This window comes from Mucilaginibacter sp. (assembly GCF_036568825.1).
Classification (GTDB): Bacteria; Bacteroidota; Bacteroidia; order Sphingobacteriales; family Sphingobacteriaceae; genus Mucilaginibacter.
Map to the genome: position 1 here is coordinate 1 of NZ_DATCRU010000001.1, position 49,991 is coordinate 49,991.

Annotated in this window: 48 protein-coding genes; 26 read left to right on the forward strand and 22 right to left on the reverse strand. The window is 42.7% G+C overall.

The features are described from left to right. Positions 1-198 precede the first annotated feature (198 nt). Together VIM89_RS00005 and VIM89_RS00010 are read right to left on the reverse strand one after the other, a co-directional pair. Positions 199-2,721, reverse strand: a complete 2,523-nt coding sequence (locus tag VIM89_RS00005; protein ID WP_488154055.1) for a TonB-dependent receptor — start codon at positions 2,719-2,721, stop codon at positions 199-201. Positions 2,722-2,777: 56 nt separating this feature from the next. Beyond that, positions 2,778-3,086, reverse strand: coding sequence for a hypothetical protein (locus VIM89_RS00010; RefSeq protein ID WP_488154056.1), 309 nt, complete (start codon positions 3,084-3,086; stop codon positions 2,778-2,780). 149 nt (positions 3,087-3,235) lie between these two features. Between VIM89_RS00010 and VIM89_RS00015 the strand changes: the two genes are divergently transcribed. The 3 genes from VIM89_RS00015 (at position 3,236) to VIM89_RS00025 (ending at position 5,193) form a co-directional block, all read left to right on the forward strand. Beyond that, on the forward strand, positions 3,236-3,574 hold the full coding sequence (locus tag VIM89_RS00015; RefSeq protein WP_488154057.1) for a hypothetical protein: 339 nt from the start codon (positions 3,236-3,238) through the stop codon (positions 3,572-3,574). A 102-nt stretch (positions 3,575-3,676) separates the two neighbouring features. Continuing rightward, positions 3,677-4,387 carry a peptidylprolyl isomerase gene (locus VIM89_RS00020; RefSeq protein WP_488154058.1) on the forward strand — a complete coding sequence of 237 codons (711 nt, stop codon included), beginning with the start codon at positions 3,677-3,679 and terminating at the stop codon, positions 4,385-4,387. A gap of 38 nt (positions 4,388-4,425) precedes the next feature. Beyond that, on the forward strand, positions 4,426-5,193 hold the full coding sequence (locus tag VIM89_RS00025) for an exodeoxyribonuclease III (RefSeq protein ID WP_488154059.1): 768 nt from the start codon (positions 4,426-4,428) through the stop codon (positions 5,191-5,193). Positions 5,194-5,196: 3 nt separating this feature from the next. Here the strand turns inward: VIM89_RS00025 and VIM89_RS00030 are convergent, their stop codons facing one another. The 3 genes from VIM89_RS00030 to efp form a co-directional block, all read right to left on the reverse strand. Next, a complete protein-coding gene (locus VIM89_RS00030; RefSeq protein WP_488154060.1) occupies positions 5,197-5,526 on the reverse strand; it encodes a HepT-like ribonuclease domain-containing protein in 330 nt (109 codons plus the stop codon). After that, positions 5,523-5,807 carry a nucleotidyltransferase family protein gene (locus tag VIM89_RS00035; RefSeq protein ID WP_488154061.1) on the reverse strand — a complete coding sequence of 95 codons (285 nt, stop codon included), beginning with the start codon at positions 5,805-5,807 and terminating at the stop codon, positions 5,523-5,525. The genes VIM89_RS00030 and VIM89_RS00035 overlap by 4 nt, the downstream gene beginning before the upstream one ends. Positions 5,808-5,885: 78 nt before the next feature. Beyond that, the gene (gene efp, locus VIM89_RS00040) at positions 5,886-6,449 is read right to left on the reverse strand and encodes an elongation factor P (protein ID WP_488154062.1); all 564 of its coding nucleotides are present in this window, start codon (positions 6,447-6,449) and stop codon (positions 5,886-5,888) included. A 142-nt stretch (positions 6,450-6,591) separates the two neighbouring features. On the opposite strand from efp, the gene VIM89_RS00045 reads away from it, so the two are divergent. Beyond that, complete coding sequence (locus tag VIM89_RS00045) at positions 6,592-7,779, forward strand: class I SAM-dependent rRNA methyltransferase (RefSeq protein WP_488154063.1); 1,188 nt, start codon at positions 6,592-6,594, stop codon at positions 7,777-7,779. 80 nt (positions 7,780-7,859) lie between these two features. On the opposite strand, the gene VIM89_RS00050 is transcribed toward VIM89_RS00045, so the two are convergent. The 3 genes from VIM89_RS00050 to VIM89_RS00060 are packed head-to-tail and all read right to left on the reverse strand — an operon-like array spanning position 7,860 to position 10,256. Next, a complete protein-coding gene (locus VIM89_RS00050) occupies positions 7,860-9,140 on the reverse strand; it encodes a hypothetical protein (protein WP_488154064.1) in 1,281 nt (426 codons plus the stop codon). Beyond that, positions 9,121-9,684, reverse strand: coding sequence for a hypothetical protein (locus VIM89_RS00055; RefSeq protein ID WP_488154065.1), 564 nt, complete (start codon positions 9,682-9,684; stop codon positions 9,121-9,123). The genes VIM89_RS00050 and VIM89_RS00055 overlap by 20 nt, the downstream gene beginning before the upstream one ends. Further along, positions 9,681-10,256: an RNA polymerase sigma factor gene (locus VIM89_RS00060; protein WP_488154066.1), complete on the reverse strand. Its 576-nt coding sequence runs from the start codon at positions 10,254-10,256 to the stop codon at positions 9,681-9,683. Before VIM89_RS00060 ends, VIM89_RS00055 begins: the two co-directional genes overlap by 4 nt. A 194-nt stretch (positions 10,257-10,450) precedes the next feature. Between VIM89_RS00060 and VIM89_RS00065 the strand changes: the two genes are divergently transcribed. Then, a complete protein-coding gene (locus VIM89_RS00065; RefSeq protein ID WP_488154067.1) occupies positions 10,451-12,922 on the forward strand; it encodes an ABC transporter permease in 2,472 nt (823 codons plus the stop codon). 10 nt (positions 12,923-12,932) lie between these two features. Here VIM89_RS00065 and VIM89_RS00070 read toward each other — a convergent pair whose 3' ends face one another. The 3 genes from VIM89_RS00070 to VIM89_RS00080 all read right to left on the reverse strand — a co-directional run bounded on the left by VIM89_RS00070 (position 12,933) and on the right by VIM89_RS00080 (position 16,408). Next, positions 12,933-13,490: an AAA family ATPase gene (locus tag VIM89_RS00070; RefSeq protein ID WP_488154068.1), complete on the reverse strand. Its 558-nt coding sequence runs from the start codon at positions 13,488-13,490 to the stop codon at positions 12,933-12,935. Continuing rightward, complete coding sequence (gene pnuC, locus VIM89_RS00075) at positions 13,490-14,098, reverse strand: nicotinamide riboside transporter PnuC (RefSeq protein ID WP_488154069.1); 609 nt, start codon at positions 14,096-14,098, stop codon at positions 13,490-13,492. Before pnuC ends, VIM89_RS00070 begins: the two co-directional genes overlap by 1 nt. Before the next feature lie 255 nt (positions 14,099-14,353). Beyond that, complete coding sequence (locus tag VIM89_RS00080) at positions 14,354-16,408, reverse strand: M13 family metallopeptidase (RefSeq protein ID WP_488154070.1); 2,055 nt, start codon at positions 16,406-16,408, stop codon at positions 14,354-14,356. Positions 16,409-17,288: 880 nt separating this feature from the next. Here VIM89_RS00080 and VIM89_RS00085 point away from each other — a divergent pair. Together VIM89_RS00085 and VIM89_RS00090 are read left to right on the forward strand one after the other, a co-directional pair. Next, positions 17,289-18,428 carry an acyl-CoA dehydrogenase gene (locus tag VIM89_RS00085; protein ID WP_488154071.1) on the forward strand — a complete coding sequence of 380 codons (1,140 nt, stop codon included), beginning with the start codon at positions 17,289-17,291 and terminating at the stop codon, positions 18,426-18,428. A 57-nt stretch (positions 18,429-18,485) separates the two neighbouring features. After that, positions 18,486-19,718, forward strand: coding sequence for a peroxiredoxin family protein (locus VIM89_RS00090; protein ID WP_488154072.1), 1,233 nt, complete (start codon positions 18,486-18,488; stop codon positions 19,716-19,718). 89 nt (positions 19,719-19,807) lie between these two features. Here VIM89_RS00090 and pepT read toward each other — a convergent pair whose 3' ends face one another. Further along, positions 19,808-21,049: a peptidase T gene (pepT, locus tag VIM89_RS00095; protein WP_488154073.1), complete on the reverse strand. Its 1,242-nt coding sequence runs from the start codon at positions 21,047-21,049 to the stop codon at positions 19,808-19,810. Between the two features lie 93 nt (positions 21,050-21,142). Between pepT and VIM89_RS00100 the strand changes: the two genes are divergently transcribed. The 4 genes from VIM89_RS00100 to VIM89_RS00115 all read left to right on the forward strand — a co-directional run bounded on the left by VIM89_RS00100 (position 21,143) and on the right by VIM89_RS00115 (position 24,771). Further along, positions 21,143-21,892 carry a hypothetical protein gene (locus tag VIM89_RS00100; protein ID WP_488154074.1) on the forward strand — a complete coding sequence of 250 codons (750 nt, stop codon included), beginning with the start codon at positions 21,143-21,145 and terminating at the stop codon, positions 21,890-21,892. A 5-nt stretch (positions 21,893-21,897) separates the two neighbouring features. Then, complete coding sequence (locus tag VIM89_RS00105) at positions 21,898-22,245, forward strand: MmcQ/YjbR family DNA-binding protein (protein ID WP_488154075.1); 348 nt, start codon at positions 21,898-21,900, stop codon at positions 22,243-22,245. Positions 22,246-22,380: 135 nt separating this feature from the next. After that, positions 22,381-24,126 (forward strand): M14 family zinc carboxypeptidase, encoded by a 1,746-nt coding sequence (locus VIM89_RS00110; RefSeq protein ID WP_488154076.1) that lies wholly within the window; start codon positions 22,381-22,383, stop codon positions 24,124-24,126. 3 nt (positions 24,127-24,129) lie between these two features. Beyond that, a complete protein-coding gene (locus VIM89_RS00115) occupies positions 24,130-24,771 on the forward strand; it encodes a rhomboid family intramembrane serine protease (RefSeq protein WP_488154077.1) in 642 nt (213 codons plus the stop codon). On the opposite strand, the gene VIM89_RS00120 is transcribed toward VIM89_RS00115, so the two are convergent. Both VIM89_RS00120 and VIM89_RS00125 read right to left on the reverse strand, forming a co-directional pair. Further along, the gene (locus VIM89_RS00120) at positions 24,740-25,729 is read right to left on the reverse strand and encodes a hypothetical protein (protein ID WP_488154078.1); all 990 of its coding nucleotides are present in this window, start codon (positions 25,727-25,729) and stop codon (positions 24,740-24,742) included. The genes VIM89_RS00115 and VIM89_RS00120 overlap by 32 nt on opposite strands. Before the next feature lie 141 nt (positions 25,730-25,870). Then, complete coding sequence (locus VIM89_RS00125) at positions 25,871-25,993, reverse strand: hypothetical protein (RefSeq protein WP_488154079.1); 123 nt, start codon at positions 25,991-25,993, stop codon at positions 25,871-25,873. Positions 25,994-26,097: 104 nt separating this feature from the next. Here VIM89_RS00125 and VIM89_RS00130 point away from each other — a divergent pair, with 104 nt between their 5' ends. Both VIM89_RS00130 and VIM89_RS00135 read left to right on the forward strand, forming a co-directional pair. After that, positions 26,098-27,108, forward strand: a complete 1,011-nt coding sequence (locus VIM89_RS00130) for a dipeptide epimerase (protein ID WP_488154080.1) — start codon at positions 26,098-26,100, stop codon at positions 27,106-27,108. A gap of 75 nt (positions 27,109-27,183) precedes the next feature. Continuing rightward, positions 27,184-27,378: a GIY-YIG nuclease family protein gene (locus VIM89_RS00135; protein WP_488154081.1), complete on the forward strand. Its 195-nt coding sequence runs from the start codon at positions 27,184-27,186 to the stop codon at positions 27,376-27,378. 176 nt (positions 27,379-27,554) lie between these two features. On the opposite strand, the gene VIM89_RS00140 is transcribed toward VIM89_RS00135, so the two are convergent. The 5 genes from VIM89_RS00140 to VIM89_RS00160 all read right to left on the reverse strand — a co-directional run bounded on the left by VIM89_RS00140 (position 27,555) and on the right by VIM89_RS00160 (position 29,889). Further along, positions 27,555-27,977: a DUF3805 domain-containing protein gene (locus VIM89_RS00140; protein WP_488154082.1), complete on the reverse strand. Its 423-nt coding sequence runs from the start codon at positions 27,975-27,977 to the stop codon at positions 27,555-27,557. Between the two features lie 5 nt (positions 27,978-27,982). Next, positions 27,983-28,384 carry a hypothetical protein gene (locus VIM89_RS00145; RefSeq protein WP_488154083.1) on the reverse strand — a complete coding sequence of 134 codons (402 nt, stop codon included), beginning with the start codon at positions 28,382-28,384 and terminating at the stop codon, positions 27,983-27,985. Positions 28,385-28,462: 78 nt separating this feature from the next. Further along, complete coding sequence (locus tag VIM89_RS00150) at positions 28,463-29,368, reverse strand: prohibitin family protein (RefSeq protein ID WP_488154084.1); 906 nt, start codon at positions 29,366-29,368, stop codon at positions 28,463-28,465. Between the two features lie 13 nt (positions 29,369-29,381). Beyond that, complete coding sequence (locus VIM89_RS00155; protein WP_488154085.1) at positions 29,382-29,570, reverse strand: DUF6358 family protein; 189 nt, start codon at positions 29,568-29,570, stop codon at positions 29,382-29,384. 1 nt (position 29,571) lies between these two features. Then, the gene (locus VIM89_RS00160; protein ID WP_488154086.1) at positions 29,572-29,889 is read right to left on the reverse strand and encodes a rhodanese-like domain-containing protein; all 318 of its coding nucleotides are present in this window, start codon (positions 29,887-29,889) and stop codon (positions 29,572-29,574) included. Between the two features lie 122 nt (positions 29,890-30,011). Here VIM89_RS00160 and VIM89_RS00165 point away from each other — a divergent pair, with 122 nt between their 5' ends. The 4 genes from VIM89_RS00165 to VIM89_RS00180 all read left to right on the forward strand — a co-directional run bounded on the left by VIM89_RS00165 (position 30,012) and on the right by VIM89_RS00180 (position 35,108). After that, positions 30,012-31,130: a DUF4407 domain-containing protein gene (locus VIM89_RS00165; protein WP_488154087.1), complete on the forward strand. Its 1,119-nt coding sequence runs from the start codon at positions 30,012-30,014 to the stop codon at positions 31,128-31,130. Between the two features lie 131 nt (positions 31,131-31,261). Next, the gene (locus tag VIM89_RS00170) at positions 31,262-33,133 is read left to right on the forward strand and encodes a M61 family metallopeptidase (RefSeq protein ID WP_488154088.1); all 1,872 of its coding nucleotides are present in this window, start codon (positions 31,262-31,264) and stop codon (positions 33,131-33,133) included. 2 nt (positions 33,134-33,135) lie between these two features. Beyond that, positions 33,136-34,437 carry a M20/M25/M40 family metallo-hydrolase gene (locus VIM89_RS00175; RefSeq protein WP_488154089.1) on the forward strand — a complete coding sequence of 434 codons (1,302 nt, stop codon included), beginning with the start codon at positions 33,136-33,138 and terminating at the stop codon, positions 34,435-34,437. A gap of 83 nt (positions 34,438-34,520) precedes the next feature. After that, positions 34,521-35,108, forward strand: a complete 588-nt coding sequence (locus VIM89_RS00180) for a hypothetical protein (RefSeq protein ID WP_488154090.1) — start codon at positions 34,521-34,523, stop codon at positions 35,106-35,108. Here the strand turns inward: VIM89_RS00180 and VIM89_RS00185 are convergent. The 3 genes from VIM89_RS00185 to VIM89_RS00195 form a co-directional block, all read right to left on the reverse strand. Then, positions 35,105-35,488: a hypothetical protein gene (locus VIM89_RS00185; protein WP_488154091.1), complete on the reverse strand. Its 384-nt coding sequence runs from the start codon at positions 35,486-35,488 to the stop codon at positions 35,105-35,107. The genes VIM89_RS00180 and VIM89_RS00185 overlap by 4 nt on opposite strands. Before the next feature lie 10 nt (positions 35,489-35,498). Next, complete coding sequence (locus VIM89_RS00190; RefSeq protein ID WP_488154092.1) at positions 35,499-35,993, reverse strand: N-acetyltransferase family protein; 495 nt, start codon at positions 35,991-35,993, stop codon at positions 35,499-35,501. A gap of 71 nt (positions 35,994-36,064) precedes the next feature. Next, entirely contained in the window at positions 36,065-37,345 is a 1,281-nt protein-coding gene (locus VIM89_RS00195; RefSeq protein ID WP_488154093.1) for a replication-associated recombination protein A, read from the reverse strand. 277 nt (positions 37,346-37,622) lie between these two features. Between VIM89_RS00195 and VIM89_RS00200 the strand changes: the two genes are divergently transcribed. The 9 genes from VIM89_RS00200 to VIM89_RS00240 all read left to right on the forward strand — a co-directional run bounded on the left by VIM89_RS00200 (position 37,623) and on the right by VIM89_RS00240 (position 49,820). After that, the gene (locus VIM89_RS00200; RefSeq protein ID WP_488154094.1) at positions 37,623-38,558 is read left to right on the forward strand and encodes a hypothetical protein; all 936 of its coding nucleotides are present in this window, start codon (positions 37,623-37,625) and stop codon (positions 38,556-38,558) included. A gap of 89 nt (positions 38,559-38,647) precedes the next feature. Beyond that, the gene (locus VIM89_RS00205; protein ID WP_488154095.1) at positions 38,648-39,298 is read left to right on the forward strand and encodes a DNA-3-methyladenine glycosylase family protein; all 651 of its coding nucleotides are present in this window, start codon (positions 38,648-38,650) and stop codon (positions 39,296-39,298) included. Positions 39,299-39,481: 183 nt separating this feature from the next. Then, positions 39,482-40,324: an isoaspartyl peptidase/L-asparaginase gene (locus VIM89_RS00210; protein WP_488154096.1), complete on the forward strand. Its 843-nt coding sequence runs from the start codon at positions 39,482-39,484 to the stop codon at positions 40,322-40,324. A 73-nt stretch (positions 40,325-40,397) separates the two neighbouring features. After that, positions 40,398-41,027 (forward strand): hypothetical protein, encoded by a 630-nt coding sequence (locus VIM89_RS00215; RefSeq protein ID WP_488154097.1) that lies wholly within the window; start codon positions 40,398-40,400, stop codon positions 41,025-41,027. Positions 41,028-41,200: 173 nt separating this feature from the next. Next, positions 41,201-43,357, forward strand: a complete 2,157-nt coding sequence (locus VIM89_RS00220; RefSeq protein WP_488154098.1) for a carboxy terminal-processing peptidase — start codon at positions 41,201-41,203, stop codon at positions 43,355-43,357. Positions 43,358-43,742: 385 nt separating this feature from the next. Further along, complete coding sequence (locus tag VIM89_RS00225; RefSeq protein WP_488154099.1) at positions 43,743-44,822, forward strand: ligase-associated DNA damage response exonuclease; 1,080 nt, start codon at positions 43,743-43,745, stop codon at positions 44,820-44,822. Next, complete coding sequence (locus VIM89_RS00230) at positions 44,819-46,435, forward strand: ATP-dependent DNA ligase (RefSeq protein ID WP_488154100.1); 1,617 nt, start codon at positions 44,819-44,821, stop codon at positions 46,433-46,435. Before VIM89_RS00225 ends, VIM89_RS00230 begins: the two co-directional genes overlap by 4 nt. A gap of 331 nt (positions 46,436-46,766) precedes the next feature. Then, the gene (locus VIM89_RS00235) at positions 46,767-48,887 is read left to right on the forward strand and encodes a prolyl oligopeptidase family serine peptidase (protein ID WP_488154101.1); all 2,121 of its coding nucleotides are present in this window, start codon (positions 46,767-46,769) and stop codon (positions 48,885-48,887) included. Positions 48,888-49,055: 168 nt separating this feature from the next. Further along, positions 49,056-49,820 carry a GDSL-type esterase/lipase family protein gene (locus VIM89_RS00240; protein ID WP_488154102.1) on the forward strand — a complete coding sequence of 255 codons (765 nt, stop codon included), beginning with the start codon at positions 49,056-49,058 and terminating at the stop codon, positions 49,818-49,820. The last annotated feature ends 171 nt before the right edge of the window (positions 49,821-49,991 follow it).

Here is a 49,991-nt window from a genome sequence, read left to right on the forward strand (position 1 = left end):
AGGGGTAAAGTGATTAGCATTCCGAACGGCTTCCTACAGCCAATGACAAATCGTAATCTTTTTCTTTACCCTTTTCTTCTGCACTAAATCTACTCTTAACTCACATTGTTTTTATCCTATCCACAAACATAGGATGACAAAATATGTAAAATAGAAACGCCCCGATATTCGGGGCGTTTCTATTGGAATAAAATTATTTTATCCGTTCGTCTTCTGGTGCGGCGACAGATCAAATGGCACCACCACCTTTATACTGATATTCCTCCCCATATTAAATATGCCAGGCTGAACACCTGCCGGTACGGTTGGATTATCAAAATATTTCAGGCGACTCATATTCGATTGATAATTCTTATTACCCAGATTGGTTCCCTCCACAAATATTTTTAAGACAGGGTCACCTGCGGAATTGACGATATTTCCACCAAAACCGGCGCTTATCAGGTTATATCCTGCGGTATAGGTTTCTGTGCCATAAGCAGCAAAGAATTTATCCTGCGCATCGTAATGGTCGAAGCCTACAAATCCATATACATTTTTGAATGATCCGAATCCCTTGGCAAAAGTTCCGCGCAATTCAGAATGCGTATGCAGTGGCGGAATAAACGGAAGGTACTTCAAACTGTCGGCTATTTTGCCACCAGTGCCTAAGTTAGTGCCATAGGTCAGGCTCAATGAGTTTTCAAAATGCAGCCATTTCCACGGGTGTAGATCAAGATTTACCTCTCCGCCGTTGATGCGTGCATGACTTTGTACATAGGTAAACTCATTATACAACGGGAACGTCGGGTTATGTGCCGGTGTGCCATCCGGGTTCAATACTTGCTGCTGGAAGATGTAATTCTGAATATTATTATTAAATACTTCCACACTGGCCGATAAATTCGGCAAGGTCAGAAATGCGCCCAAATCCTCCTGCACATTAAATTCCGGTTTAAAGTTGGGATTACCTACGTGATAGATCTGCGAACCGGGATCGGGGCCATTGGCCGACAGCTCAGCAATACTTGGCGCACGGAAACCGCGCGCAATATTCGCCTTGATCAGGAATTGATTGGAGAAATTGTAGGTCGCACCAAAACTTCCGGTAGCGCCGGTGAATGTTTTATTCAACGCTGTAAATTGCTGTGCTATGTTAGGCGTTGTGGTTGGGTTTGGTCCATTGTACAACGATGGATAGTAGGCTACCGTAGTATCGATATAAGCCGCCTGGCTATGGAATGAGCGGCTGTCATAGCGTGCACCGCCTTCCAGGTCTAATTTGCCAAACGATTTCTTGATAATAAAGAACGGCCCGATATCAAATTGATGATAAGCCGGAATCGGGAAATCGGTTGCATCGCCAATAGTATTGTTTTGATATTGACCATTGACACCTACTGTGGTTTCAAAATCATTACCTATCACATAATTATACTTCACGTCATAAGTGTAAGTGCTCAGGTGAAGGTTCAATCCGGCAATATCGGGTTCGGTAGGGTGGGTATATTCACGGCGGTGACTGTATTGATAGCCGAGATTTACGATCAGGTTACCATTACCCAGGGTAAAGTTGCTGTTGTTGTAAATGCGGTACAACTGCACATGCTGATGCAGTGGCGTAATAGCATAAGAATTCAAAACCGACTCAGGAACGATAGGACGGTAAGTATCAGCATCGGTGATCTGTTGTGTAAATTTGCGTGTAAGCGAATCACGGCTGCCATCGGGGATTTCCTGTTCATCATCAAATACGGAGGCATTAAAGTAAGAATATCCCCAAGATTTATTCAACCCAACCATCACACGGGCATCTTTCTCTCGGAAGCCGGTTCCATAAACTCTCCCGTCATGCTCATTTTGGTAGTCTTTTGCTTCTTTAGCAGAAACGATTGTTCCCCAAACTAAACCGTTATTATTACCCTGCAACCGGAATGAGCCGCTCAACAAATTGTTATTCGTACCATAATCGCCGGTAAACGAACCTAATATTTTGCCCTGCGGAACAGGTGGAGGCGATAGCAGATTCACTACACCGCCAATAGCGTCAGAACCGTAGCTCAAGCTGGCGGGTCCCTTAATTACCTCTACGCGGTCGATGGAGTTCTGGTCGACCTCAATGCCGTGTTCATCACCCCATTGCTGACCTTCCTGGCGGATACCGTCCTGCAAAGTAACTACGCGATTATAACCCAAACCATGTATAAACGGCTTGGAAACATTAGGACCGGTAGTAACGGCGCTAATGCCCGGCAGATTGGCAATCTCGTCGATCACATTGGTTGAAGCGGAGTGCTGATCGATATAAGTTTTGCTTACAGCCGCCATCGGTACAGGGTCGCGTTTAATTTCGGTGGCTTTACTTACGCCTGTGATCACTACTTCTGCCGCTTCAATGGAGGATGCCTGTAATATGATATCCAATTTGGTAGTTTTTGTCAGATCGACACGTTGATTGAATGTAGCGTAGCCAACAAAGCTTACCTGGACGAGGTAAACACCTTTTGGTAATTGCCCGAGTGTATATTTACCGTTCGCATCGGATACAGTTCCGATGCGTAAATCGGGGATAGAAACGGTGGCTCCGGGAATGGGCTTGCCATCGGCTTTATCGGTGATCGTACCGGAGAGCGTACCCAAAACGTCCCCGTTAGGGATACTGTCTTTAACCGGTTTGACACTCGCAAATGCCATAGAATATATAAATAGTGTTAAAATGCTATATAGCAGTTTGAGTTTCATAATAGTGTTGTTAAATCAATAATATTGCCAGTAAGGCAGATTGTTAAACTGGAATATTATGACATGGGAGGCGAACGGCCTGCCGAAAGGATAAGTGATATGCTTACAAAATCGTATTTACCTTGCTTGTAAACATGATCTGAGGAAACATTCGGGATAAAATAATAGTTTTCGGTCAGCGTCATACTGGTATGATGCATTGCATCGCAGATCTGACACTTTTCAGATACGGTGGTTTGATTTTGAGCGGTTTGGTGCGTTTTGTATTTCACCAAATGCTGGTGGGCATATACCATTACCTGCCCCGCCGCAAAGCAGAATAGCACGATCCAGGTGTAAATGATATGTAATTTAGCTCGTCTCAAAACCCAATTGCGTTTGATTTTATGTATAAGACGCATTTCGCACAAAAATAGTTAAATACGAATGCAAAATATCATGTAATCGTAACAATGTCGTGGTAAAGTTGTTCTGCGAAATTCTTTAAATACAGGCGTCCATGTATATTTGGCACATGAAGCCCGCTGAAGTTAATTTGAAATGGACGGAGCTGCAGCAAAGGATAGCGGCAGATTTTGATACCGATACGCCTGATATTAAGGTGATGTTGTTTTTGATAGGTGTGCAGGAATTGGGTCAGGGACCAAAAAAGTTCAGCAAGCGCCAAAAAGAAGAGCTGATGCATATTGCCACCTGCAAGCTGTTCAGCCAGATGGGTTTTTACGAGCTCGAAGGCCTCGACCAGGACGGCTGGCCACACTGGAAGCTGGTGAAAACGATACCTAATTATACCCTGCTGGAACAGGAAATGCTGATGAAATCATTGATAATTGAGTATTTTGAGTCGATGTAGTTTGGTTGTAGAAGTTGTAAGGGTTGTAGATGTTGAAGTGGTTCGACTGTTATAACTTTTACAACCTCTACAACAACTCCAACATTTACAACCTATAACAATATGAAGAAGCTATTAACATTTTTATTCCTCCTGATCACAGTAAACGCTTTTGCCGGCGGTCCGAAGAACCAGTACGTGCGCATTAAAACCAGTTATGGCGAATGCATTATCCGCTTGTATAACGAAACACCACAGCATCGTGACAATTTCATTAAGCTGACCAAACAGGGGTTTTATAATGGTACGCTGTTTCACCGGGTGATACAAAATTTTATGATACAGGGTGGTGACCCGGATTCGAAAGATCCCAAAAAGGCTACCCCCGGCGCTGAGCTGGGTAATGGTGATACAGGTTATACTGTTCCGGCTGAATTTAAGGATAGCATTTTTCATAAACGAGGTGTGTTAGCTGCTGCACGTGATGATAATCCTAAAAAAGCATCCAGCGGCTGCCAGTTTTATATTGTTGAGGGGAAGCGCTATACTTCAGGTAAATTAGATACCCTTGAGAAAGCGCCAAGAATGAACGGTCATAAATTCCCGCAATGGCAGCGCGAATGGTACGAAAGCGTCGGCGGCACACCTCAGCTCGATCAGAACTATACCGTTTATGGTGAAGTAGTAATGGGGATGGATATGGTAGACCGCATAGCTGCCGTAAAAACCGGCGAACGAGACCGCCCGGTGGTAGATGTACCAATGACTGTAGAGTTGCTGAGTAAAAAAGAGTGTAAACAGCTGGATGAATTGTTAGGTTTAGGAGAAAAATAAATCCAAAATCGAACTTCCGAATTCCGAAATCAAAACACATGAAGATTATTACCTATAACGTTAACGGCATCCGCTCGGCAATCAACAAAAACTGGCTGGCCTGGTTGCAGGCTACTAATGCCGATGTGGTTTGCCTGCAGGAAATAAAAGCTACTCCCGATGTGCTGACTGATCTGGGTTTGGTAGATGCAATGGGCTATCAGCACTATTGGTTCCCGGCGGAGAAGAAAGGGTATAGCGGGACGGCTATTTTTACCAAGATACTCCCCAAACATGTAGAATATGGTTGCGGCATCCCCGATTTCGATCGCGAAGGCCGTAATATCCGTGTTGATTTTGATGATGTTTCTGTGATGAGCGTCTACTTCCCTTCCGGATCAAGCGGAGATGACCGGCAGATATTTAAATACCGTTTCCTGGATGAGTTTGGTAAATACCTGACCCTGTTAAAGGTTGAATATCCCAAACTGGTGATCTGCGGTGATTATAATATTTGTCACCGGCCCATCGATATCCATAACCCAAAATCAAACGCCAATTCATCCGGCTTTTTGCCTGAGGAACGTGAATGGATGGAAAATTTTATTGAGTCGGGTTACATCGATGCTTTCAGGCACCTGAACAAGGAACCCCACAATTATACCTGGTGGAGTTTCCGTGCTAACTCACGTGCGAAGAATCTGGGCTGGCGTATCGATTATGCTATGGCAACAAAAGAACTGGAAGAAAATATTAAACGCTGCGCCATATTGCCGGAAGCGAAGCATTCGGATCATTGCCCCGTCCTACTAGAGTTAGAGTTTTAGTTATTAAACGAGTTTATCGAGCTGTTGCTTTAAAATAGGAAGGTCAAATTTTACCGTTGAATAAATTGTTACAGCTGATACACCAAAATATTCATGAATAAGCTTATTGCGCATGGCTTTCATAAGCTTCCATTGTACACCCGGATTTTGAGCTTTGGTTTGTTCGGATATTTTCGAGGCAGCTTCGCCGATAATTTCAAATCTTCTGATAACGGCATCCTGAAGCATTAAATTTCTTGAGAACTCAAAGTCGGTTTTATTGTCGACATAGGTAAAGATCATCTCTATAGATTCAATGATGTCTTGTATATAAACCCGATCAGACCTACTCATAAAATGGTAATAGCAGAGCGTAGGACTTCATTTTTGATGGAGGGTTTCAATGCGCTGTATTCCACGAGATCAACTTTTCGATTTATAAGCTGAGATATTTCTTGTTCCAGCTGCAACATTTTGAAAAGTGTAAAATTATTCTCTGGTTCGATGAGCAGATCGATGTCACTGTTTGCTGTGGTATTACCTTTTGCAAAGGAGCCAAATATTGCGGCCCGTTTTATAAGGTATCTTTTTAAAACAGGTAGTATAAGTTGCTGATATTGCTCCAGTTGCTGCATAAACAAAGATAATGCATTAATATATAAAACAAAAGGCTTCCATTTGGAAGCCTTTTGCAATTCATTTGATCTTATCAATTAACCTTTTACACGCTCAGAATAAGCGCCACTTGCAGTATCAATTTTTACTTTATCGCCTATGTTGATGAATAACGGAACTTTGATTTCAGCACCGGTTTCAACCGTCGCATTTTTCATCGCGTTAGTTGAAGTGTTGCCTGCTACAGCTGGCTCAGTATAAGTGATTTCCAGCTCAACAGATGATGGTGTTTTTGCCATGATCGGCTCATCGCTTTCAAACGCTACGATCACGTTAACACCTTCCTTTAAAAATTTAACTGCATCGCCAAACAAGAATTTTGGTACGTTATGTTGTTCGTAAGTGGTATTGTCCATGATCACAAGGTCGTTACCATCTTCATACAGGTATTGGTAATCGTTGGTTTCCACGCGTGCAATATCCACCTCCTCGTCCGTACGGAAACGGTATTCAACCAGCTTGCCGGTTTTTACGTTACGCATACGCGCCTGGTAAAAGGCACGCAGGTTGCCCGGGGTACGATGTATAAACTCTTCCACCTGCACTAACTCGCCATTAAAGCGAAGGATATTGCCATTTTTTATATCTGATGCTTTAGCCATATAAATTTTTTATTGAGGCGCAAACTTAGCCACTTATGCGCAAAGAAACAAGAACACGATTAAATGATTGGTTGATTTTCAGGATATTGAAACCCGAAATTCATTAATCAATTAAATCCCATAATCGTGTTACCTTTGTCGGATGTTTGATGTGATATTAAAAAAGGGTAAGGAAAAGGCAGTGCTTCAGCGGCACCCCTGGTTATTTTCAGGGGCTATAGAGCGTGTTAAAGGCAAACCTGCCAATGGCGATATTGTACGTTTGCTAAGCGATAAAGGTGAATTTATGGCTTATGGGTTCTATAATAGCCAATCGCGGGTTGCTATGCGTTTGCTGGAATGGGATGAGACTGTTGAGATTAATGAAGATTGGTTCAGGAAAAAAGTGGCAGTTGCAGTGGCAAGTCGCAGTGGGGTTTTAGAAGATGGTAGAACCAATACATGCCGCTTGATTTTTAGTGAGGCCGATTATCTACCCGGATTGATTGTCGATAAATATGCGGATTACCTGGCTGTGCAGGTGCTTACCTCCGGTATTGAACGGAATATGCCGGTTATTATTGATGAACTGCAAAAGCTGCTGAAGCCTAAAGGTATTTTTGATAAGAGTGATGCTTCCTCAAGGGCACATGAAGGCTTGGAAACTACGAATCAGGTTTTATCGGGCGAACATCCGCCCGAAATTGTAGAGGTGCTGGAGAATAATGTGGTTTACGGGATCAATATAGCTGAGGGGCAGAAATCAGGTTTTTATTGCGATCAGCGCGATAACCGAATGATTACCGCTTTACATGCCAAAGGCAAAAAAGTACTGGATTGCTTCAGCTACACGGGAGGGTTTACTTTGAATGCGTTAAAAAATGGAGCTTCTGCGGTAACCAGTGTAGATAGTTCGGCTTTGGCCATTGAGACGCTAAAGAAAAATATTGAACTAAATAAACTTAATGCTTCAAAGCACAGTGCTGTTCAATCTGACGTCAATAAACAGCTTCGTGCATTACGTGAGCAGGGCGAAAAGTTTGATATCGTCGTGCTTGATCCACCAAAATATGCGCCATCACGTTCTGCTTTAGATAAGGCGACCCGCGCTTATAAGGATTTGAATCGTTTAGGTATGTTATTGCTTGAAAAAGGCGGTTTATTGGCCACCTTCTCCTGTTCGGGAGCGATGGATATAGATACATTTAAACAAGTTTTGGCCTGGGCCGCTTTGGATGCCGGTAAAGAAGTGCAGTTTATCTATCAATATTGCCAGCCGGAAGATCACCCGGTAAGAGCTTCGTTTCCTGAAGGAGAATACCTGAAGGGCTTGCTTTGCAGGGTTTATTGAAGAAAGATCCAAGAGTCAAGAGCCAAGATTCAAGATAATCATTCTCCTGATTCTCGATTCTTGACTCTTTGTTCTTAAAACTACTCCAGCTTCACGCTCTGATAAGTAGTATTAATGCTGATCTTGTTGTTTGAATTGCTGTTACCGGCGTAGCCTTTATAGTTTTTTGTAGGGTGGTAGCCACGTGAATCGTCAGATGGTGATTTTCCGGTTATCTTAAGGCGATTATCATCAAAATTAAAGCTGCCATATTTTACGGTTACATCAAAGTCAAAGCTTTCGTCACCTTTTAAGCCGATATTCACGCTGGAATATTTGGTGTCGATATCCAGGTTCTTCAAAGCCTTGCTGATCTCACCTATTTTCACGCCGCCGCCATATTTTGCGCTTATTGTGCCCGAATTATTCAATTTCTCTATATCAATCGGGGCATAGTTAACATTAGCATCTAAACGGCCTACTGTACCCAATTTTAATGAGCCATAGGACAGATTTAAATCACAGCCTTTTACTTCTTCAATATTTATCTCAGAATAACGGAAACTAAATTCGTTGGAAGGATTGGTCAGTGCCTTTGATACCAGCGAGCCGTAAGCGATCTCCATGGTAACCTTCCCGCTCAGGCTTGGTAATGAAACTGAACCGTACCTGTTCCGCAGATCGAGCGACATGGTTGACGGCATATAGACGGTGTAATTCACTTCGGCGCGGTGGCGGTCGTTCATATTATTGAACAGGTTCCATATCGAACTGTTGTTCGAACCAAAATTGGTCCGGAATGAAACCGTATTGCCGTCCTTGCTGTCAGAAATAGTGATCGCGTCAACCAATTTCTGGGCAGTTTCATCGTCGCTGGCCATACCTTTTATCTGCACATCAACTTTTACCTCGTTTTTACTCCAGGTATTAATACTTACCCTGCCATATTTGTTATCGAGGGCCAGTTTATCGTTGCCGTCAACCGAATACGATTTGCTGTAATTTTTAACCCTTTCCTGCGGACTGTTAGTTGAGGTATTGTTTGCACCGTCATTGTCATAATCCGAAACGCTCATCGTTACGCTGTGAACGGCATCATTTACAGTTGAAGTAATGTTTGATACCAGTTCATTGACGTGCAGGTTTTTATGAAAATCTCTGAAATTCGCGTCGAGCTTTCTGCCCATTTTATCCATGGCCAGCTCCAAACGTTTGGTATTAACGTTCACCTTCATATCGAGCACTTTCACGCTCTTGTTGAACGACTCATTGTTAAAGCCGGAGTTGCCTGTGCTGTCGGCCGCATCCTGTGCCAGAACTGGCTGGACGGCTGCCAGCAATGCTGCGATGAATAAGGCCGGTTTATATATTTTTGGTATCATTACTTTGCTCCTTTTTGGTTTGGTTGATCTGCTCTATAACTTCCAGTTGCTGGTTAAGTATCTCGCTTTGTATTTGCAGGTTGCGTATCATGGCGCGCAGTACACGCTCCTGGTTAGGGCTGGTCGCCAGATCCTTTTTTAACCTGTTATAGGTAGAATCCATTTTTGTTATTTCTCCGCTGAACTCTTTATACAGATCAGGGTCTGATTTAGCGATGGATTTTAATTCTTTACGCTGATTTTGCACCAGCGATGCATAATGCATTTGCTGTTTGGCGTAGGTTGGGTTGATAGCCGCAAAATTCACCGCCTCGCTTCTTTCATGATGCAGATAAAAACCAAAGCCTACCCCCATTACAATGATGACAGACGCCGCCACCTTCAGCACGAAGCTGAGCGAGAAGGTTTTTGCCTCACGCGGTTTTATCGCTGTGCCTTCGGGCGGTAAGTGCTGCTCGATCTTAGCCCACAGATCACCTGATGGTTCAAGATCATCAAACTCGTCCCTGTTCATTTTAATGAAATCCTCTAATCGCTTGCTCATGATGTTATTCCTCTTTTTATTAAAATCTCATTTAACTTTCTTTTCGCCCTCAAAAACTGTGTTCTCGAGGTATTTTCAGAAATATCGAGTATTTCGCCTATTTCCTCATGGTCGTAGCCCTCAAGCAGGTACAATGATAGTACTATCCTGTAACCATCGGGCAGCTCTTTCATAGCATCCTTCACCTGGGCCACTTTATATTGAACTTCCTCATCGTCCTCAACTTCCTCTTCGGCAATGCTTTCGGTATGTCCCTCATCCAGTTCAACCAGTTCCAATCTGCGCTTGCGCAACAGGTTGATAGACCGGTGAACCACGATTTGTTTTAACCACAAGCCAAAAGTTGTTTCCTGGCGAAAGTCCTTTATCCTGTTAAAAGCATCCAAAAAGGCTTCCTGTAATACGTCTTCAGCCTCATCAACGCTGCCTACTATTCTAAAAGCAATGTTTAACATCGCTTTAGAATACAGACGGTAGAGCTCGAAGCAGGCTTTTTTACTGCCACGCTTACACTCAACCACCAGGTCGTAATGCTTATCAATGTATACGGATTCCAAATTTTCAGCTTTCACGATATATGACGCATTGATTTTTTGAACGTTGCATGGATTCTTAAATTAAGATAAAGAAATTGTTTTGTAAGCGAACAGCCGACGTTCGATTTTGATACAAATCAATCCAACAAATAATATTAACTAGTTAATTATCAATGGCATGCTTATTTGGCATGATATTTACGAAAAGATTCGTAATAAGCGCACCTGCCATGATAAAAAATTACTTTAAAACAGCCTGGAGAAACATCGCGAAACACCGCTCGAACACGCTAATCAATGTGTTGGGCCTGGCTCTGGGAATTTGCTCAGCGCTGATTATCTTCCTGATCGTGAGCTTTGAACTAGGTTTTGATAATTTTCATCCTGACAAGGACCGTATTTATCGCTTAGTTTCTGAGCAGCAGGATAATGCTACCGGAAATAGGGACTACGTAGCAGGGATGATCAATGCTTTGCCAATGACAGCCCGCAACGAGTTGACAGGCTTTGAAAGAGTGGCGACATTTTTTAATTATTATGCGGGTGTATCGATAAAAAATGATGCCGGGCAAACCATCAAAAAATTTGATCCGGTAAGATTGGGCGAGGAGGCATCGCCCATCATTATTGCCGATCCTCAATATTTTGATCTGTTTAAATACCAATGGCTTCAGGGCAATCCTCAAACAGCATTAGCTGAGCCTTTTAAAGTGGTGTTGTCAGAAAGCGAAGCCGATAAATATTTTGGGCCAGGAGGAGCTACGAATGCTGTAGGCAAGACTATTTTGTATCGTGATGTGATATTAAGCGATTCGCTAACTTTAACTGTATCCGGCGTAGTCAAAGATTGGAATAAGCAAACCGACTTTGGCTTTAAAGATTTTATTTCTTCAGAAACCATTAATCACAGCTTTTTGAAAGATCTGATCCGTTACAATCATTGGGGTAATTGGAACGGTACTGCACAGGGATTTGTAAAATTGCCTAAAGGTATCAGCAAGGAGCAGATCGAAAAGCAATTTCCGGCATTTGTACAAAGGCATATTCCACCCTACCCAGGGCATACTGTTAGGTTAAAGTTGCAGCCGTTAAATGATATCCATTTCGATAGCAACTATCACGACTTTTATTCAGGCAAAGCACATTTGCCTACTTTGTATGGATTGATCGGTATTGCCGCATTCGTATTGGTCATCGCGATCATCAATTTTGTTAACCTGTCTACCGCAAGGTCATTGTATCGGGCAAGGGAGATTGGCGTTCGTAAAGTGTTGGGCAGCAGTCGAAATGGATTGATACTGCAGTTTTTATCGGAGACCTTTCTATTGACTTTACTCGCGGTAATCGTCTCAATAATTATCGCTTTCCCGGTTTTGAATGGATTACATAATTTAATACCTGTAGGTGTATCATTCAATTTGTTGAGCCCTTTCACTTTGTTGTTTTTGGTTGGGATTACCCTGATAACAACCCTTCTGGCAGGTTTTTATCCGGCAAAGGTTTTATCATCCTACAAAACAGTATTAACACTAAAAGGCCACGGAACACAAAAAATCGGAGGTGGTTATTTGCGTAAGACACTCATCGTTTTCCAGTTTACGGTATCGCTCATTTTTGTCATCAGCACGTTCATCGTTGGCAATCAGCTGCATTATATATTGAATAAAGACCTCGGCTTTAATAAGGATGCTATTATTACTTTCTACACCGGCTTTAATAATCCAAATCAACGCGCGGCGGTTTTCGCTCAGAAACTTAAAAATTTGCCAGATGTGGCCGGGGCAAGTGTAATGCTTGATGCTCCTGCCGCCAAAGTACACTCACAAACTCATTTTGAGCTAACCACCGCTCCCGATGTAAAACTCAGCGCCGCCTATGAAGCCGGAGATCAAAATTATGTGCCATTATTTGGACTTAAAATAATTGCCGGAAGAAACTTAACCGGATCAGATAGTACCGCGGAGTTTCTGGTTAACGAAACTGCTGTTAAACAATTAGGGTTCAAAGATCCGCATGAGATTATTGGCAAAACAGCCAATTCGGGTATTGATGATCGCAAAGGAGTGATCGTCGGTGTAGTGAAGGATTTTAACGCTTATTCATTGCACGATGCTATACCACCTTTTTTCATTACATCCAATTCTGGTATTGAAAGAGCGATCAGCATCAAGTTGACTGCAAAAAGCGGCGAGACCGGCAGCTTTAAAAAAGATATTGAACAAGCTCAAAATATCTGGAAAGGACTGTATCCAAACGAAAAATTTGAGTATCACTTTTTTGATGACAACATTGCCAAACTTTACGATAGCGAGCAAAAGACTTCCGCTTTACTAAACATCGCCATGGTGATTGCCATTTTTATTTCCTGCATGGGTCTGTTCGGACTAGCAACTTTCACCGCACAGCAGCGCATGAAAGAAATTGCCGTACGGAAAGTACTGGGTGCAAGTGTATCAGGCATCGTTACCCTGTTAAACAGGGATTTTGTAACCCTTGTAGGTATTGCCATACTCATAGCATCGCCTTTGGCTTATTACTTTATGCACGCATGGCTGCAGGATTTTGCATATCGGATAGCAATTAGTTGGTGGGTGTTCCTATTATCTGGTTTAGCTGCGGTGCTGATCGCGCTTATCACGATTAGCTTTCAATCGGTTAAAGCGGCTATAAGTAACCCTATTAAGAGTTTGAGGAATGAGTAGATATATGATATCAGACTTCTGACTTCAAAAGAAACTTGTCAACTGCCTTCACAGCACTTTCATACCGATTCTGGCCTGTGCCTGATATGGTGACATAATTGGCATTTAAGTCTTGCAACTCTTTATGCCATACTCCCATAAAATGTTCGCGCATGTTTGGAAAATCACGAAGCGGGTCATCTTCCCAGGGAAGATCGATATTGAGCAACAGGTATAGGTCATAGGGGTGTTTTGGTAATTCATCCAGCACTTCCTGCGGAGAGCGGCCAAACATCTCATTGCTCCAAATTTTTACGGTGATGAAGGTGGTATCACAGATGAGTATTTTATTTGTTTTAGGCAGATATTCTTGCTCAAGCGCTAATTGCCCGTAAAACATATTGACCTCGTCTTGCCAGGTAGGTGGTTCAGTCAATTTCTCGCAATACTCACGCGCATATTCGGGAACCCAAACTGTATGGTAATGTTCCGCCAAAAAAGCCGACATTGTAGATTTTCCGGTGGATTCAGGGCCCACGACCGCGATCTTGATGATTTGAGTTGGCAGTTGATAGTTGGCAGTTGGCATTATTTGAATTCCAGTTGTTTTTGATATTCTTTTCTCCAATCGATATATCCCATAGCGGCTATCGCCACGTAAATTGCATACATAACGGCGGTCAGATCAAGGTGTTTGAAAATATATACCCCTACATATATAATGTCTACAAACACCCATATCAGCCAGTTCTCTAAAACCTTGCGGGCTAAAAATACTTGCGCAACCAGGCTACAGGCTGTACAAAAACTATCCAGGTATGGAAAGGACGCAGGTGTATATTTTAGCACTGATCCAAGGAAAACAGTAAAAACTATGATGGCGATGATAGATAAAATGGTTTCTTTCCTTGTGACCTTTACAACTGGAGTTTTGTTTTCGTCAGCAGGTTTATGGCTCCAGTAATACCATCCATAGATGTTCATCGCCATAAAGTAAAACTGCAGGCCCATATCGGCATACAGGTGACTTTTAAAAAAGATAAAAATATAAATACCCACGCTGATGATGGCCAGGGGCCAATTCCAGATATTATTCCGCGCGGCAAGGTAAACGCAAAGCAGACCGGTGATTACACCAATAATTTCGAGCCATGTTTGATGTTGCCACCACTCCTGCAAAGAATGGATAATATGCATAAGGCCAAATATACAATTTTAACGGCCTCTGTTAAGGGATGATGAACCCATAGGGTCTACCGCTTTGTAGGAGAAAGATCAACAATAAAAAATGCCTCGTAGAGGTTACCCTTCGCCGACCAGGCAGGCATTTGACGGCGGAATAAGGGTAGCCTCTGCGAGGCAAAAAATTCGTCTATTGAATTTCTACAAAGCGGTAGACCCTACGGGTCAGACTTATAAAAGGCATTATAATTCTATCTTGTGAATAAGCTCTTACCAAATTCTTACGCGTTTATCCGGGTCGAGCCACATCTTATCACCTTTCCTGATGTCAAAGGCCTTATAAAATTCCGGCACATCGCTGAATGGCCCGTTAACACGAAGGAAGCCCGGCGCGTGTACGTCGGTTAGGATCTGGTTACTTAATACCTCGTCACGTTCCTGGCCGAGCCAGCCTAGAGAGTAGCCGAGGAAGAAGCGTTGTAACGGAGTAAGTCCGTTGATCTTTTTACCCTCTTTGTATTGTTGGGTTTTTTTGAAAGCATCCAGACCCAATACAATACCGCCCAGGTCGGCAATATTTTCGCCCAATGTAGCTTTACCATTTACATGCAGGCTGTCCAAAACCACATAGCTGTTAAACTGATCTACCAGCATTTGTGCACGCTGCGAAAATTTTACCGAATCTTGCGGAGTCCACCAGGTTTTCAGGTTGCCATGCATATCGTATTGACGACCCTCATCGTCAAAACCGTGCGTGATCTCGTGCCCTATAGTTGATGCAGCGGCATAACCGTATGCTACAGCATCATCCACATCTTCATCCTTAATGCCCGGGATTAGGAATTGCGCAGCAGGCAGGGTGATCTCATTGTTTGATGGACTATAATTAGCATTATAAGTCTGCGGCGACATGTTCCACTCCTTATGGTTTACCGGCTTGCCCAGTTTATTCACGTTCACCATATAAGCCCAATGACGCGCGCTCATTACATTAGCTGCGTAGGATTCGCGGTTGATGGTTAAAGTCGAAAAATCTTTCCATTGATCAGGGTAGCCTACTTTTGGATGGATAGCATTTAGTTTCTCTAAAGCTTTTTGTTTGGTTTCAGGGCTCATCCAATCCAGCTTCTGAATATGCTCACGATAAGCTTCGCGAATAGCCTCCACCATAGCCACATAACGCTCTTTGCTCTTTTCAGAGAAATATTCCTTCACAAACAGCTGACCCAATAGCTCACCCATTAAACCGTTCTCATTATCCAGCACACGTTTCCAGCGGGGTAGCTGCTCTTTTTGTCCGCGCATTACTTTTCCTGCAAAACGAAAGTTCTCTTCAACAACCGCGTTATTCAGGTAAGGTGCATAAGAACCGATCAGCTTAAAACGCAGGTAAGCCTTCCAGTCATCCACCGAAAAATCGTTTAGCGCCTTGCTTACGGCCTTGTAATATTCCGGCTGACCGACGATTACCGTATCGACTGATTTATATTCCAGTTTTTTAAACAAATCATTCCAGTCAATTTCTGGCGTCAGTTTGTTTAACTCAGCCACCGGCATTTTATGGTAGTTGGCGTATGGGTCGCGCAGGTCTTCCAGCTTGCGGCTGTTTTCGGCCAGGAATTTTTCTATATTATATACACTCTTTGCGCCTTCGCCGGCTTTCTGCTCATCCCATCCGGATAAAGCGAGCATAGCAGGCAGGTATTTAGTACTGTAATCTGTACGGATACGTGTAGTACGGGCATCAGTTTTAAAGTAATAGTCACGATTGGGCAGGCTGAGGCCGGTTTGACCTAGCTGAACCATCATTTTCGAGCTATTTTTATCATCCTGCTCTACCCGCGCGCCAATAATATTACGTGTGCCTGTTGTAGAAAGCACTGCGGCAACATTCAGGATGTCGTTTTTGTCTTTTGCCTGTTCAATAAGACTAATCTGAGCTGATAAAGGCGAAAGGCCCGATTTTTCAATCCCCGCACTATCCAGTCCGCTGTAATAGAAATCGCCAATCTTTTGAGTAGCCGACCCTTTTGGTGCATTGGCTTTTAATGCATCTTCATTGATCTTTTTTAACCGTTCACGTATCTCCTCCGAAACCACATTACCAATGCCCCAACTGGAGTAGGCCGGCGGTATAGGATTCTTTTTCAGCCAGCCGCCGTTGGCGTATTTAAAAAAGTCATCACCGGGCTTAACGCTTTGGTCGAGGTTGTTATAAACCGGGTCGTTGGGTTTATCAGTAAATTGTTTGGTTTGGTAGGCGCACAATGCAAAGGCAGCAATGGCCGCTATATAAATAACTGGTTTTTTGTCGATTTGCTCCATAAAAACTCGATTTAGGACAAACCTAAAGAAAAATAGAACCCGCTTTTTATGTATTGGTTAAAATAAAATATGCAGAAGTCACCAAAGAGAATCAAAAATAAAAGCGATGGATAAGGAGCGACTTGGAAGGATTGGATAACTAAATAATGTCTTTTTTATTGTTTATTGTTTGAAAAAAAATACAAAAGTGTAGCAAATACTGGAATAAAAGTGATTTTTGATATTCCTGAAAAGCATACACTTTTAATAAATTCCATGAAAAAAACCAGACAATGACACGTCAAAGTAATAACAAACCTTGCGTAAAGTGTCTAATCTGATATCAACTTTGCCGGATTCGAGCCTTGCAATATTGATATTTGTCTCACTGTAAAATTTCTCCTGAGTCACCTGATTTTGCCTGCGCAAAGTCTTTATTTGCAGCGCAATCTTCTTTTTAAAGGCTTCTTCAGAATTGTTAAGATACTCAAAATCAGTTAATAGCATAATAGTTTAGGAGATTTATAATTTAGTATTAAGTGCAATCTAACTAAATTAATTACCAAACTAAACTATTAAGATTTTAATAATCTTGTTACAATCAGATTGCAAATCCTGACGTATTAGTCATTGAATTTGGCAAATTGTGGCTCTACTTTTGTTTGTAATTAAACGACTCTGCAAAACATCTGTGAAAAAAATAGAATTTCATCTACCTATGAAAAACTTTATTTAGAATTCTCAGACGCCCAAGCTGGGATATTTTGTTCTTTGTTTTGGGTTTAATCAATAGTTTAAATTAATTAGGGGAAAGAGAACTTTGAAAAAAGTTCTCTTTTTTTGTGCGCTGCTTTTTACTATGCGTGCATAATATTATTTTTGAGCTGTAACCTGTTATTCTATGCATTTTGAATTATCCGAAGAACAATTAATGATACGCCAGGCGGCGAGAGACTTTGCGCAGACCGAATTGAAGCCCGGTGTAATAGAACGCGATGAGCACCAGAAATTCCCAGCTGAACAAGTAAAACAAATGGGCGAGCTGGGTTTTATGGGCATGATGGTTTCGCCTGAATATGGTGGCAGTGGTATGGATGCCATATCCTATGTGCTGGTAATGGAGGAACTGTCTAAGATCGACGCTTCGGCTTCGGTAGTTGTTTCGGTGAATAACTCGCTGGTATGCTATGGTCTGGAGAAATATGGAACCGAGGAGCAAAAGCAAAAGTACCTGGTGCCATTGGCCAAAGGTGAAAAGATAGGTGCTTTCTGTTTATCCGAACCGGAAGCTGGCTCCGATGCCACTTCTCAACGGACAACCGCTATTGATATGGGTGACCATTATTTGCTAAATGGTACCAAAAACTGGATAACCAATGGCGGAACTGCATCTACTTATCTGGTGATCGCGCAAACCGACGCATCAAAAAAACATCATGGCATTAATGCTTTGATAGTAGAAAAAGAAATGCCGGGGTTTACCGTTGGTCCTAAAGAAAATAAGTTGGGCATACGTGGATCGGATACGCATTCATTAATGTTTACCGATGTGAAAGTTCCGAAGGAAAACCGGATAGGCGAAGATGGTTTTGGATTCAAGTTCGCCATGAAAACTTTGGAAGGTGGTCGCATCGGTATTGCTTCACAGGCTTTGGGTATAGCATCGGGTGCTTATGAGTTGGCCCTTCAATATTCAAAAGAACGCAAAGCATTCGGCAAAACTATCTCTGATCTGCAGGCCATACAATTTAAGCTGGCGGATATGGCGACTGAAATTGAAGCCGCACGCCTGCTTTGTTTAAAGGCTGCCTGGTTAAAAGATCACGGTTTACCTTATGCGCAGGCAAGCTCAATGGCTAAATTATATGCATCAGAAGTTGCCATGCGGACTACGGTAGAAGCAGTTCAGATTCATGGCGGCTATGGCTTTGTGAAGGAATACCATGTAGAGCGCCTGATGCGGGATGCCAAAATTACGCAGATATACGAGGGAACTTCTGAAATTCAGAAGATTGTCATTTCGCGGGAAGTATTGAAATAATTGGATTGTTTTCACGTACTTTGAAAAAGTATATCAATTTAATAGACTATCTGAGTAATGCGTTTTAAAAATCTGTTGTTTGCCTCCCTTATCTTACTTATCGTTAATACAAGTTTTGCCCAAAGCAAGTTAAAAACCGGTATCTGGCGCGGTGTGCTTTCAAGCCCGTCAGGTAATAATCTGCCTTTTAATTTTGATGTGACCGATGTTAACGGAAAGCAGCAAATAGCCATACATAACGGCGCGGAAAGATTTAAAGTGACCGACATCGGGCAAAAAGGCGACTCGGTTTTTATTCGTATGCCTTTGTTCAACTCAGAATTTAAACTGAAATACACTGGAGGCTCATTAAATGGGAAATGGATAAAACATTATGGCGACAAAGACGCTGCCATGGATTTTACAGCCACTGCCGGCCAGGATTTTCGCTTTTTCAAATCATCTGAAAAACCTGCTTATAACATTACGGGCAGATGGTCGGCAATATTTGTTAGTGATGGTAATAAAGACACCACTGTTGGCGAATTTAAACAAGTTGGGTCAAGAGTGACAGGTACATTTTTAACCACTACCGGCGATGACCGCTTTCTTGAAGGAACGCTTGCCGGTAATAAACTATACCTGTCAACTTTTGATGGCGGGCATGCCTTTTTATTTACCGCAGATATTAAAAATGGCAAAAACATAGTAAATGGTAAGTATTATGCAGGTTATTCAAGTTTAGACACCTGGACAGCAGTAAAAGATGCCAACGCCAAATTACCTGATGCTTACTCCCTCACTTATTTAAAACCCGGGTACAAAAAGATCGATTTTACTTTTCCTGATTTAACAGGTAAGAAGGTATCATTGGATGAGCCAAGGTTCAAAGGCAAAGTGGTTATCGTGCAGATGTTAGGTTCATGGTGTCCAAACTGTATGGATGAGACCTCATATTTGGTGAACTATTATAAAAAATATCACCCAAAAGGAGTTGAAATAATCGGTTTGGCTTATGAACGCACCACTGATTTCAAGAAATCGGTACCAACATTAACCCAGCTGAAAAACAGGTTCAATATTACTTATCCGCTGCTTATTACCGGTTACACTCCTGGCAAAGGCGACCCGCAGAAAAGCCTGCCAATGCTGGCTGATTATAAAGGTTTCCCGACTACTATCATCATCGATAAAAAAGGTGATGTACGTAAAATACATACCGGCTTTAGTGGTCCGGGTACCGGAAAATACTACGAAGAGTTTACTAAGGAATTTGAAAAGCTGACGGATGATTTGCTGGCAGAGAAATAATTTTAGTCCGAAAGTCCGCATAAGTCCGAAAGGAAAAAAACTGTTATGGTTAATCTTGCGGACTTACCGACTTATGCGGACTTTCGGACTTAACTCTTCTCCTCCCAAATCATACACAAATGCAAAATCGTTTCAACTGCCTTTTGCATATCCTGAACTGATACCCACTCGTGTTTGCTATGGAATGCGTGCTCTCCTGCAAAAATGTTGGGGCAGGGCAATCCCATAAATGAAAGCCTTGAACCATCTGTACCTCCTCTGATACTGCACAAGCGGGCATCGAGTCCGGCTCGACGTATAGCTTCCATGCCATATTCAACAATTTCAGGATGCTTGTCCAACACCTTTTTCATGTTACGATATTGCTCGTGTATTTTTAGCTCGTAACTGCATCCTGGGAATTTCTTCAATACCTCGCCAGCTATTGTGCGGATCACATCAGCATGTTGCTTTAACTTTTGATCGTCAAAATCGCGAATGATGAAATCGATTTCCGCTGTTTCCACATGCCCGCTAATGCTTACAGGATGCACAAAGCCTTCTTTATTTTCAGTTCCTTCTGGTGAAAGATCATAAGGCAACGCTGCAACAATTTGTCCGGCAATTTTTATGGCGCTTTGCATTTTTCCTTTGGCAAAACCCGGGTGCGAGCTTATACCATTGATGATGAGTTTAGCCCCATCTGCAGAGAATGTTTCATTTTCCATATTGCCTGCACTTTCACCATCCATTGTATATCCTGCATAAGCGCCGAGTTTCTTCAGATCGGCTTTGTCCACTCCCCGTCCTATTTCTTCGTCGGGAGTAAATAATATGCGAATATCACCATGCTTTATTTCAGGATTATTTATCAGTTGGTAACAGGCATCCATTATTTCGGCCACGCCTGCTTTATTATCCGCTCCAAGCAAAGTGGTTCCGCTGGCTGTGATGACGTCGTTACCCAGCTGGTGCTTTAATTCAGGATGGTCATTTAACTTGATAACTTGCGAAGGGTCATCAGGTAAGATCAAGTCCTGCCCCTGGTAATTTTTATGGATGATCGGTTTTACTCCTGTCCCGCTGCAATCGGGTGCGGTATCCATATGCGAGCAAAAGCAAATAACCGGAACGTTGGCCTTTTTACTATTGGCTGGTACTGTGGCATATACATAGCCATTGTCATCCAGGTGTGCGTCGTGTAACCCCATGTCCAATAATTCCGTTACAAGTAAAAGCCCTAAGTTTTTTTGTTTTGCGGTGGACGGGCAGGTGCCGGAGTTGGGGTCTGATTGGGTATCGATAGTTACATAGCGCAAAAAACGCTCAGTAACAGTAAATTTTAAGTCCATGGTATAGTGTTTATATGGATAGAAATTTTATTTTTGGGGAGTCGAAAAGAATCCCTGTTCAAAAATTGTAAAATATTGATTAATATTTAAACTTTGAAAAAACTCATCCTACTTTTCACATTCGTGTCTTCTGCTATTATGGTTAAGGCCCAGGTAGGTTATAACTATAAAGAATTCGGCATCGGTTTAGATATTTGTTATGAGCGTGGGTACACCAACCTGAACAGACAGGATTATCACATAGGACAAAGCGTCAGCTTTACTTATAATTATAGCCCATATATTCCAATAACTGCCGAATTACAATTTGGTACCTTATCAGGCGGCGGTCTTACACCGGATCTGGACAAGTATGGCCGTATGTATACCAACCATTTCGAGGGCCTAATTTTGCATGGTGATTTCCAATTGGGCGAAGTACTTGATTATACCGAAAGTTACTTTAACAGCTATTTAAAAGGCTTGTATTTTGGCAGCGGTGCTGGTCTAATTTTCAATGGCAATACGGTACAACGCACCAACGTATATTATGGAGAAAACGGTTTACCTAACTACGGCGCATCTACTTACGTTTTCCCGGGCACCAACAGCAGTATAAATTTGACTATCCCACTGCGTTTTGGATATGAATTTAAGATATTTAATGAGTATGAGGAGCCGTTTATGTCCATCAATATCGGTTATATACACAACCTGGTTTTTGGTGAAGGGCTTGACGGCTACGACGACCCATCCAATCATTTCAAAAATAACGCGACCAACCAGTACACCCAGATTGTTGTTGGGGTTAAATTCAACTTCGGTAACGTTACTTCTTATACTAAAGTCATCAGGCAGTTATAACAGCTGTGAATATTGAACAGATACGTGATTATTGTCTCACAAAACCGGGGGTAACCGAAGATATGCCCTTTGGCGAAGATACCCTGGTGTTTAGAGTTGGCGAAAAACTATTCCTGCTTACCAGTCTTTCCCAGGGCGACCGCTTCAATGTAAAATGCGACCCTGAACGTGCCATAGAGCTCCGCGAACAACACTCAGAAGTTCAGCCCGGTTACCATATGAATAAAAAGCATTGGAATACCGTGCACACCAACGGCAACCTTAGCCGCCGGCAGATTTGTGACATGATCGATCACTCGTATGAACTGGTGCTCAAAAGTCTTCCGAAAAATATTCGTGATCAGATAAAATGACCGTGGTGTTCACGTTCACAGGTCCGTGAACGCTCGTGAACAGTGTGAACACCATTTATAGCAAGTATTTGTAATTTCCCTGCTATCCGGCTTGTTAATTAGCTGTCAAACTTATATTTGCTAAAACATTTCTCAATGAAACAACTCCTCCTGGCCGCGCTGGCTTCTTTTGTTTTTTTGCAAGCCAAAGCACAATTAACTCCTTTTGAAAAAAGCAGCGATAAAAATTATACAGCAACTTATGCCGAGATCATAACCTATTACCAAAAGCTGGCGAAGTTGTATCCACGCCAGATGAGGATGCTTAGTTACGGAACCACAGATGTGGGTAAACCTTTGAGCCTGATCGTTCTTTCAAAAAACGGTGTATTTGATCCGTCGATGATCAAAAAGCAAAACAAACGAGTTCTGCTCATCAACAATGGTATCCATCCCGGCGAACCGGAGGGCATTGATGCCAGCATGATGCTTACACGCGATTTGCTAAAGAATAGTAAGTTGCCTAATGACGTTGTGCTTTGTTTTATTGCTGTTTATAATATTGACGGCTGTTTAAACCGTGGCGTATCGCGTATCAACCAGAATGGTCCGCGTGCTTATGGCTTCAGGGGAAATTATAAAAACCTCGACCTGAACCGTGATTTTATAAAAGCCGACAGCCAGAACGCATGGGCCTTTGAGAAAATACTGAACACCTGGCAGCCGGAAGTTTTCCTGGATAACCATACCAGCGATGGCGCCGATTACCAGTATGTAATGACGCTCATCGAAACGCAAAAAGATAAACAAAATCCTATTCTGGCAGAATACACTTCCAAAACACTTTCGCCCGAACTATACAAACGCATGGCCAAAAGCGGTTATGAAATGACGCCTTATGTAGAGGAAGTAAAAGGAACTCCCGATTCGGGCATCGTAAGCTTTTTAGAAACGCCACGCTTTGCAACCGGCTATACTGCCCAGCACAATATCATTAGCTATATTACCGAAACGCATATGCTGAAGCCCTTCGATAAGCGGGTATATGCTACTTATGATTTCATGAGGCACCTGATCGACATCTGCCAGCGTGATGCCAAAATAATAGGCGAAGTAAAGCGCAAGGCTGATGAACAGGTGAAAAATCAAAAGACCTTTGCACTGAATTGGGAAGTAGACGAAAGTAAATTCGACACGCTCAGCTTTAAAGGCTTCACAGCCGGGCATAAGCCCAGCGAAGTGAGCGGTCTGCCAAGATTGTATTACGACCGGACTAAACCTTATACCAAAACCATCAAATATTTTGATAATTATAAAGCTTCGGTTTTTGTGGATAAGCCAATAGCCTATGTCATCCCGCAGGCATGGCAAAAAGTGATCGGACTATTTAAGCTGAACAACATTGTAATGCACCGCCTAAAACATGACACTACTTTGGATCTGCAGATGTATTACATAGCCGATTATAAAACGCCAACCAGGCCATATGAAGGGCATTACCTGCACAATAATGTGAAGCTGAACCCGGTTGATATGAAGGTGAAGTTTTATGAGGGAGATTATGTAGTGTATACCAACCAGGCGCTGAACAGATACATTGTAGAAACTTTAGAGCCACAAGGTGTCGATTCCTTTTTTGCATGGAACTTCTTTGATTCAGTTTTGGGCGAAAAGGAATATTTCTCTGCTTATGTTTTTGAAGACGATGCGGCAGAATTACTAAAAAAAGATCCTGATCTGCGCAAAAAGCTGGATGATGAGAAAGCAAAGAACCCGCAACTGGCCAATAGCGCTGCCGCTCAATTAAATTTTGTGTACCGCAATTCACCCTATTTTGAAAAAACCTATCTTCGGTACCCGGTAGGCAGGTTGTTAACTGATACCAAACTCGATATACAATAATTAATGGAACAAGATATTAGTTTTGCAACGTCCCCGGTAGCTTGTATTATAGCTGCAATAACCCTAATAGTTACATTTATTGCTTTTTATAATGAAGATGTGTATAACAGGCTGATCTTACAGCCTTATAATGTATCACGAGGGAAATATGTGTATACGCTGATTACAAGCGGGTTTATTCATGCCGACTTCATGCACTTGTTGTTCAATGGAATGACCTTTTATTTTTTTGCCTTTGATTTAGAGAAAATCTTGGGTCACTGGGAGTTTGGATTGCTTTATATGTTTAGCCTGATTTTAAGCGATTTGCCATCAGTAATAAAACATAAAAATGACTTTTGGTATCGTAGTTTAGGAGCATCAGGCGCTATTAGTGGTGTTGTATTCAGTGCAATATTATTTAATCCTTTAGGCGAAATGGGCTTAATATTTATACCGAAGTTTCACATTCCAGCAGTTCTTTTCGGTGTATTATATCTCATTTACTGCTCTTACTCATCTAAAAAAGGCATTGGTAATATCAATCATGATGCGCACTTTTTCGGGGCCTTAAGCGGCGTTTTGATCACTATTATATTGATCCCGCAGGTGGTACCTTATTTTTTGCATGCAGTTACCGGGGGAGTTCAATCACTGTTCCATTAATAAAATTACCATCGGCATCCAGTAAAAAGCTCATAGGGTTTTCGGGATCTTTAATGATCTCGAACAAAACATAGCCCCACTTTTTCCAGAAGTTCTCAAGCACCTGCCCATAGATTTTGCCCTGCCAAAAATCGAAAAGTGGTTTGCTGCTGATACCACGAAGCGGCATAGCCTCGATAAAAGTTTCTTCACCGGCTGGCAGCACATTATATTCTGGCAGACGGTTAAACAGGTAAGCCGAGTAAAATATCCGCGCGTTAAACTCTTCAAACTGGATAGGATGAAGTGGCTTGCCTTCAATTTTTTCGAGTACCTCTTTATGATAAGCTCGGTTCGCACCGTTATCCTGGAGGCAGATGATCAGCCCAAAATCTTTTATCCGCAGCGAAAAGGTTAAAGTATTGATCTCATCGCGATAACCGAATAAGTCTTCTTCATTATCCACCTTAAACAAAAACAGGCTGAACGGCTTAAAATCTTCAAATACGATTGGCTGACAAATGCTTTGCAGCATCAAATGCAGGTTGCTGAATTTATGAATTAGAGATTGAGAAATATTGAACTCCTGTCCCTGCGCGTGCTGCTGTTTTATACCCGCCTGCACCTCATTAAATAAAATGCCATACAGCAGCTTGCCTGCCCATTGAAAAAGTTTTATCTCATCTACCTGTTTAACCGCAGCAAAACCGGCATTAAATGCTTCGGCAATTTCTGCTTCTAAAGGCTCCAGATACTGCTCATTTATCTGTGCTGCGCATGGAACTTTCAGGTCTTTGTAAGTAGCATAACTTTCATCCAGTAATTTAAAAGGCTGGTCCTCTAAATTGTAGCGACTCATCAGCCAGGCAGGGAATACCTGTATCTTTTCTTCTTCGGATGATAAAGTTTGACCTGTCAAAAAGCAGACGCGGTTACTGAAATTAAATTGCTGGAATGGATAATAAATTTGTGCCGGCATGGCCGCAAAGATAAGAATGAAATTTTCAGGGGGTAATTGTTTTTAGGGTGATGACATTGCGGTGATTAGTTTTGTCTCCAATAAAAAGTAATGTCATTTCGACGAACGGGCGGGCGACAGCGGTGGCCGTGAGGAGAAATCTTATACGATCTGCATAGCCTGCATGTCGCTTGTATAAGGTTTCTCTTCGCCCACTCGCAGTGTCCCCAGCGGCTCATCGAAATGACATAGTTTTTTAAATGAGCTGCTATGCGTTACATGCATATGGCAATTCTGAGTGATGATTTTATACCCTTCACCTTTTAGCTTTCGCCTTTTACCTTTCCGCTTTCACCTTCCCAACAAATATTTTAGCTTTGAATCCGAACATGGAATTGACTTACCAACCTTTTGAGCTTGAATTAAAGCACCCCTTCACTATTGCTAAATTTTCACGGACCTCTACATCTTTAATGTTTGTACAGATAAAGCACGAAGGATATGTCGGCTACGGCGAAGCCTCTATGGTACCCTATATGGGCGAAAGTCATCAAAGTGCGGCTGAGTTTTTAAATAAGATCGACGTTTCGCAGTTCAAATATCCTTTTGATTTCGATGCGATCATTGATTATCTCGACAGCATTGCTCCTGGCAATCCGGCTATAAAGGCGGCTGTTGATATTGCTTTACATGACCTTGATGGTAAAATAAAACAACAACCCTGCTGGCAACTATTAGGCAGCGATCCTGCTAAAATGCCTGTTACCAGTTTTACAGTGGGTATCGATACACCTGAGGTGATCATTAAAAAAGTAAAAGAGGCCGATGAATGCAAAGTGATCAAAGTAAAATTGGGTAGGGACAGCGATAAGGAACTTATTGAAACCATACGCTCAGTTACCGATGTACCATTGTATGTAGATGCCAACCAGGGCTGGACCGACCTACGCCAAAGCCTGGACATGACCCACTGGCTGCACGAACACGGCGTGGTACTTATAGAGCAACCCATGCTAAAAACCGACCCTGACAGCAATGCGTGGCTTACAGAACGCAGTCCAATTCCAATTATCGGTGATGAAGCGGTTCAACGCTTACCCGATGTAGAAAAAGCCAAAGGTGTTTATCATGGCATCAATGTAAAACTGATGAAGTCGGCAGGAATGCACGAGGCGCATCAAATGATACTGAAAGCAAAAGAATTGGGATTGAAAGTGCTGATCGGCTGTATGAGCGAAACCAGCTGCGCTACATTGGCTGCCGCCGCCCTTGCCCCCCAATGCGACTGGGCCGATCTGGATGGACCGCTGCTGACTAAAAATAACCCATTCAAAATGCCGGAGTTTAAGAATGGGAAATGGGTGTTGAATAACAAACCAGGCCTAGGATTAGAGAAGTAAAAAGGGGTGTCATGCTGAGGCACTCGAAGCACGGTGTGGTGGGAATGGGGTTATTATTAGGAACGGAAACATCAAATGAGCCAATATTTTGTCTACATCTTACTTTGTAACGATAACTCTTATTATACAGGAATAACCAACAACTTAGACCGGCGTTTATACGAACATACAAATGGAATTGACCCCAAGTCGTATACATTTAAAAGAAGACCTGTAAAATTGGTTTTCCAGGAAATGTTTACTGAGGTTTACACAAGCAATAACTTTTGAGAAGCAGGTCAAAGGTTGGAATAAAAGAAAGAAAGAAGCTTTGATTCAGGGAAGATGGGATTTACTGCCGAAATTGTCAAAACGAAAACAGTCTCTTATATTAAGCATCTCGCAGAGGCCTTTACCCACCATGCTTCGAGTGACTCAGCATGACACCCTCTTTACAAGACCGAAATTTAATTTATTCTAATACTGCTCAAAATTTCTTCGACTATCACTAATTCTTTGTTATGGCTTTCTGATCCGATAAATTCCTTGTCAGCTGTAAATGAGCACAGAAGCAGAGTGCTTTCAAATCCAATCATCCAATAATAAATTATACTATCTTCCGAAGCTTCACCGCTATAAAACGCAGCCTCCCAATCTCCTAGTTTGGTCAAAACGGCGTCTTCATTTTCGTTTAGCTCGTCCTGAACATATTGAGGTCCTTTATCTACGCCACCTTCTTCCCAGCGGTAAGGCGTTATTCTTAAATTTCCGCTCCATTCAGAGGTATTGAAAAAGGCATAAGTACCTTCGTCATCTTCATACTCCGACCAATTTTCAGGCAATGTCGTGGAAAACCAGCCACTGGATGAACTAAATTCCCAATAATTCATAATCCCTACCTCACCCTTTTCAAAATAAGCACCGTTTGTTTTGATTGCAGATCAAAATTGCCCGGCCGGATGCCATTGGGAAATATCTGGAATTTAAGCGTATTGACATCAACAAACTGCAGTAGCCCCATCATACTAATACGGGAATTATTATTTGGATTTTGAGCGATCAGGTCGATCTTCGCAGGATTGCTGGTAAAATCGACTGTATACTTCATAGGCGGAGAATCGGTATACCGTACCGAAAGGATGAGCGTATTATTTTTCAGGAATGTTAACCCTCCAACCTCATTTCGTGAATCCCGGCCTTCCCATTTGCCCAATAGATCTTTTACCGTATGCGGTTTTTGTGCGAATACCGAAACCGACCCCAGGATCATTAAAAAGGCTATTATATATTTTCTCATCAAAACTTGATTATAAATGGACTTGTTGCCAAACTCAATTCGTGCAATTCGCCCCAATTCGAAAAATTCGTGTTAATTCTATTTATCGCTCAGCATGATCGGGTTTCCTTTCCCATTCCCAATAATGATCACCTTTGCATTTTGTGAAAGTGCAATTTCTTTTTGAGCCTTGATGCCTTCGTACTGCAATTGCTTATCGGAAAGACTTTCGGATATGATCTTCTGGTAATCAGCGATACCCTGGGCCTCCACGCGTTTACGGTCGGCCTCCTGGCGTTCTTTCTGTAACACAAACTGCATTTTCTGTGCTTCCTGCTCCGCTTGTATCTTGGATTCGATACTTGCTTTTACCGATGCCGGCAGTGAAATATTGCGAATCAGCACACTTTGCACTTCGAGGCCGTTCTTTTCAAAGCTTTTGGTAATGGTTTGATTGATCCGCGACTGAAATTCGGCCCTTTTAGTTGAATAAAGATCGACCGCCTGGTAATTTACCGCATTATCACGTATTGCCGTACGGGTTATCGGGCGAACGATCTTATCTTCATAATTAATACCTATGTTCTGCAATATAAAGGGTGCTTTTGAGGGATTTACATTGTATAGGACTGACAAGTCTATAGTTACCTCCAAGCCATCTGATGACAATACCCGGATAGCATCATCTCCTTCTTTTTGTCCCTCAGTAGCAACTCCGCTCATGGTATAGTTCTGTGTGCGGGTTTCAAAATTTGTTACTTCAACCAGCGGATTGATGATATGCAGACCGCTACCCAATACGTTATCCTGAACTTTGCCGAACAGAGTTTGCACGCCAACCTCACCCGCGCCTATCTGCTTGAACATAGATAAAGCCAAGCCAATGACGATGACACCAACTCCAACCCGGTTAACTATACCGCCAAAACGATTGGATGGTTCAGGCGAACGCTTGAGAACTATACCCACAATGAGTATAATGATCCCTAAAATTGCGATAAACATAGGTTTTTAATTTTTAAAGTTTTTTCTGCATGTTGCGCACCTCCTTGAGGAGACGCACTTTTAAAATTACAAACACTGCACCTATAAACACTGCACCCAAAATATACTCATACCGGCTTTTTTCGATGCCGGTCCATATCATAATGATGCAGAAAACAAGGGCAAGGTTGTAAATTACGTTAAGCGCTAATTTCTTACCCATATCAATAAACTTCTATAGTTGGGTCAATTTCCTGTTGCCAGGCTAAAATGCCGCCCTGCAGATTATATAAATTGGTAAATCCAAAATTTTGCTCCAATTGGGCAATGGCTGCAGCACTGCGTTTGCCGCTGCGGCATTGTACAATTACGGGTTTATCTTTGGCAATACGTTCAGCTTCTATCAATATTCCTCCCAGCGGGATCAGCAGTCCGCCCAGGTTAGACATTTCATATTCAAAATCTTCGCGAACATCAATTAATTGAAAATCTTCGCCTTTATCCATCATTTCCTTCAGTTCTTCAACAGTTATTTCTTTCATGGTGTTAAAAATAATTTAAATCAAATGTAGGCTTTTTCTGTATAATTAATAAGTCACATCTTTTGTAACAAACACTAAATAAGAGCGTTTTATATATGTTTGTATAAAATTTACATCGACGGATGAAGAAGATAACCCGGTTTTTTTGGTTCTGTTCCGGAGCCCATGTTGGTACGCTGAAGAAATATCCCATCGAGCATAATAAATACGTAGGTATTGGCGCCACTATATTTTTTACAGCATTATTTGCCTCTTTGTCAGGTGGTTATGCTATGTATTTCGTTTTTAACGGCAGTCCTTTTGCCGTAGGATTTGCCATTTTATTCGGCATGTTGTGGGGATTGGCCATATTCAATATGGACCGTTATATCGTATCCAGTATCAATAAAGAAGGCACCACCCGCCAGCAGATAGCGCAGGCCTCGCCGCGTATTTTATTGGCCATCATGATAGGCGTGGTGATATCCCGCCCGCTGGAATTGAAAATTTTTGACAAAGAAATCAGACAAAAGTTAAAGACTGCCTATCTCAAAGGTCAGAACCGCAAAATCGATACACTACAGAAAGCATATAACCAAAAATATGCGATGGAGCTGACCAAAAATTCCGATCTGAAGAAGGAAAAAGATTCACTGGAAAAAGATATCAACCGTTCCCGATACCAGCTGAACCAGGAAGTTTTTGGTGACAAAACCAATCAAACCTCCGGTATAGTAGGCTATGGTACTTATGCAAAGCAGAAACAGCAGGTTTTACAAGAGAAAGAAGATCGCTTAAAAACAGTTACGGATAATATAGGCCAGATGGACAACTACCTGAGCCAGCGAAAAGATTTTGAAGGACTGAATGGCACCCGCATGTTCAATGGTCATGAATTGGACAGTTTAGCCAACGTCGCAGGTTTCTCTGACCGTAACTGGGCTTTGGGACAATTGACTTATAACGACAACGGCACCCGTGATCTGGACACTTACCTGGCGATATCATTTATCGGATATCTCTTTATCTTGTTCGAGTGTCTGCCTGTGTTTGTAAAGCTGATGTCACCGAAAGGACCGTATGACGTGGCTTTAAATAAAGTGACGGAGTCGGATATTTATTATGCTGAGAAAGAGAAAGAGCGTGAAATGGCCTCAACCGACCGCATCTTCGACCATCACCTCGACGTGGATACCGACCGCAAAAAACGGATCATTACCGCCCAATCGGAGTATGATTTTGAGCATCATACTTATGATTGATGGGTTAGTTAAGTGGTTAAGTAGTTGAATGGTTGATTGGTTTGTCAAATTGATTTGGTTAACCACTTAACTACTCACATAATCAACTATTCAACTAATTTAGTAATTTCAGCTCCGATTAACTCGGACACATGAAGAAGTTTTACCTATTGGCAGCAGCCTTACTGTTCGCTGCTGCATCATTTGCTCAGGACGATACCAAGCAAAAACCCCTTTTCTATTCTATTTCGTTTCCAAACGCGGTTCACCACGAAGCTGAAATTGTGTTGACTATCCCCAATGCACCTTCGGGGGCAATACGGGTACGCATGAGCCGTTCATCAGCTGGAAGATATGCCACACACGAGTTTGGCAAGAACGTTTATAACGTTAAAGCCACAAATGCTGATGGCACCGAATTGGAAATACGACAACTGGAAGGCGACCTGTACGAAATCCCTGTACATGGCGACGCCGTTAAAATTAGCTATACCCTTTTCGCCAACTGGACCGATGGTACCTATGCCAGCGTCGACCCAAGTCATGCGCACCTGAATATGCCTGCAGCTTTTATGTGGGTAGTTGGCCAGGATAAACGCCCGATCAGGTTTCAGTTTAATGATCTGGACAAATATGGCTGGAAAGTAGCCACACAGTTAAAAAACGAGGGCGCCGGAATTTACAGCGCGCCAAACATGCAATACATGATGGACAGTCCGACTGAGCTATCAGCCTATAAAGTAAGCAGCTGGGATGTTGATAATAACGGCAAAAAAGAAAAGATCAATCTTACCATTCACTCAGATGACGATCAGAGCGTGATCGATGCCTTTGCTAAGCAAATAGGCCGAATGGTGCTTGAGGAAAAAGCTGTTTTTGGCGAACTACCAACTTATGATTATGGCGAATACACCTTCCTGGATGATGTTTATCCAACAAATTCAGGCGATGGTATGGAACATCGTAACTCAACCTGTATCGTTCATCCGGCAGCAAAAGTTGGCGGTAACGAACTAAGATTAATTAGCACCTACTCTCATGAGTACTTCCACAGTTGGAACGTGAAACGGATCCGCCCAAAATCACTGGAGCCATTCAATTTTGAGCATGCTGATATGAGCAGTGAACTTTGGTTTGCCGAAGGCTTTACTCAATATTATGGCGAAATGGTACTGGTTCGCGCCGGTTTCCATAATGTGGATGACTACGGACGTACCCTTGCAGGTTTGGTAAACCAGATCTTAAATACTCCCGGTGCAGCTAAATATCCCGCAACACAAATGAGCCGCTATTCGGTATTTGCAGATGCGGGTGTATCTATCGATCCAAACAACCAGGCGAATATGTTCACCAGTTATTATACTTATGGCGGCGCAATAGCCCTGGCGCTCGATCTGCGCTTAAGATCAGAATTTAACCTGACGCTGGATGATTACATGCGCACCGTTTGGCTTGATCGTGGTAAAGTGATGAAACCTTACACAATTCCTGACCTGCAAGCCGACCTGGCCAAAGTGACCAAGAACCCAAAATTCGCTGCCGATTTCTTCAATAAATACATCTACGGCATTGAAAAGAACGATTATGCAGCGTTGTTAGCTAAAGCCGGATTGCTGTTACGCAAAGCTGCACCTGGTAAAGGCTGGGCTGGTCCATTGAGCTATAACCGCAACCGTGGCCGCTCAGGTGAAGCACGCACTACAGAGGAAGCAGGTTTGCCGGTACAGGTAAGCATTATAGGTACGCCGGTATATAAAGCAGGTTTGGACGTAGGTGATATTATTCTGAAAGCTGATGGTAAAGAAGTAAAAGATGCACAATCATTTACTGATATTGTATCTGCAAAAAATCCGGGCGACAAGATCGTGGTAAATTATAAAAACCGCACCGGTGAGCATGAAACTACGATTACGCTGGAAGAAAGCCCATACTTTGAAGTAGTAACCTTCGAGAAAGCAGATAAAGAATTAACCAAAGAACAAACCGACTTCCGTAACAACTGGCTATCAACCAAAGTCAAATAAGCATGAAGAGATTTATAACGTCGATCGCAATGATAGCGATCGCCTGTGGCAGCTATGCGCAGGATGTCAATAAAATGATCAAACAGGATGATGTGGAACGCATCATCAAAACGCTTTCTGCTGATGATATGCAGGGGCGGGCCACTTTTACTCCCGGTATTGAGAAGGCTGCACAATTTATCGAAAGCGAATACAAGCAGATAGGCCTGCAACCGATGGCGGGTAACACCGGTTATCGCCAAAATTTTACAATGATAAAAAGCACGCCGACGAAAGCTGAGATCAGTATAAATGGCACACCGGTTCCCGCCGAAAATGTTGCCATACAGGGAAGCGAATCATTTAGCTGGAATAAGCCGGAGGATGCCGAAATTGTAAAAGTAGGTCCTGACCAGGATCTGCGAAAAGCATACATGTCGGCTTTACAAAGCGGCAAAAATATGCTGATATTGATCGATCCTAAGTTCAGCGATCTGTTTAAGCGTGTGCGCGGACGGGCAATGGGTGGGGCCGTGTCTTTTAAAGATGGCCAGTCTAAAAGGGCGTCACTTGCATTTGCTCTTGGTACTTTTGACGATGTAAAATCACTGACTGTTAATTATGAAGTGAGCAGCAAAGAGCTGCCCTTATTTAATATTGCAGGCATCATCCCAGGCAAAACCAAGCCAAATGAATACGTGGTATTTTCCGGACACTATGACCATCTTGGTATTATAAAACCTGTTAAAGGCGATAGTATTGCTAATGGCGCGGATGATGATGCCTCTGGAACAACAGCTGTGATCAGCCTTGCGAAGTATTACAAAAAGTTAAACGATAATGCTCGTACCTTGATATTCGTTGCGTTTACAGCAGAAGAGATCGGCGAATATGGCTCTCAATACTTTGCTAAAACCGTTGATCCGGATAAAGTGGTAGCCATGTTCAATATCGAAATGATCGGCAAAGCATCTAAATTTGGTCAGAACTCGGCCTTCATAACAGGCTTCGAGCGTTCCGACTTCGGCAAAATATTGCAAAAGAATTTGGAAGGTACCGCCTTTAAATTTTACCCCGATCCATACCCGGCGGAAGACCTTTTCTACCGGAGCGATAATGCATCACTGGCTAAAGTAGGTGTTCCGGCGCATACCATCTCTACCGACCAGATCGATATCGATAAGCTATATCATACCGTTGGCGATGAATTCAGCACACTGGATGTAGGCAATATTACCTCGACCATCAGGGCGATTGCTTTAAGTTCCCGCACCATTGTTGCAGAAACCGATACGCCGACCAGAGTGCCTAAATTGGAAAGATAAAATCAGTAGCGGTGGCAGTTTGCAGTAGCAGTAATTTAGAAACGACTGCCAACTGCTCCTGCCACTGCTACCCTAAAAAACATATGAGTGCAATTCCCCGCATTGCCATACAAAGCGTCGGCACCGGTTTAATAATGATGGCTTTTTTTACCATGATGTGGACCGGCATTGCCTATGGCAGCATGACCAGCAATGGACTGATCGTCTTAATACTATTCTCGCTTATTGCCGCAGTACTTGTGATCAATGGTATAAAGTTTTACCGTGAGGCAAAACGTTTCCCAAAATCTGAAAGCGAAGCAGATAAAGCAGAAGAAAAAAGAACCGGCAAATGGTTCGGGATTATCTTCGGCGCTGAAGGTTTGCTGATTTTTGTTGGCATCAATATCGTGATCAACATCGGCCATGCCGACCTTACCATTCCGGTTATCGCATTGATCGTCGGGCTGCATTTTTACCCGCTGGCAAGGGTATTTAGGAGAACGATCGATTATTACCTGGCTACCTGGACAACTATTGTAGCCATTATCGGTATTGGGTTGATATTAAATAAATCCTATTCAACTGCTGCAGTGGATGCTTTTGTAGGTGTAGGTACTGCAATTGCTACTTCTTGCTATGGGGTTTATATGATATATGCAGGTAAGAGATTGGTAAAATCAGAGGTTTAATCTAAAGTCTCATTTAAAACAGCGTTATATTTCTCCACAGCAGGATTGTTATTTAATTCAACAACTTCAAAAGTGTTGGATAGAGGTAACGATTGGTTGGTAATAGCTAAATATTCTGTTACAACATTTTCATCGATTTGAATTTTCCCGTGCCCGGCCCAGTGTCTATTGCTTCCAGTTTTTTTAATTCCGGAAACCCAATAATAATCGCCACTCAGGATTTCATAATGATTTCCCCCGCCGCGACTTTGTTTCGAAAACGCCAAACCATTAAAATATATCGTCCTTCCTGTTCGTGAAAAGAAAGCTTTCCCTATCCATGCTGGGCCGTTATCGTTATAACCTGTCTTTAACTCCACATATACCAACTTACTTTTCATAATTTTAGTATTATAACTCTTTTCGCATCACATAATCATTCATCCAATACGGGCCGATGGGGATGTCCTCCTCATAGGCTACACTGAAGCCCATTTTTTCATAAAAATTCTTGGCTTTGTTGTGGCGGTTCACATTCAGGTCGAGCGTATGTTTGCCGGCTTCAATAGTTTTTTGAGCAACTTCATTGATCAACACTTTTCCATACCCTTTACCCTGTGTTTCCGGCAGGCAATATAATTTGTGCAGCTTGTATATGTCCGGGTCTTCTTCGCGTGGGGAATAGCCTGCAAAAGCAACAGGCTTACCATCTTCAATCAGCAATAAGTAAGTTTGTGTGCCCCGTTCTAATTGAGCAGAGATATTTTCAACCGAATAGATCTTGTTCAGCATAAACTCAATCTGTTCCTTTTCCAATATCGGCGAATAGGTTACCCACCAGGTTTTTTCGGCAATTTCTATTATGGTGTCAAGGTCGTGTAGGGTGGCTTGTCGGATGGTATACATTTCTTAGTTGTGAGTAGTGAATGGTGAGTAGTGAGTCGAGCGTCTCATAACTCAATACTTACAACTCAAAACTAATATTTATACCGTTCGCCCCAAAGTTTCTTCAGTTTTTCTTTGGTTTCCGCTTCGCGGGAGTTATTGCCTGGGTCATAAATTTTGGTACCTCTTATAGCTTCCGGCAGAAAATCCTGGTCGACGAAATTGCCTTCGAAACTGTGAGCATATTTGTATTCCTTACCATAACCAATGTTCTTCATCAGTTTGGTTGGCGCATTGCGCAAATGCAAAGGAACTGGCAAATCGCCGTGTTCTTTTACCAAAGCGATTGCCGCACCAATTGCCGTTGTTGCCGAATTGCTCTTAGGCGAAGTAGCCAGGTAAATAGCCGTTTGAGAAAGAATCAATTGTGACTCCGGCCAGCCGATAACATTCACCGCCTCAAAGCAGGATTGTGCCAGCAACAAAGCATTCGGATTAGCATTGCCGATGTCTTCTGATGCCAGGATCAGCATACGACGTGCAATGAACAGCGGGTCCTCTCCGCCTACGATCATCCGCGCCAGCCAGTAAACAGCGCCATTCGGGTCACTGCCGCGCATGGATTTGATAAAGGCGGAGATGATATCATAATGCTGCTCGCCAGTTTTATCATACAGCGCCATGTTCTGCTGTACATGCTGTAAAGCTACTTCATTCGTGATGACGATCTTTTTGGTTGGGAAGGCATTCACCAACAGCTCGAAAATATTCAGCAGCTTACGCGCATCGCCACCAGAAAGCCGGAGTAAAGCTTCATACTCTTTAACCTCAATATTCTTTTGCTTCAGCACCACATCTTCCTTCATTGCCTTATTGATCAGGTTGACGAGGTCGTCCTCTTCCAACGATTGCAGGATATAAACCTGGCACCGTGACAGCAAAGCCGAGATAACCTCGAACGATGGGTTTTCAGTGGTAGCGCCAATCAGGGTAACAATACCTCGCTCAACAGCTCCCAAAAGAGAATCTTGTTGTGATTTAGAGAATCGGTGTATTTCGTCGATGAATAAGATAGGCAGCGTTTCGCCCAACTCCCTCAATTGCGATGCTTTTTCAATCACTTCCCGCACATCCTTCACACCCGAATTGATCGCGCTTAACGAAAAGAAAGGGCGGTATAAAGTCTGCGAAATAATATATGCCAACGTAGTTTTACCCACCCCCGGCGGTCCCCAGAATATTATGGAGGGCAGCGAACCCGATTCAATGGCTTTGCGCAATACTGCACCCTTCCCAACCAGGTGTTTCTGGCCAACATAATCATCCAGCGACTTCGGGCGCATGCGCTCGGCTAATGGCGGCAAATTGTTCATGTAGTAAAATTCGGAAATAAAAATTCAAATCCTAAAAAATTTAGTATTTTTAAAGTGGTCGAATTTGACCACTTTAAAAAAAAAGAAGATCATGTTGGTGACAACACCAACTTAGGTAAAGAAGTTTCACTAACTGACTTCAATAGAAGTCTATTACATCTTATTAAGACTAAACCGCCTAAAAAAGACGATACGCCACCGGAAGAACCTGAAAAAGAAAAGTAGTTGTATTATTGGTGGTTAGGTAGTACTTTTAGATAGACCTAATCACGCAATAATGACTAAACCAGACCAACCAGATAACAATAATCAGCCAAGCCAAGAATTGCCAAATTCTAATCCTGTTCATTATACCGAACAGGAAAATCAAAATGGTAACAGCAGAACTAGCACTCAAAACCCCAAGTACCTCAAAAAAATTTGGAAGTTTATTGGCGAGAATGGCGCAAAAGCCCATTTTAGCAATCTGACGTCCTTTTTTATGCTTGTCGTGACCATTATTTTGGCGTGGTATACATTTAGACTCTTTAATATCTCCAATAAAAGTATAGCTGTTGCTATAACAGCCGATAGTATCGCCAAAGCATCTCTCGATGAAAGTAAAATAAATAATTTTAAAGCCGCCGTTAGACAAAAAACTATTGATAGCTCGACTGCTATTACTGATGCTCAAAAACTTAAAAGAGACACTAATTTTGTTAAGAAGCAAACACAAGGCATTGATTCGCAAATAGTGGCTCTTCAAGAGACACGTAAAGAATTTGAAATTGAAAATAGACCTCTCATACAAGCGATAGATTTGCAATTTGATACTCTTAAACCTGGAAAAGATGTTTGTATATCTTTCAATTTTAGGAACTACGGGAAGCAGCCAGTAAGATGCCTTACGTCCCAGTACGCTATAGATTATCAACTTGGAAAGGATTTCAAAATGAAACCAAAGGTCAACTGGAATTACAACTTTATAAACGGGTATCTTACAAGTGGTAATTACTCTCACCACTTTTGGCGATCTGCGGATACGGTTAACACGGAATCTGTTAGACGTATAATTAATGGGGATATATCTACCTATGTGTTTGGTAAACTCATCTATCAAAATACTGTGACACTTAAAAAAACAGAATACGATTTTAATTTCCGGCTCAAGTTTGTTCCAGCGGGATTTGGGGTAGAATCCATTACTAATGAGGTAATACCTATTAAGAACTAATTTCCGAACTGGTGTAAGATTGTACGTCATTGCCAATTCGGAAATAAAAATTCAAATCCTAAAAAATTTAGTATTTTAGGAACAATTATATGATACAACAGTTTGATCAATCCAACTACCGCTCTATTTGCGATCAACTGGCAGCTGCCGATCCCGAACTGCAATATATTATTGATGCCCATGGCTATCCGCCATTCTGGTCAAGGCCCAATAGTTTTGAGTCGCTGGTGCATATTATTTTAGAGCAGCAGGTTTCGCTGGCGTCTGCTTTATCAGCCTTGAATAAATTGAAAGAGCGCGTTCAGGAATTAACCCCTGCTCGGGTACTGCTGCTTACTGACGAAGAAATGCGCACCTGCTATGTAAGCCGTCAAAAAAACGGGTATATTAAATATCTTGCTGAAGCATTGTTGAGCGGTCAGCTGAAGTTGGAAGAATTTCATCATATGCCTGATGATGAAGTCCGGGCGCAACTAACAGCTCTTAAAGGTATCGGTAACTGGACTGCCGATGTATACCTGATGTTCGCCCTGCAACGGGCAGATATTTTTCCTATCGGGGATTTGGCTGCGGTAAATGCACTGAAAAGGATCAAGAAATTACATCACGCCATTACCCAACCGGAAATGCTATTGATTGCTGAGCAATGGCGACCCTATCGCACCCTTGCCGCTATGCTGTTGTGGCATTTTTATTTAAGCACACCGCGACCATCATCCAAAGCTGCTGCAACCAAATAAGCCTTAAATTGTAACAGAAGCGCCATTTTTAGCAAGTCAAGGGCAATCAATCCGGACAAAATCCGTTTAGGGGATATTCATTCATAAGTTTTGGCTTATGAATTTTTTGTGCGTAAATTTGATAGATACTCCGAAACCTGCGCATCGCAATTCATCTTGTTGAAATATTAAAAGTACTTGCCTATGAAACTGATTATTCATGGAGGCTTTTTTAACGAATGGAAAACCAACCAGGAGGTAAAGTACGCCAAACAAGAAGCGTTGCGCGAAATTGTACAATTAGGTTACCGGTATCTTCAAACGCATAATGCTATTGAAACTGTAGTATATACGGTAGCTTTACTGGAAGACTGCGATCTTTTCAATGCGGGCACCGGTTCACAAATACAAAGCGATGGTAAGATCAGGATGAGCGCCTCATTAATGGATGGAAAATCCATGCAGTTTTCAGGAGTTATTAATATTGAAGGGGTTAGAAATCCCATCCGCGTAGCGGAAAAACTTATAAGCCGTGAAGATAAAGTATTGAGCGGTAAAGGTGCAATTGAATTTGCGCGGTATAACGGATTCCCGTACTATAATCCTGAAACACCGATGCGCCGCCGCGAATATGAAAAGAAACTAAGCGATTCCATACGCATGGGTACGGTAGGATGTGTAGCGCTGGATATTTATGGCGACCTGGCAGCAGCGACTTCTACGGGAGGTAAAGGCTTCCAGATCCCTTACCGTGTAAGCGATTCGGCCACGGCGGCGGGAAATTATGTGAATCGATATGCCGGGGTATCCTGTACAGGGATAGGCGAAGATATTGTGAGCGGTGCAGTCGCACCGAAGATTGTAACGAGGGTAACTGACGGTATGGCAATCCAGGCGGCGACAAACAAAACCTTAAACGAATTAAAATCGTTTAACGGGTGCGCAGGAGTGATTGGGATTGCTGCTAACGGTGATACTTTTCACGCTGATACCCACCCTTATATGGTGTGGGCACTGCATGACGGGCTGGTGGAGGTTTTCAATTGAACCCTGCAAATGCTTGTTAATCAATTTTATATGTATATTAGCAAAATTAATTAGTAGCACCGGGATAGAATAAATGCGTATAAGACTAATCATTTTCTTTTGCCTGATCAGCTTTTCGGCCTCGGCCCAAATCTGGGAAAAGATAGGTTTCAAAAAGAAACACATCGTGTTGCCTGCCCTTCCGCCTGCGAAAGGGCATCAGTTTGTTAGCACCAATAACACTTTAATTTTAAATAATTTGCAGGCTCAGCCAATCGTGCTGGAGACTTGCGAGTTCACGCTTGTTGCTACTTCAAAAATGGTAATGGAGCAGGCTAAGCACAATATGCGTTTCCGTATTTATAACGATGCCAGCTACAATTTCAGCGACCTGGCAGCTTTGTATGTTAAACTGCATCGCTGGTCGGAAGCTAAATGGTATTATTTGCAAAGCAACAATATATCGCGCCAGCAAAATGACGACAAGCATACGATGAACAATTTGCTTGGCCTGGCGGATATAAAAGTAAACACCGGCGATATACCGTCAGCAAAAGCCGATCTGATGGAGGCACGTGATCTTTCACGCTCATTGGGCATGCAAACCCAAACTGCTGATATTGAAAAACAAATACTTTTATTGGCTCAAAATAACGGCACGGCACAAAAACCTGATGTAAAATATGCGGAAGGCACCTTAAATGCTGAAAAAAAGACACTTTAGCATACGGCATTGAAACTTTCCGCGTTATTATCCGTCCAAGTAAAACATAAATTGTAATATTGTTATTTCTATGACAGAGGCAGTATTTACACTGTCTCTTTTTATTTACATTAGCAAAGCTATAATAGGCACGAGTATTGATGTTCAGTTTAGATTTAAAGCGAGTAAAAGATATGTTCAGGAAAATATATATTCTATTGGTGCTTGCTGCCATGTTCGCATGCAAAGCATCTCCGGCTAACCAGCCAATGAAAAAGGTTGACGGGTCAAATGACCTTCAACCCGACGCACAACAAAGCGTCGTATGTCAGTATATAGCCACTATTATCAGTGAGCATAATTATAAAAAGGTTCCGTTGAATGATTCATTGTCGGAGGTAGTTTTTAAACGCTATGTAAAAGCGCTCGACGAAAACCATAACTACCTGCTGGCATCTGATATTAAGGACTTTGATAAATACAAAGATGTGATTGACGACGACCTGAAAAGCGGAAATCTGTCTGATGTATTCTACATGTTCAATGTTTATCAGAAACGTTATAATGACCGTATAAAATATTCACTGGCCCAATTGGATAAGAGTTTCGATTTCAACGGTCATGATAGCTTCACTTTCGACCGCGACAGCCTGCCTTACTTTGCCTCAGAAGATGAGTCAAATAAAACCTGGACCGAACGTGTAGAGTACGACCTGCTTAACCTGAAAATGGCTAACCCTGATCTCGCTAAAGACAAGGAAACTTTAAAGAAACGTTATGAGAGCTTATTGTCGCAGTCGAACAAGCTGAACAATCAGGATGTGTTCCAGATTTTCATGGATGCATTCACCAATGCTGTCGACCCGCACACCAACTACTTTAACCCTGCCAATGCGGCCAATTTCAATATCGAAATGTCGCGCTCTCTGGAAGGTATTGGTGCAACGCTGCAGTCAAAAGATGAGTATGTGACGATTTCATCTATCGTTCCGGGTGGTCCTGCCGATAAGAGTAAACAGTTATCTCCTGAAGACCGCATTGTTGGCGTGGCTCAAGGTAAAACAGGTGAATTCCAAAACGTGATAGGATGGAGAATAGAAAATGCTATTGCTCTTATCCGTGGTACTAAAGGAACTATCGTTCGTTTGGAAGTGTTGTCGAAAGGAAGCAGCACCAGCAGCAAGCCTAAAGTGGTAGAGATGGTTCGTGAAAAGATCATCCTGAAAGATCAGTCGGCTAAAAAAGAAATACGCACTTACAACTCAAACGGTAAGGAAGTAAAGATCGGTATCATATCCATCCCGGCATTCTATATTGATTATAACGACTATAAATCCGGTAACCCAAACTATAAGAGCACAACCCGCGACGTGAAATTGATCCTGGATACCCTGAAACGCGAAAATGTGGACGGCGTTGTGATCGACCTTCGTGAAAATGGCGGCGGCTCTTTAATGGAAGCAATTGATTTGGGTGGATTGTTTATCAAAACAGGCCCGATCGTTCAGGTTCGTGATGCACGCGACCAAACTGAAGTAGATAATGATGAGGATCCGGCGATCGCTTATTCTGGTCCGATGGCTGTGGTAGTTGACCGTTTCAGCGCATCAGCATCAGAGATATTTGCCGGAGCTATGCAGGATTATGGTCGTGCGTTGATACTGGGTACTCAAACTTATGGTAAAGGTACCGTACAAAATGCAATCGACCTGGATAAGGTGATCAAACCATCTGTATTAGCCGACCTGATGGCCAAAATGAATGGCAAGACTGACAAAACCGTTAACACTGGCAGCCAAAGCAGGTTAGGTCAATTGAACCTGACCATCGCCAAATTCTACCGTATCAGCGGAAATTCCACTCAGCATAAGGGTGTAACTCCGGATATTAAATTCCCTTCGGTTATTCCACTGGATAAATTTGGAGAAGATACCGAGCCATCAGCATTGCCTTTTGACATCATTGCAAAGAGCAGCTATACCAAAGTAGGCGACTTTACCGCAGTGGTGCCTCAATTGACCAAGCTGCACGAACAACGCATGAATACCAGCAAGAGCTATCAATACCTGATGCAGGATATTGCTGATTTCACCAAACGCGAAAACGAAAAGAGTGTAACCCTGAACGAGCAGGAATTGAAAAAACAACGTGATTCGGATGAAGCCAAATCATTTGACCGGGAAAACGAAAAGAGGGTGGCTTTAGGTTTCAAACCGCTGAAAAAGGGTGAAACCAAGCCTAAAAATGAAGACTTGGATTTCTTGAAAATAGAAGCAGGACAAATTCTAACCGACTACATTAACCTGGGCGGCAAATACACCAGTAACCCGGTTAATCAACAGCAACAATAATTTATTCAGAATTTTGAAAATATAATCCCGGCTTGGTCCGGGATTTTTTGTTTCTGTATAATAAACATTTGCGCCTTAGCCTCAATTATACATTTGCATAATGACCCGTAGGGTCTACCGCTTTGTAGCAACCCCCAAAAATGTATTTTTTTGCCTCGTAGAGGCTACCCATTATCCACCATGCAAATGGCTCGCATGTCTGAGGGTAGCCCCTACAGGGCAAAATCATTGTTATTAATTTTTTCTACAAAGCGGTAGACCCTACGGGTCAAATCATTCCACCGAGATTGGTATAATACGGCTTAAAAAGTAACTTTTACCTTTCGCCTTTCAGCTTTTACCTTTCTATATAAAACTAATTCAACTAAATTAGGGTTTATCAACTATGCCTGACAAACCGCTGCTTGAGTTTACCGACCGGGGTATCTACTGCGAAAAAGGTGGATTTTATATCGACCCATGGAAGCCGGTTGATTATGCGGTAATCACCCACGCTCATGCTGACCATGCCTATGTTGGGCACAAACACTATTTGGCTCATCGTTTATCCAAACAGGTGCTGTTTTACCGTTTAGGGGAAATCGATTTGCAAACAGTAGATTACGGTGAGAAGATCAATAAAAACGGTGTCGAAATTTCTTTATATCCTGCCGGACATGTGATTGGCTCGGCGCAGATACGGGTAGAATATAAGGGCGAAGTTTGGGTTGTATCAGGTGATTATAAGGTAGAGGACGATAGTATCTCCACACCATTCGAGCCGGTAAAATGTCACCACTTTATTTCCGAGTGCACTTTTGGCATGCCTGTTTACCAATGGAAGCCACAAGTAAAAACATTTGAAGAAATGAACAAATGGTGGCGTAACAACCTGGATAATGGATTGACCACTGTAATTGTAGGATATTCATTGGGGAAGGCTCAACGCATCTTGCAGAATCTTGATCTGTTTAACGGCAAAGTGTATACTCATGGGGCAATTGAAAATATAAACCAGGCATTGCGGAATAACGGCGTACAACTCAATCCAACCGAAAGGATTATCTATGACACACCTAAAGAAGAGATTAGAAAAGGCATAGTACTCGCACCGCCATCTGCAGTCGGCTCTGCATGGATGCGCAGGTTTGCACCTTATGATTTTGGATATTGTTCAGGATGGATGGCTATTCGGGGAGCCAAGCGACGGCGCGCTGCTGATAGAGGCTTTGTCCTGTCCGATCATGCTGATTGGAACGGGTTGATCAGCGCCATAGATGCTACCGGTTGTGAATGTGTTTATTTGACTCACGGCTATACAGCTACATTCTCCCGATATCTAAGTGAAATCGGGTTTAATGCGAAAGAAGTTTATACCTTATATGGCAACGAGGAAGAAGAAAACACCGGCGGCAATGATCTTTTGAACGAAACCGATAATCGTGTGCTTTCTGCCGAAGGAAATGATTTGGAGGGCACAACATGAGAGCATTCGCCCAATTATTTTTATCGCTGGATGAAACCAATAAGACCAATGAAAAAGTTCGCGTCCTGAAGGATTATTTCACCAACGTGCCCGATTCGGATAAGATGCATATGCTGGCCTTATTTACCGGTCGGCGACCGAAGCGACAGATCAACGCAACATTGCTGCGCAATTGGGCCATCGAAGCATCCAATATTCCCGTATGGCTTTTTGAGGAAAGTTACCAGGTAGTGGGTGATCTGGCCGAAACCATGTCGCTGTTAATGCCACAAAACAATTCGGGCAGTAATAAAACGCTGACGGAATGGATAGCTGAGATCAATGCGCTTGCTGATAAAAACGAGGAGCAGAAAAAGCTTTGGCTCATGGAATCATGGGCGATGCTTGACCCACAGGAGCGATTTGTTTTTAATAAGATCATGACCGGTGGTTTTCGTGTTGGTGTTTCTCAGAATCTGGTGATCAAAGCGCTGGCCGATGTGACCGGTTTAGATGCGCCAACATTAACGCATCGCATCATGGGTAGCTGGATGCCGGAGATTTTCCACTTTAAACAATTGATTGAGGCGAAAGGAAGCAATGACGACATTTCGCGGCCTTATCCTTTTTTTCTGGCTTATCCTATCCAGGAAACGTCTGAACAGCAGCGCTCGGTTGAGGAACTGCAAAATACTTTAGGCAACGCTGAAGACTGGCAGGCTGAATGGAAATGGGATGGCATCCGAGCGCAAATGATCAAACGCGATGGTAAGATATTCATTTGGAGCCGCGGTGAAGATCTGGCTACCGAGAAATTCCCTGAATTGCATCCGTTTTTAGATGCATTGCCGGATGGTACGGTTCTGGATGGCGAGATATTGAGTTTTCGTAATGGCTTGCCATTGCCATTTAACGTACTCCAAACCCGCATTGGCAGGAAGAACCTGAGTAAAAAGATATTGCAGGAAAGCCCTGTAGCCGTGATCGCTTACGATTGTTTGGAATATCAAGGCAACGATATTCGTCCTAAAACACAGAGCGAACGTCGTAAACTGTTGGAAGAGTTGCATTCTAATACGCCTTTTCCCGAATTTTTCCGGCTATCCCCTTCGATCAGTTTTAACAATTGGAATGAACTGGCTGCCAAGCGCGATGAATCAAGGGCAATGATTGCCGAAGGTATTATGCTGAAGCGCAAAAGCGCCACCTACCAGGTAGGTCGTAAGCGGGGCGACTGGTGGAAATGGAAGATAGATCCCCTATCCGTTGATGCGGTAATGATCTATGCCCAAAAAGGCCACGGTCGCCGGGCTGATCTGTATACCGACTATACTTTTGCTGTTTGGGACGGCGATAAATTGGTGCCATTTGCCAAAGCCTATTCCGGCTTAACCGACCAGGAGATCAATAAAGTCGATAATTTTATCAAACGGAATACTATTGAAAAGTTTGGCCCGGTACGCACCGTAAAACCCGAGCTGGTTTTCGAGATCGGATTTGAAGGCATCAACCGTTCCACCCGGCATAAATCTGGTGTAGCTCTACGTTTCCCACGCATTCTGCGCTGGCGGCATGATAAGCCTAAAGAAGAGGCGGATACAATCGAAACTTTGAAAGCACTTTTGGGGGAATAAGAGACATTGATTCCCTCTTCCTGTCATTTCGATGAGCAAGCTGGGTAAAGCGGGGGAAGGCGGCGAAGAGAAATCTTCTACACCCTGCATAGTCTGCTTTGCAAGTTGTATAAGATTTCTCCTCACCCCTAAGCTGGTACCACCACGTTCGTCGAAATGACATGACTTTTTATTTTATGCTAATACCACGATTTCGACCTTTACCTCTCTGCAAACACGAAATGACACGATTTTTTATTTCTAACTCAAAGGGTTATAATTGGCTTTCAGCTTTCTTCTTTTGGCTTTCAGCTTCTATCCCTATCTTTAATTTCTCATAAACTGCATTTACATGAAGAAATTGACATTATTTGTGCTGTCGGTCTTTACAGTCAGCTATACCTTTGCTCAGAATATGAATATCAAAACGCTTCCCTATCCCCAAACCAAAAAAGTTGATACTGTTGATACTTACTTCGGCACAGCTGTTCCCGATCCTTACCGCTGGCTCGAAAACGATCAGGCTGCCGATACCAAAGCGTGGGTGAAAGAAGAAAATAAGGTTACCCAGGATTACCTCGGACAAATCCCTTATCGCGACGCCATCCACAAACGGTTGGAGGTTTTATGGAACTACGAAAAATATAGTGCACCCTTTAAAGAAGGTAAATACACTTATTTTTATAAGAACGACGGTCTGCAAAGCCAGGCTGTTTTATGGCGGCAGATAGGTGACGGTCAGCCTGAAATATTCCTCGATCCCAATACCTTTTCGGCAGATGGCACTACCTCTATGCAAGGCATCGATTTTACAAAAGACGGCAGCATGGCAGCCTACCAGATATCCGAAGGCGGTTCCGACTGGCGCAAGGTGATCGTAATAAAAACGACCGATAAATCCATTATCGGCGATACCCTGCGCGATCTGAAATTTACAGGCCTGGCATGGAAAGGCAATGAAGGCTTTTATTATAGCACTTACGATAAACCCAAAGTAGGCAGCCAGCTTTCAGGTATGACGCAATATCATAAACTATATTACCATGTTTTGGGCACACCGCAGAGCCAGGATAAACTGATATTCGGCGGCGAGCAAACCCCACGACGTTATATTGGGGCTTACCTGACCGAAGATCAACGTTTTTTGGTGATCACCGCGGCTACAACGACCACAGGCAATGAGCTATACATTCAGGATCTGAGTAAACCGGGCAGCGAGATTGTGAATGTGGTTAATAATTTTGATAATCAGCATGAGGTGATAGACAATGTTGGAAGCAAGCTGTATATCCTTACCAATTTATATACACCAAACTTCAAAGTGGTAACAGTTGATGCATCCAATCCGCAACCAATCCACTGGAAAGACCTGATACCCGGAACTAAAAATGTGCTGACCGTATCAACCGGCGGCGGAAAGATATTCGCCGAGTACCTGAAAGACGCTACCTCATTTGTTCAGCAATATAATATGGATGGCAAGCTGGAGCGTAATATCGAATTACCGGGCATCGGTTCGGCAGGTGGATTTGGTACTAAGAAGGAAGAGAAGGAAACTTACTATACCTTCACCAACTACGTTTATCCACCGACTATTTTCAAGTATGATATTGCCACCGGCCAGTCGACGGTTTATAAAAAAGCAAATGTAAAATTTGACCCGACACAATACGAGTCGAAGCAGGTATTCTATAAGTCGAAAGACGGCACCAAGGTCCCGATGATTATCACCTATAAAAAAGGTACAGTGATGAATGGTAAAAATCCTTTGTTACTTTATGCGTACGGTGGTTTTGGTGTTAATCTGACGCCTGCTTTCAGCACGTCCAACATTGTCTTATTAGAGCATGGGGGCATTTATGCTGTACCTAACCTGCGTGGCGGTGGTGAGTACGGCGAAACCTGGCACAAGGCCGGCATCAAAATGAAAAAGCAAAATGTATTTGACGATTTTATTGCGGCTGCCGAATACCTGATCGCTAATAAATACACCTCTAAAGATTACCTGGCTATTTCAGGCGGGTCAAACGGTGGTTTATTGATTGGCGCTGTGATGACGCAGCGCCCTGATCTATGTAAAGTGGCTTTCCCTGCGGTAGGTGTGATGGACATGCTGCGTTACAACCAATTTACTGCAGGTGCAGGCTGGAGCTATGATTATGGCACCGCACAAGATAGTAAAGAGATGTTCGATTACCTGTATAAATATTCGCCATATCATGCACTCAAACCGGCAGATTACCCGGCTACCATGGTTACCACTGCCGACCATGATGACCGTGTAGTCCCCGCACATTCTTTTAAATTTGGTTCGCGCTTGCAGGAATATCAGCAAGGCAAAGCCCCGGTGCTGATCCGTATTGAAACTAAAGCCGGACATGGCGCAGGACAATCAACCGCACAGATCATCAGCGGTCAGGCCGATAAATGGGCCTTTATGTTCCAGAACATGGGTTTGGATTGGAAAGAATAAAATGAAGTCGGAGGACGGAAGTCAGAAGTCGGAATGGAATTCAAAAAGGGTGTCATGCTGAAGCACAAGCCTGTCCTGAGCCTGTCGAAGGGAAGCATGGTGGGCAAAGGCCCCTACGCACCGCACTTCGACGGGCTTAGATTGACACCTTTCGCACATTTATAATTTATGAAAAGGAATATAGCTTTAATGGTTATTCTGCTTTTGGTAAGCACAATAGTATCCGCCCAAAAGAAAAACCTCAGCATCGTTTACATCGGCGATAGCATAACCCAAGGTGTACAATTAGCGGACCCTGCAACCGAAGCGCCGCCGGCCACCGCCACGGCATGGCTTCGTAAACAAAAAGGTATCGGCAAGATAGAGTTTTCAAACCAGGGCGTAAGCGGTTTTACAACGGTCGATTTTTTACCATCGACCAATACCGTATTTCCTCGAGCGGATAAAGCTGCATCTGCGTTGAATAGCAAAGATGCGATATTGGTATTTTTTATTATGCTTGGAACTAATGACAGTGCCATCAATGGCCCAAATGGTTCACCTGTTTCGCCTGAGAAATATCACGATAACTTGAAAACTATCATTGATCGTTTATTGCAGCACTTTCCCAACAGCAAATTTGTGATTCAAAAACCGATATGGTACAGTCCGAACACTTATAATGGGTCGGTGTATTTGCAGGAAGGCTTGGCCCGCTTGCAAAGCTATTTCCCACAAATAGATCAATTGGTGAACGAATACAAAAAGGTCAAGCCAGGTCATGTTTTTACCACCGATACCAGAGCCTTTGATTATTTCAGCAAACATTATACAACTGATCAGATCCCTGAACAGGGCCACGAAGGCATCTTTTACCTGCATCCAAATAGCAAGGGCGATATAATGCTGGGCCAGTTCTGGGGCGAGGCAATTTATAAATCCGTCATGAAATGATAATAAGAAAGGCTTCCCGGTAATAGACTGCCCCCAAAAAGTTAGACACTATTTGGGGGCATTTTATGAGAAAGAACAAGAAGCATAATCCGGCATTTAAGCTGGATGTTATTAAAGAGTATCAATCCGGGGAGTCACTCAGCTCACTGGCAAAAAAATGGGGTTTGTCGC

Coding starts and splice junctions, on each gene's coding strand:
- VIM89_RS00005 (WP_488154055.1), bottom strand. CDS start 2,721: ATGAAACTCAAACTGCTATATAGCATTTTAACACTATTTATATATTCT.
- VIM89_RS00015 (WP_488154057.1), top strand. CDS start 3,236: ATGAAGCCCGCTGAAGTTAATTTGAAATGGACGGAGCTGCAGCAAAGG.
- VIM89_RS00020 (WP_488154058.1), top strand. CDS start 3,677: ATGAAGAAGCTATTAACATTTTTATTCCTCCTGATCACAGTAAACGCT.
- VIM89_RS00025 (WP_488154059.1), top strand. CDS start 4,426: ATGAAGATTATTACCTATAACGTTAACGGCATCCGCTCGGCAATCAAC.
- VIM89_RS00030 (WP_488154060.1), bottom strand. CDS start 5,526: ATGAGTAGGTCTGATCGGGTTTATATACAAGACATCATTGAATCTATA.
- VIM89_RS00035 (WP_488154061.1), bottom strand. CDS start 5,807: ATGCAGCAACTGGAGCAATATCAGCAACTTATACTACCTGTTTTAAAA.
- efp (WP_488154062.1), bottom strand. CDS start 6,449: ATGGCTAAAGCATCAGATATAAAAAATGGCAATATCCTTCGCTTTAAT.
- VIM89_RS00045 (WP_488154063.1), top strand. CDS start 6,592: ATGTTTGATGTGATATTAAAAAAGGGTAAGGAAAAGGCAGTGCTTCAG.
- VIM89_RS00050 (WP_488154064.1), bottom strand. CDS start 9,140: ATGATACCAAAAATATATAAACCGGCCTTATTCATCGCAGCATTGCTG.
- VIM89_RS00055 (WP_488154065.1), bottom strand. CDS start 9,684: ATGAGCAAGCGATTAGAGGATTTCATTAAAATGAACAGGGACGAGTTT.
- VIM89_RS00065 (WP_488154067.1), top strand. CDS start 10,451: ATGATAAAAAATTACTTTAAAACAGCCTGGAGAAACATCGCGAAACAC.
- VIM89_RS00070 (WP_488154068.1), bottom strand. CDS start 13,490: ATGCCAACTGCCAACTATCAACTGCCAACTCAAATCATCAAGATCGCG.
- pnuC (WP_488154069.1), bottom strand. CDS start 14,098: ATGCATATTATCCATTCTTTGCAGGAGTGGTGGCAACATCAAACATGG.
- VIM89_RS00080 (WP_488154070.1), bottom strand. CDS start 16,408: ATGGAGCAAATCGACAAAAAACCAGTTATTTATATAGCGGCCATTGCT.
- VIM89_RS00085 (WP_488154071.1), top strand. CDS start 17,289: ATGCATTTTGAATTATCCGAAGAACAATTAATGATACGCCAGGCGGCG.
- VIM89_RS00090 (WP_488154072.1), top strand. CDS start 18,486: ATGCGTTTTAAAAATCTGTTGTTTGCCTCCCTTATCTTACTTATCGTT.
- pepT (WP_488154073.1), bottom strand. CDS start 21,049: ATGGACTTAAAATTTACTGTTACTGAGCGTTTTTTGCGCTATGTAACT.
- VIM89_RS00110 (WP_488154076.1), top strand. CDS start 22,381: ATGAAACAACTCCTCCTGGCCGCGCTGGCTTCTTTTGTTTTTTTGCAA.
- VIM89_RS00115 (WP_488154077.1), top strand. CDS start 24,130: ATGGAACAAGATATTAGTTTTGCAACGTCCCCGGTAGCTTGTATTATA.
- VIM89_RS00120 (WP_488154078.1), bottom strand. CDS start 25,729: ATGCCGGCACAAATTTATTATCCATTCCAGCAATTTAATTTCAGTAAC.
- VIM89_RS00125 (WP_488154079.1), bottom strand. CDS start 25,993: ATGCATGTAACGCATAGCAGCTCATTTAAAAAACTATGTCATTTCGAT.
- VIM89_RS00130 (WP_488154080.1), top strand. CDS start 26,098: ATGGAATTGACTTACCAACCTTTTGAGCTTGAATTAAAGCACCCCTTC.
- VIM89_RS00135 (WP_488154081.1), top strand. CDS start 27,184: ATGAGCCAATATTTTGTCTACATCTTACTTTGTAACGATAACTCTTAT.
- VIM89_RS00140 (WP_488154082.1), bottom strand. CDS start 27,977: ATGAATTATTGGGAATTTAGTTCATCCAGTGGCTGGTTTTCCACGACA.
- VIM89_RS00145 (WP_488154083.1), bottom strand. CDS start 28,384: ATGAGAAAATATATAATAGCCTTTTTAATGATCCTGGGGTCGGTTTCG.
- VIM89_RS00150 (WP_488154084.1), bottom strand. CDS start 29,368: ATGTTTATCGCAATTTTAGGGATCATTATACTCATTGTGGGTATAGTT.
- VIM89_RS00155 (WP_488154085.1), bottom strand. CDS start 29,570: ATGGGTAAGAAATTAGCGCTTAACGTAATTTACAACCTTGCCCTTGTT.
- VIM89_RS00160 (WP_488154086.1), bottom strand. CDS start 29,889: ATGAAAGAAATAACTGTTGAAGAACTGAAGGAAATGATGGATAAAGGC.
- VIM89_RS00165 (WP_488154087.1), top strand. CDS start 30,012: ATGAAGAAGATAACCCGGTTTTTTTGGTTCTGTTCCGGAGCCCATGTT.
- VIM89_RS00170 (WP_488154088.1), top strand. CDS start 31,262: ATGAAGAAGTTTTACCTATTGGCAGCAGCCTTACTGTTCGCTGCTGCA.
- VIM89_RS00175 (WP_488154089.1), top strand. CDS start 33,136: ATGAAGAGATTTATAACGTCGATCGCAATGATAGCGATCGCCTGTGGC.
- VIM89_RS00180 (WP_488154090.1), top strand. CDS start 34,521: ATGAGTGCAATTCCCCGCATTGCCATACAAAGCGTCGGCACCGGTTTA.
- VIM89_RS00185 (WP_488154091.1), bottom strand. CDS start 35,488: ATGAAAAGTAAGTTGGTATATGTGGAGTTAAAGACAGGTTATAACGAT.
- VIM89_RS00190 (WP_488154092.1), bottom strand. CDS start 35,993: ATGTATACCATCCGACAAGCCACCCTACACGACCTTGACACCATAATA.
- VIM89_RS00195 (WP_488154093.1), bottom strand. CDS start 37,345: ATGAACAATTTGCCGCCATTAGCCGAGCGCATGCGCCCGAAGTCGCTG.
- VIM89_RS00200 (WP_488154094.1), top strand. CDS start 37,623: ATGACTAAACCAGACCAACCAGATAACAATAATCAGCCAAGCCAAGAA.
- VIM89_RS00205 (WP_488154095.1), top strand. CDS start 38,648: ATGATACAACAGTTTGATCAATCCAACTACCGCTCTATTTGCGATCAA.
- VIM89_RS00210 (WP_488154096.1), top strand. CDS start 39,482: ATGAAACTGATTATTCATGGAGGCTTTTTTAACGAATGGAAAACCAAC.
- VIM89_RS00215 (WP_488154097.1), top strand. CDS start 40,398: ATGCGTATAAGACTAATCATTTTCTTTTGCCTGATCAGCTTTTCGGCC.
- VIM89_RS00220 (WP_488154098.1), top strand. CDS start 41,201: ATGTTCAGGAAAATATATATTCTATTGGTGCTTGCTGCCATGTTCGCA.
- VIM89_RS00225 (WP_488154099.1), top strand. CDS start 43,743: ATGCCTGACAAACCGCTGCTTGAGTTTACCGACCGGGGTATCTACTGC.
- VIM89_RS00230 (WP_488154100.1), top strand. CDS start 44,819: ATGAGAGCATTCGCCCAATTATTTTTATCGCTGGATGAAACCAATAAG.
- VIM89_RS00235 (WP_488154101.1), top strand. CDS start 46,767: ATGAAGAAATTGACATTATTTGTGCTGTCGGTCTTTACAGTCAGCTAT.
- VIM89_RS00240 (WP_488154102.1), top strand. CDS start 49,056: ATGAAAAGGAATATAGCTTTAATGGTTATTCTGCTTTTGGTAAGCACA.